Origin of the sequence: Devosia sp. MC521, from assembly GCF_014127105.1 — a bacterium.
Lineage (GTDB): Bacteria > Pseudomonadota > Alphaproteobacteria > Rhizobiales > Devosiaceae > Devosia.
The window spans coordinates 3,407,142-3,463,699 of record NZ_CP059902.1; the positions used below are offsets into that span (position 1 = coordinate 3,407,142).

Here is a 56,558-nt window from a genome sequence, read left to right on the forward strand (position 1 = left end):
CAGCGCTGCAGGAAGCTGGCCTGACAGAAAATGTCGACTACACCTTCCTGCCCGTTGGCCCTGGCGGCCTTGCTGCCGCTGCATTCCTGCGTGGCGATATTGATGCCTATGTTGGCACCCGTGTTGACGCGGCAACCCTGACCTCGAAGGGCGTTGTGCTGAAGGACGTCACACCAGAGAAGTACCTTAGCTTCTTCGGTAATGGTTATGTGACCACCGAGGCGTTCATTGCCGAGCATCCTGAAGTGATCGAAGGCTTTGGTCGTGCTTATGTACGCGCGTCCGAGTGGGGCATTCTGCCTGAAAACAAAGATGCAGTACTAGCGTACTCCGCACTCCGTAACCCACTCGAAGGTTCGGACAAGGTCTATGCCGGCAATCTCTACGAAGAGTCCAAGAGCCGCATCGTACCAATCGACCGCACCACTTGGGGCATGCATCACAAGGATGAATGGGACGCTTGGCGTGAAAGCCTGATCGCCTCGGGCTCGCTCAACGACCCATCGATCGACGTGCACCAAGCTTACACAAATCAGTTCATCGAAGCTTGGAATACGCCTAAATGACACTACAGGGTCAATCACAAGACACGTCTCGTGATGCAGTGTTCACGCTGCGAGATGTGAGCAAGGTCTATACTCAGCGCAAAATCTCTGCGCTGGCGCCCACCTCTATATCCCTGGCGCGAGGTAGCTTTACCTCGGTTATTGGGCCGAGCGGTTGTGGCAAGTCGACCCTTCTGAAAATCATGGCGGGGGTTCTACCCCCGTCTACCGGCTCGATCACTCTTAAAGACAAGCCACTCGATGGCGCCAGCAAAGACATCGGCATGATGTTCCAGCAGGCAACGCTGTTTCCGTGGCGGTCGGTGCTTGAAAACATCCTTCTGCCGATTGAGATCGTGCATGGAAAGTCTAAGTCGCGCGAATACCGCAACAAGGCTCTCGATCTGCTCAAGCTCGTTGGACTTGAAGGATTCGCAGACGCACAGCCGTCCGAACTTTCGGGTGGTATGGCGCAGCGAGCAGCGATCTGCCGTATGTTGATCAACGATCCGGAAGTGCTGCTGCTCGACGAGCCCTTCAGCGCTCTGGACGAAATCACCAAAGATTTCATGAATATTGAGCTGCAACGCATTTGCATGGAGCTCAAAGCAACGGCCTTGTTAGTGACCCACTCCATTGCCGACGCAGTTTTCCTTTCGGACACCATTTACGTGATGTCTGCCCGCCCTGGCCGGATTGTTGAGACCGTGACGGTCGACCTGCCACGCCCCCGTACGTTGGAAATGGCCAATGGCGAGCGCTTTGGCACACTTGTTTCACAAATCCGCGGCCACCTCGATCGCGAGGCCTTCAAATGACTGATGCGACCAATCCTAACCTCGAAGTCCGGGTAGAAAAACTCCCCTTCATCGAGCGCATCCCGCAATCCTTGGCCATTGCCATGGTGCTCTTCATCCTGGTCAGCGCTTGGCAGATTGCTTTTAGTCTCAAGCTCGTTTCGCCTATTATTCTTCCATCGCCGGGTGAAACCTTCAGCGCACTCGTGATCATGGTCCAGAACCTTGTCACCGGTGGCTACGTCTTCCAAGCATTGATGACAACGGGTTCATCGGTGTTGATCGCCTTTGTCTTGGCGATAATCGTAGGCGTCTGCTGCGGTATTATTGTGGGCGAAACCAGCATTGGTGAGCGCGCCATCATGCCAATCTTCGTGGCGCTCGACACTATGCCAAAGGTCGCTTTCACCCCGCTCTTTGTTGCGTGGCTCGGCTTCGGCATTCAGTCCAAGGTTGCACTCGCGATCTTTGTGACGGTCTTCCCGATTATCATCAGCACCGCGGCCGGCCTCAATTCCACCGATGCCAATGGGCGCATGCTTTTCAAGACCCTGGGCGCCAGCCGCTTGCAGACCCTGTTTAAGCTCAAGATCCCAACTGCGCTTCCCTACATTATGACCGGCGTCAAGATTGCGGCTGTGTCTGTAGTAGCTGGCGTGATCATGGGCGAGTTCATGGGTGGTGGCCGTGGTTTCGGTGATTTGATTCGCACCTCGTCTGTGCAGCTCAACACCGCACAGAGCTTTGCCCTCATCTTCCTGCTCAGCCTTGTCGGCATCACGCTGTTCTCGATCTGCGTCGCCGTCCAAAAGCGGTTCGTGTACTGGCAGAAGTCTTCGCGCATTCGCCAAGTGGATTGATCCATCTAACTTATATTTTGGGTACCTAAGTGCCCCACGCATAGGAATTTCCAAATGAAGATCGTGCGCTTCAATTCTGGCCGTATCGGCGTTGTCATTGACGATACTATCCGCGACGTGACCGAAGTCGCCGGTGTGGTTCCCGGCGAATTTCCACCTGTTGGTCCGGTCCGACTGATTGCTGAATTCGAAAGCCGCAAGGCCGCTATCGCCGAAGCAGCAGCGAAAGCAGAGCCCATCGCGTTCTCTGATGTGGTTCTAGAAACGCCCGTTCCTTGGCCAAATAAGTTGATCGCCTACCCCGTCAACTATCATGACCACGCGACCGAAATGGCGACGAAAAAAATCGCCGACGTGCAGGGTTACTTCCTTAAGTCGAACTCTTCGCTCAGCGGCGCCGGTCAAGCTATCGAACTGCCGAACCTGCCTGGTCGTGAAGTCCACCATGAGTGTGAACTCGCCATCATTATTGGCAAGGAAGGTCGTTGCATCGCCCCAGAAGACGCCTTGGACTACATCTTCGGCTACTCCTGCCTCCTCGACATCACTGTGCGTGGTCGTGAAGAGCGTGTGTTCCGCAAGTCCTATGACACCTTCACCCCAGTCGGACCTTGGATCACCACAGCGGACGAAGTTGGCGATCCAACTGACCTGACGATGAAGCTGTGGGTCAATGGCAACCTCCGCCAGTCTGCCACCACCAAGGATCTGATCATCAAGATCCGCGACATGATCGCTATCGCCTCTTCGGCGTCTACGCTCTATCCGGGCGACATTATTGCAACCGGGACGCCAGCTGGCGTCGACAAGATTGAACATGGGGACGTTGTCGCCATCGAGATCGAAAAGGTCGGTCGCATGGAAGTGCCAGTTGAGGCTGGCGATCGTGGCGCAAACATCGTGTTCGCAAAGCCATATATCTTCGAACGCGCTTCCTAAGCGCCGGGACTAGGACGAAATATCGCCATGGCAAGATTACTTGATGGCATCAAGGTTCTGGACCTAACCAATGTTCTAGCAGGCCCACTTTGTGGCTATCAGCTTGCTCAAGCTGGTGCGGAAGTGATCAAGGTGGAGGTTCCCGGAGACGGGGACCTCGCCCGCCAACTTGGAGCCAGTCCAGAGCTCAACAAAATCCGTCTAGGCGCATCGTTCCTCGCTCAAAACGCTGGGAAAAAGTCCGTAACGCTCGACTTTAAAAACGCTCCTGATAAGGCGCTCTTTCTTAAGCTGGTCGAAGAAGCCGACGTCTTGCTCGAGAATTTCCGTCCAGGCGTAATGGCACGTCTTGGCCTTGGCGCAAAGGAGCTCCAGCAGGTCAATCCGGGCCTAGTCTATTGCGCTATCAGTGGTTTCGGGCAAACCGGCCCCCTAGCCACCAACCCGGCCTATGATCAAATCATTCAAGGCCTATCTGGCGCAATGAGCGTTACGGGCGATGCCACGAGCGGCCCTTTGCGCGCAGGCTATCCTGCTTCCGATACGATCGGTGGCCTCACCGCAGCATTTGCGGTTTCGGCAGCGCTCGTGCGTAAAGCCCGCACAGGCGAGGGCGAGATCATCGATGTGTCCATGCTGGAAGCTACTATGGTGGCAATGGGTTGGAATGTCTCCAACTACCTAATTGCAGGTGTCGAACCCACACGTCGCGGCAATGACAATATGACCGCTGCTCCGTCTGGCACTTTCCAGACCAAGCAAGGCCTTTTGAACATCGCTGCAAACCAGCAAGCTCAATTCGCCAAGCTTTGTGAAATCGTTGGTCGTCCAGAATTGCTGGATGATCCCCGCTTCGCTGAGCGCGAGGCCCGGAAGCAATATCGCTCTGAACTGACGGCTGAATTGGAAGCGGCACTTGCCACCGAAAGCTCAGAATACTGGTCGAACCGATTGAATGCTGCGGGCGTGCCGGCAGGTCAGGTTCTGACACTACCCGAAGCTCTGAGTCAGCCTCAGATCTTGGAACGCAACTTCATTTCCGAGTTCGAGGTCGAAGGTATCTCCGCCCCCGTCAGGGTGATGCGTTCCGGCTATCGCTTGAGCAGCGGTGATCCAGCACCCGACAGTCCAGCTCCCCTGTTGGGTCAGCACAACGACGAAATTCTTGGACCACTCAAGCAAAGGCAGTGCGCATCATGACTGATAAAACTGTGAGTGCCGAACGCGGTAAAGCCCAAGACTGGTGGTCGACCGAAATCATCCGGATGGAACCCGGTCAGATAGAGTTGCGCGGCTATCCAATTGAGCAACTTATAGGCTCCATCTCCTATCCGCAGATGGTTTGGCTGATGCTGCGTGGAGATCTTCCGAGCCCAGATCAGGCAAAACTGCTTGAGGCTGCCATGGTCGCCGGTGTTGACCATGGTCCCCAAGCCCCATCCATCGCAATCGCCCGCATGGCCAGCAGCTGCGGCACGGGTCTGAATGGCGCTATGGCCTCTGCCATCAACGTCCTTGACGATGTACACGGCGGGGCTGGAGAACAAGCGGCGGAGATTTTTGAGGCGATCCGTCAAGCCATACTGGCCGGTCAATCGCTCGACGCTGCAACTGAAGAACATTTGCAGAAGCGCTTTGCTGCGGGGCAAAAGTTTGTTCCGGGCTATGGTCATCGTTTCCACCCCGTTGACCCGCGAGCCACAAAGCTTTTGGCCATTCTTCAAAGCGCTGCCGAAGCCGGTGTCGTCGATGCAGTTTACGCCAAGATTGCCGTTGCCGTTGAGGACTGCATTGCCAAGACGAAATCAAAGCGCATCCCGCTCAACATCGATGGCGTGACCGCTGCGATTTACGCAAGTCTGGGCTTCCCACCATCCCTCTGCCGCGGGCTCTTCATCCTATCGCGCTCCATCGGGATACTGGCCCACGCCTACGAAGAGTCACAGTCCACCTACCGCAACAAAGGGCCACTGCCAAAAGAATGGTTATGGACCTATTCCGGCACCCCGCGCAGAGACGCATAATTTACACGCTTTGTCCGCATCAGGGCCACTAAAATGTAACTTAGAGCACTTCGTCGGCACTGATGCTAGGCGGCGGCGAAGTGCCCCATTACGGCCGTCCCAATGCGCCTGACAATTTTTTAAAAGCAGACACAACGACCGCACAGCTAAATAGTGGGCATCGCGGCAGCGATGCTGTGCTCGCTTGCCCTAACGTCGTGAATGAACATGGCAGCTCTTGCCCAATAGCAGATGGTCCGCATACGGCCCCTACTCTGCCGCTGGTTGCGATGGACTCTGAATAGTCTGCTTTTCGACGCCTTTGGTCCAAAAACTGCCTGTCAGCTACCGGCCCCTAATCCGCCGTAAAATGAAATGTCGGACGCTGCGCCAGTACCAGGGCCACCTGAGGCAGTCGCTTGGCGAGTTCAGCTTAGCGCTCTTGGGCTTGGGGCAATACCAAAGTACGCGCGTCCTCCTCCTGATGGCGCCCCCGAGCATGCTGATAGTGATTGAGAGGAGTGCAGCCTTACTGGCATTTGCGATGAGTGTTTCGTGCTCGGGACTGATGGCCCGAGCACGCAGGCACAGCTTCTTCGTAGACCTCCGGTCATAGGCGACGATACGGATTGAGTCGGCGTCTGTGATCAAACTCTCCCGGAGGGCAGCGACGATTCCATGTCCGTATCGGCCTTCGAATACTCGACAGTTTCGAACGGCTCGTTGATCTCGGGTCGGAGGAGTTCAGCGAGCCGCTCGCCGGTTACCACACGTTCGACCAGCAGAGCTTCGACAAGCTTGCCGATATCGTCGCGGCGACGGTCGACGATTTCGCAGGCTAGCTCTAGTAGCCGGTCTGTTTCGGCACCGATGCGCGCCCAGAACGTGGTGCCTTGATAGTGTCGCAGGTCAGTGTTGCTCGGTGTGGTCAGTGAACCATAGAGCCCGAGCTCGAGCATCGCCGAACGCAGCAATCTGTTGACGGTCTCGAGGTCATTAGCCGCGCCTGCATGGGCACCACCACCCAGCACCATGTCGGCTGCGCGCCCGGCCAACATCAGCGTAGCGGTTCGCTCAACCATGTCGCGGGTCAGCAACGCATGATCTGGCTTGGCATGAACCCAGCCTCCCACGCCTTCGGAGCCGATGATAGAGATTTCCAGCACCGGCACGTCAAGCTCATGGGCGACAATGGCATGGCCTGCCTCGTGCAGCGCAACAGCGCGATCCATCTGCGGCGAACGCAGACTTGGCGGTGCAATTTGCGCGATAAGGTCGCTCAGTGCCAGAGCACGTTTCTGAGCTGCAGCCGTGGCGAAAGCACCCGCGCACCAACTCTCGATTTGAGCTGGGGTAGCTCCGGATGAGAGGCGCGCTAAGGTGCCGATGCCTTTAGCCGTAATGCGATCGCCCAAGACCTTGCGGAACACAGCCCGACGCTCATCCCCGTCAGGCAGCAGCACACTGACGCGACGCTCGAGGCGCCCGGGGCGGATGAGGGCAGTGTCTAGCTTCCCGAAATGATTGGTAGCGGCGATCAAAAGCACTGGTCGACCGGATTTGCGCACGCGGTCGATCTCGGTGAGGACGAAGTTGATCACCGGCGTCCACCAAGAGGCGTCATCTCGCCCCATGGTCGCCCTGTTCGGCAGTGCATCGATCTCGTCAATGAGCCCCACAACCGGCCCCGTGTTTAGAGCAAGCTCGTCAAAGAACTTTCTTGCGGCGCGGATGACATCACCGAGATGGCCACCGGATTCGGCAAACCACGCTCCGACAGAAGAGCTGTTCAATGTCCATCCGGCAGAAGCCGCGACGGCGGCAGCAACCGTGGTCTTACCGGTTCCCGGCGGGCCCTCGAGGCATGTATAACGCAAGGCGGCAGCGTCCAACTCGCCATTGGCCACTTTGCCCATCAGATTGACGGTGTCCTGCGCCCAGTCCGCAACAACCTTCGTCAGGGCGAGGTCTTTGAGCGACACGGCGATGTTAGCGTCCGGCGGCGTTCTCCGCGCAGCAACAGCGCGGCGCAGGTTCGCGAGGCATTCCTGCGGCGAGAGCTTGGGACGGATTGCCGTAGTGAAATCGGTAGTCCCCAAGCCTTCTATATCAGCTGGCGTGAGGCCACGGACCCGCTTGCCGGTGACCAAAAATATGGTTTTGCGGATGACGGCGACTGTAGGCGCACCAACCTCAATGACGGCATCCGCGCCGTTCAAAGCTTCCGGGACGAGGTATAGACCCGGATCCTGGGAGATTAGGATCACTGTGCGGCCAAATTCGAGGCCAGCAAGTTTTGTGCTGTCGCGCGGTTCGGACTTGCCGCCACTTTTGGCCAGTGCGTTGACCGCTTCCACCATCATGCCCTGCCGGAATCGGCGCAGATAGCGCGCGAGTAACTCTGCACCGGCACTATCCGCCGTTCTGATAAGGATCAGCCGTGGCGGGGATGCCATGAGACGACGCTGGGGCGGTGTGAGGACAGCGTCGAGCATGGTTTCAGCCAAGGCGTCTCTGGTGCGGAGAGGGAGTTTGGTCTCAGGGGAATTGTCGGTTGGGCAGTCATCGTCGTCATCAACCGAGGGCGCACGATTGGCGAGGGTATGAAGGGACATAAAAGGTCTCCCGGGCAGCGGCCAATGGCAGGCCGCGCCACATATAGAAGGGGATGACAGAAGGGTGAGAGGATCGCCGCGTTAGCGAAGGGGGAGCGTCGACTCCGCATCCGCATTGATCGGCCTCCAGCCAGCGCGCCCAAAACCCTTGGACCCGGAGACAAAGTGACTGACGGCGCTACCCGAAGAGAACATGAGGTCGCGCATCACCACGTAGCACGAATTATCAGCGGCCGGCACGAGCAGGCCTGCGTGCTGCCAAGCTGCACGCTGAAAGGCAGCGGTACTATTGGCTGAGGCGACAGTCTCAAGGCGCACGTCCGAGCCGCGTAGCAGCACCCATGAACCATCTTTGCGCTCAGCCGCCAGAGCGGTGAGCCCGCAGTAATTGAGCTCCATCACCCGACCATCGGGCAGGTCATGGTGGCGACGAGGTGCTCCGAGCCTCCCCGTTTCCGTCCGAGGGCCTGCAATTGCCGCGCGCGCTGAGCTTGCCTGAAACATGAAGCCTTCTTGACGCAAGGCCAGCGCCACTTGACCGACAAACAAAGACAACTGGTCGTAGCGCTCCGGTTTAACCACTGCGCCATCGGGCAGGCCGTTGACGACCACGAAGTCAGCATCCGCAGCCACGCGAGCCCACAGAATGCGCTCAAGGGCTTTGCCGTCATTTTCGCTCAGCCGATCGTCGGCGTCGGTAATGGTGATGATGCGCTCAGGCATACCTTCCGGCATCTGGCGGCCGGCGGCAATCCGGGCTCCGACATTGGAGCCGTAGCCGACGTAAGCGTCGTGGCCGCGTAGCAGGATGTAGACACCGGGGCGCTGCAAATCGGCAGCACGCCCAAAGTCAGCGCGTTGCGTCCCCGAACCGACGATGACCTGAGGCCGCAACTGGCCTGCCGTCACCGACGTCAAGCCGACTGGCAGGATGCTGGTCATCGTAGCCGACAGCGTGTCAATGGCGACGGTATCCCCTCCATTGCTCCCAAAGGGACCCGGTACGCCACCAACACCGCCATGCTCACCGCCCCTCTGGCAACGCATAACAATGCTGTGTGCATCAATGATGCCAGGCGTGATCACCTTGAGAACCTTGCTGGTAATCAGAGCGAAAATCGCTCCGACCGGATCGGCATGCACTGGTAGCGCGGCGATGAGGTCGCCGATGCTGGCCGAGCCAGTGGCATCCACCACCGATAGGATCTGCACCTGAACGCCGGGCGTTACCAGCGGATGAGCAACAAGTCCGGGATGCACGGGAACGGCATCCTTCGGCACAAGATTGTCGATGGCATAGGAATGGGGGTTGCGCGCAGCCGCACGGCCGCTAGAAGTGGCTTTAGCCATGATTTTACTGCCTCCAGCAGTATGTCTGTGGTCAGGTCGACGGCGGGTTTGCAGACCTTCCGTCGGCCGCTCTTTTGCAGAGAGCGGTTCCAACCAATCGTTGCCGGGAATCGGCACCGTTCTGTGAGACTACCGGATCATTATCACCGGCGTCTATACTGGATCGCAAACTTGGTTAGTTCCTGCTAACGCTCCGAGAAATTGCCGTCGGAGGCAACCTGGCGCTGTCGCCGAGTCCAGATTTCGGGATGAGCCGAAGCTCGAAAACCACACGCTGGATCCGGCCCCTGTTGCCATTTTTCACTGTTCGCACTGGCGCGATGATCATGGGCTGAGTTTCGCGCCATCTATGCCGAGGTATCTGAACGGATCAGAAGCGAGGACGGTAACCAGCTGCGATGACCTTACGGTCCCGGACACGCTGGACCATCTGGGGTGACGGCTTTGCAGTGTTATCAACTTTCCAAGCCTTGCCCTTGGGTGCGTAATGCTTTTGCGCTGTGTAGAGGCTGACGTGCCCAGCAAAGGCGGCGACCTGCTCATCCGAAGAGGTCGATTTTTTGTTGGCAATCGCTTGATGGCGCGTTGTGTAGAGCGAAAAGACAGGGACCTGAAGGCTCTTGCAAGCGCGGCGCAAGCGGCCCCCAAGCCGGTCAATGAGCGCGGCCACATCGCCCTTCGCCGCCACTTCAATTTCCGCGATGAGGGTTTTGAGGTTCTGCACTTGCTCGACTGGAAGCCCGGCCAATCCCAGTTCTCGCGTCTCACCGAGGGAACGGCCGTTGGTCGCCTTGGCACACGGCACGACGAGATAGAATTCCTCAACCTTCGCGCCGTGGTACTCACACGGACGCAGACCGAATGTGACGTTTTGCACGAGGAGGCGCACGAGCAGGCGATCGTCATTGCGGCCGCGACGGCGTAGCTTGCTACAAACCAATCGCAGAACCTGCGTCGGTACTGATTTCGCTTTTTTGGCAGACGTACGTTTTTCGGCATTTTTCGGACGAGGGATAGGGCGGTCCGCCAATCGCCTCCGACACGCCTGCGCTACCTCGACCGTGATACGGCCTTTGCCTTCGACGTAGGAAATCGCAAAACTCAGCGCCGCGGCATAATTGCGAATAGTGGCAGGAGCGAATTCTCCATCCGCCGAACAGAAGCAATCCACGATCTCAAAAAGCGTCGCTTCGCGACCAATCGCCTTTCTGGTACGTCGCTTTAGGGTCAACAGACGTTTGCCATAAAGCACCTCCGTCGACACCTCGCGTGTTACCTCAACCCCCAGACTGTCGACCCGATTTTCCATGTCCATTTGCCCGTTACTCGTCGGAATTTTCCGTCGAGCCGACACTGCGTCACGGTTTGGCAAGGAACAAATTGGCACCAAGAAAGAGGTGTCGGAAACGCGTTGTACGTGCCGGAGAACCCCTTCTAGTACGACGATCGGTGTGCGGGAAAAGTGTTACTTGATGCGGATTTGGTGTTACCAGCCGCGGGGCACTACTCCAACGCTTTCGCTAATCGAAGCGGATATTGTCGAACCAAGAGAGTTCTTCAGCGGTTCGGAGCGGAGAGCCATATCGGGCAGAAGCGTTCTTACCGCGAGCCTTACTAGGCGAATTCTCTATTCCCTGAGCAGACGCAATCCACGATCTCAAACAGCATCATTACTCGACCAATCGCCGTCCTGGCACGACGCGATAGAGTCATCACACGTTGCCACACACCGCCTCTGGCAATACCTCACGCGTCACCTCCCCCAAACCGTCGACCCGACTTTATATGCCGATTTGCCCGTTACTCGTCGGAATTTTCGGTCGAACCGGCACTGCGTCACGGTTGGCACGGACCAAATTTGCGACCAAGAATGAGGTGCCGATAACGCGTCGTGCGTGCCGGAGAACCCCTTCTAGAATGACGATAGGTTTGCGGGAAAAGTGTTACTTGATGCGGATTTGGTGTTACCAACCGCGCAGTGCCACTCCATTGTCTTGGCTAATCGAAGCGGATCTTGTCGAACCAGGCGAGCTCTTCGGCGGTTGGGAGCGGAGAGCCATATCGGGCCGAGACGTGTTTACCGCGAGCCTTACTCTGCGCATTGTCGTCACTGCCCTGCCCCTGTTCGTGACCCATAAACAGATTTCGGACAGCAAGTGGGATCCCGGCATCATCACAACGCTTCGCGAAAGTGTGGCGAGCGCTATAGGCGACAATGCGCCGATCCGGCGTTATGCCGCGCACCAATCGGTTCGCACGTTTTGAGAGTGCTGAGGAGCTGTTGCCGAATTGGTCAGCGCTCTCGTCAGGGAAAAGGCGTGCATTGGGTCCATCCTCCTTGCGGCGCCTGGCTATGAGGTCCAGCAGACCATCATTGAGAAGCTCCCGCGCCACCGGAAAGATACGGCGCGCTGAATTGGATTTTAGTTGCAGCTGAGCGCGCCGTAGGGCGTGGTGCTCGTCGCCATCGAAATCAAAATGCAGCAAGTCCACGCACAACCGACCGTGTAACTCACGAAAGTCCGATACGCAGAGCTGCGTGAATTCGTGCAATCGCAGGCCCTGCCGGCACGTGAAACGCGGCCACCAATAGTCTGCGGACATTTTCGGCTTCTTGCTGGTCAGCCGGTAGATCGCGTGTTCTATTTCCGGCGTGAAGGGTAGACGAACTTCGACGTCCAGAAGATCCTCTCCATCCGCCTCTTGTTCGGACTGGACATTGGCAACGGGATTACTCTCGAGGTACCCCTTCCGGATCAGGTAGTCGAATATGCCGCGTATCGTGCTCAGATATTTGGCATCGACAGTTGTGGAGCTGATCGGCGGCAGCGGACTTGCACGCTTGGCGTTCAGAGCAATGGCCTTCATCGGATCGTCGGTCTTGAGATGCTTTATAGCATCAACGGGCATTTGATCGATCAAATCCCGATACCGCAGCATGTCCTCCTTTTTGTACTGAAAGACCGGCTTGTCACCCATGGTGGCAATAAAGATTTGCAGCTTCGTGCGGATTTCAGCCAGATATTTCGGGGACCTCCGCTTTCTGAGCAGATCTGCAAAATGTCCTTCAATATGCGCTGTTAATGGCTTTTTCGCTTCAGGATGGAGTGTCCCCAGCCGCATCGCTTCCGCAACTGCCAGCGCCAGTGCCTCTGGCGTCTGGTTACTAATGGCCGGCACAGAAGATGCTGCTCGCGCAGGACCCGTTGAGAATGCGAAAGATGAGGGAGCCATATCGGCAGGCTTTTGACCGTCGATCATACACTGCGTGGGAGCAGTTGCTTCGGCCGCAGCGTCGATGCTGTTTTGCCCGACCTTGCCAACGGACGCCTCATCGTTGATGCCGGCATTCAGGCTGTCGAGAAGCATGCGATATTTGGCGCGCTCTGCCCAAGCCCGGCTGTCGCGGTCAAAGTCATCCATCACACGGCCCAGGACGACATTCAACGCATCGCGTGCGCCCGGCTTGAGCCCAGCGTCGCGGAGTATCGCGAAAGCCTCTTCAACCAGCAAAACCAGTGTCCACGCTCTTTGCCGGGCCACCCGCTTATTGCACGTACGCAATGACCTGCGGATGTCCGTGTTGCCAAGGCGATCGATCAGGTCAACCGGAACCGAGCGACGGAACCAGTAGACTGGACCTCGCCGGTGAACAAAGGATGAAATGGAACTTGGCAAGGAACAAACACTCCCGTCACTGTGACGGGATGCTGTGACAGAATCCGTATTTTGATTCGGATTCAACTCTAGCAATATCAATGGCTTAGAAGTGGCGGAGAGGGGGGGATTCGAACCCCCGATAGAGTTGCCCCTATGCCGCATTTCGAGTGCGGTGCATTCAACCGCTCTGCCACCTCTCCGCGAGGTCTTCAGCGATCTTTTCCAAGACCGCCGTGGTTGATGGGCGGCTTATGACATAGGCTTTTTACCCTTGCAACTCCCCCGCCCCAAGATTTCCTCGCTGATATTGCGACATGTTTTCCGCCTCACCCCGCAGACGTAGGCCAAACACAAGGGGAAGTCCCGCAAACCCACGCCTTCAGTAGGGCTAAGAGCGGTCGCTTTGCAATTTTGCTGGACAGAGAGGCGATTGTGGAAAACACCATGATCACAGTTCAGCAGAACCGACGAGCAAAGCCCGGTTTTTCAGGGGCTTTGCCTTGACTCTGGCGCCATTTCCCTCGATAAGCCTAGCAACTGGCGCGCTGGTGTCTAACCAGAGCGTTTGTTTCGTTTGAAAACGCTGTTCGAGGCTACGGGTCAAACTCGATTTGACCAATCGCGAAGACCGCTGATCCCAAAAGGGTTTGCGGCGCCGTAGAGCGCGACAACAAGGGACCGATTGAAACCCGATCGGACTATATATGACTTTTGCCGTTATCAAGACGGGCGGTAAGCAGTACAAGGTTGCTGCTAACGACGTCATCAAGATCGAAAAGCTGGACGCAGCTCCAGGCGACATCGTCACCTTCGACGAAGTCCTCATGGTTGGCGACACCGTCGGCGCTCCGCTGGTGGAAGGCGCTCTGGTCGCTGCTGAATTGGTTGAAACCAAGAAGCAGAAGACCGTCATCATCTTCAAGAAGCGTCGTCGCCACAATTCGCGTCGTCGTAACGGTCACCGCCAGCAGCTCACCACTGTTCGCATCACCGAAATCCTGACCGGCGGCGCAAAGCCGACCATTCAGGCTGCTGCTAAGGCTGAAGCCCCAGCTGCTGTTGCTGATGAAGCTGCAGCACCAAAGGCTGCTAAGAAGCCAGCTGCTAAGAAGGTTGCTGCAACCGACGACGCTGCTGCTGAAAAGCCAGCAAAGAAGGCCGCTGCCAAGAAGGCAGCTCCTAAGGCCGATCAGGAATAAGGAGCCCTAGAGATGGCACATAAAAAAGCAGGCGGTTCATCCCGCAACGGTCGTGATACCGCTGGCCGTCGTCTTGGCGTGAAGAAGTTCGGTGGCGAAGCTGTTATCGCTGGCAACATCATCATCCGTCAGCGCGGCACCAAGTGGGCAACCGGCACCGGCGTTGGTCTTGGTAAGGACCACACGATCTACGCACTCGTAGACGGCAACGTTGCGTTCCGCACCCGCGCGAATAACAAAGTACACGTGTCTGTCATCCCGGCAGCAGCAGCCGAATAATCCGGCAAGCTGACAATCTTGCCGGTGACCCTAGGTCTCCCGGCAAGTTTGGTGACACACCGAAGATGAAGGGGGACCGGGAAACCGGTTCCCCTTCTTTCATTTCGGAGTTTTCGCCATGACCAGCTTTAAAGACCTGCTGCCAACCACGATCACCACTGCGCGCCTGGTTCTGGCCACTCCGACCCTCAATGACGTCCAAGCCATCGCGCGCGCGTGCAATAATCGAAATGTGCATCGATTCATGTCGCGATTGCCCTTCCCATACGGCGAAGACGACGCCCGCTTTTTTATCGAAAACATTGTTCCCAGTGATGGCGAGCACGTGCTCGGCATTTATCTCGAGGGAGCCCTAATCGGTATCGTTGGCTTTCGTCTTGAAGGCGGACAGGAGCCAGAACTGGGCTACTGGCTGGCGGAAGAGCATTGGGGGAACGGCTATATGAGCGAAGCCGCCGAGGCCTTGGTGGCTGCGGCGCGCAAAACAGGCGTCGCATCGCTTAGGTCGCGCGCCTTGGCCGAGAACACCGCCTCGCGCGGGGTTTTGCGTAAAATTGGCTTTATCGAAGTGGGGGAAGGCCCTGACCTCGAAGGCAATCTGATCGGACAGCCCGTCGTTTATATGAGATTGGAACTCATAAGATGACCACGCTCAGAACAGAACGCCTAACCCTCAGGCCGCCAAGCCTTGATGATGCACCAGCCTTTGTTTTGACCATGGGCTCTTATGATGTTGCGCGCTGGATGACGCCTCTGCCGTGGCCGTTTACCCTGAGCATGGCGCGCGATTGGCTGGCCGATGTGATCGCACCGAGCTCAGTGCGCACCATGTTTGTCGTTGAACAGCACGGCATCATGGTGGGTGGAGTGACCATCACCCCTGAGCTCGGGTTTGGCATAACCCGCAGCCATTGGGGACGCGGCCTCGGCACCGATGCGGTGCGCGCCGTGCTCGATTGGTATTTTGCCTCATCCGAGCGGGACACCATCACCACGGCGGTGCAGGTCAACAATTTGGCATCGCTCCGCTTGCAGGAGAAACTGGGTTTTTTGCCCATTGATCGCGACCGACGCTTCTCTCATGCGTTGCAGCACAATGTGGAGCATGTGATCTCCCTGCTGACGCGCAGTGCTTGGGTGGGACGAGAGATGCTCGCCGAACCGCAAGCGCAAGAGGATAACAGACGCGTGCTGGAATGCTGAGCCCGATGATCAAAACCGCGCGCCTGACGCTGCGTCAGCCAATATTGGCCGACGCCGAGCTGATTACCCGCTATCTCAATAATTTTGAGGTATCGGGCAATCTGGCGCGCGTTCCCTACCCTTATGAGCGCAGCTATGCCGAAACTTGGCTGCGGTCTTTGCGCCCACCCAGTGTTGCAGACGAGGTCAATTTCTCAATTGATCTCGACGGACGGGGATATGTGGGCCATATCGGCTATCAATCTGGTCCATCCGGTCCCGTTTTGGGATATTGGTTGGGTCAACCCTTTTGGAACCAAGGGATCATGAGTGAGGCCGCGACGGCAGCTGTCGCGTGGTTTTTTGCTCAAACCCAGGCTCCAGCCCTTTACTCGGGCGTCTACCATTTCAACCATGCCTCGCTGGCCGTGCAAAAACGGCTCGGGTTTACCGAGATGGAACGTTCCACTTTGCACTGCCTTGCACGAGACGCTGAGGTAGAGCATATCGATACCATATTGACGCACAGCGTCTGGAAGGCACGACAGGCATGAAATTTCTCGACCAGGCCAAGGTCTACATCAAATCAGGTGCTGGTGGCGCTGGCGCTGTCAGCTTCCTGCGCGAAAAATTCGTTGAGTTCGGCGGCCCCGATGGCGGCAATGGCGGACGCGGCGGCAATATTATCGCTGAATGCTGCGAAGGGCTGAACACGCTCATCGACTTCCGCTATCAGCAGCACTTCCGCGCTGACACCGGCGTCCACGGCATGGGCAAGAACCGCACCGGCGCCGACGGCGAAGACATTGTTCTGCGCGTGCCCAAGGGCACCCAGATCTTTGAAGAAGATCAGGAAACGCTGATCGCCGACTTCACAGAAATCGGCCAGCGCGTCGTGCTGCTGCAGGGCGGCAATGGCGGCTTCGGCAATGCCTATTTCAAGACCTCGTCCAACCAGGCACCGCGCCGCGCGAACCCTGGCCAGGAAGGCATTGAAAAGGGCATTTGGTTGCGCCTGAAACTGATCGCGGACGCGGGTCTCGTCGGCCAGCCAAACGCAGGCAAGTCAACCTTCCTCGCGGCCGTTTCGGCGGCAAAGCCAAAGATCGCCGACTATCCCTTCACCACGCTGCACCCCAACCTTGGTGTTGTGCGCATTGGCGAGCGTGAATTCGTTCTGGCCGATATTCCGGGCCTGATCGAAGGCGCGAGCGAAGGCATTGGTATCGGTGACCGTTTCCTCGGCCACATTGAACGCTGTAAGGTTCTGATCCACCTCATCGATGGCACCAATGAAGACGTGGCACACGTCTATGAAGCGGTGCGCTATGAGCTTGGCGCTTATGCGGACGTTTTGGCTGAGAAGGAAGAGATTGTTGTTCTCAACAAGATCGACGCTTTGACCGAAGAAGAGATCGCCGAAAAGGTCGCCGCCATTCAGGAAGTGACCGACGCTGAAATCCGCCTCGTTTCCGGCGCGACCGGTAAGGGTGTTGATCAGGTTCTTTACGACGTGCTGAACCTGCTCGACGCAGAAAAGGCCGCTGAGGACGCTGGCAAGACTGCCCACGTTCCGTGGACACCATAATCTGACCCAATCTGGGGGTTCTCGCTGCGTTGAGAACCCCTTTTTTCCGACGACCCACGCGCCTCTTGAGAACCAGGCTCTGGCGCACCAAAGACCCACAATCGGATCTAAACAGATGACCGCCCTCGCCTCCTACCGCCGCATCACCATCAAGATCGGCTCGGCCCTTTTGGTGGACAAAGCTGGCAAATTGCGCGCCGAATGGCTGGCGCAGCTGGCCCAAGACGTGGCGAGCTTGAAAGGCGAAGGCAAGGAGATCGTCATCGTCTCCTCAGGCGCGATTGCGCTCGGTCGTGGGCTACTGGGACTATCGGCGCTGTCGCTGACGCTCGAACAATCGCAAGCGGCCGCCAGTGCCGGGCAAATTGCGCTGTCCCAGGCTTGGGCAGAGGCATTGGGCAAGCATGGTATTGTGACCGGGCAAATCCTGATCACGCCCAATATCACCGAAGAGCGCCGCTACTTCCTCAATGCGCGCACCACCATCCGCACCCTGCTCGGCTTAGGCGCAATTCCGATCATCAACGAGAATGACTCGGTGGCGACGGCTGAAATTCGCTATGGCGACAACGATCGCCTGTCGGCGCGCGTCGCCACGATGATCGAAGCAGATTTGCTTGTGCTGCTTTCCGATATTGATGGGCTCTATACCGCGCCTCCCGCCAAAGACCCCAACGCGACCCATATTCCGGTCGTGGAGCGCATAACGGCTGAAATCGAATCCATGGCCGGGGGCGCTGCAAGCCACCTCTCGCGGGGCGGCATGACCACTAAGGTCGAGGCAGGCAAAATCGCAACGCTTGCGGGGACCGCGATGATCATCGCCAAGGGCACCGAAGCGCACCCGCTGGCCCGCCTCAACACGGGCGGCTTACACACCCTATTCAAAGCGGCCACCAGCCGCGCCCAATCGCGCAAACGCTGGATTATGGGCACGCTTTCAGTAGCAGGCACGCTGCAGCTCGACGCTGGTGCCGTACGTGCGCTGCGTCAGGGCAAATCGCTGCTGCCCGTTGGCGTGACCAAGATCACCGGTGATTTTGAGCGCAGCGACACTATTGCTATTCTCGATGACGCCGGGCGCGAAATTGCGCGTGGTCTGTCGAGCTTTGACAGTGCAGACGCCCGTCTGGTGATGGGCAAGAATTCTGATCGCATGGGCGAACTTCTGGGCGTGGGCAACCGCTCGGAAATGGTGCATCGCGACAATCTGGTTATGATCGGTATCGACGAGGAGGCTTTGGTATGAGCGCAGCAGAAATGACCGCGGACGCCTCCCTGCCTCAGATCATGGCCGATCTGGGCCGCAACGCGCGCAAGGGCGCGAGTGCCCTCAAGATCGCGACCGCCGAACAAAAGCGCACGGCCCTGCTCACTGCCGCTGGCGCGATCAACGCGCATCGCAAAGCCATTTTGAAGGCCAATGCGCTCGACATGGCAGCCGCAACCGAAAAGGGCATATCCGGGGCTTTCCTCGATCGGCTTTTGCTCAATGATGCGCGGATCGACGGCATTATTGCAGCGGTCAAAACCATTGCTGAACTGCCTGACCCCGTTGGCACCGTCATTTCCGAATGGGATCGTCCCAACGGGCTTCATATCGAGCGCGTGCGCACCCCGCTCGGCGTGATCGGCGTGATTTTTGAATCGCGTCCGAATGTGACTGCTGACGCGGGCGCGCTCTGCATCAAGGCCGGCAACGCCGTTATTTTGCGCGGCGGCTCGGACAGTTTCCACTCGTCGCGCGCCCTAGTTGATTGCCTGCTCGATGGGCTGCATCTGGCCGGCCTGCCGGTTGAATGCGTGCAGCTGGTGCCGACAACGGATCGTGCAGCCGTGGGCGAAATGCTCAAGGGTCTCGACGGCAATATTGATGTGATCGTGCCACGAGGCGGCAAATCGCTGGTGGCGCGCGTACAGGCAGAAGCGCGGGTGCCAGTGTTTTCCCATCTTGAGGGACTGGTGCACGTCTACGTCGATAAAAGCGCTGACCTCGAAAAGGCCGTGGCGATTACCGCCAACGCCAAAATGCGCCGCACGGGCATTTGCGGCGCGGCTGAAACCCTGCTGGTTCACAAGGACGTAGTGGACACCCATCTCAAGCCGATCATCGCAGCGTTGATCGAAAAAGGCTGCGAAATCCGTGGCGATGCGCAGGTTATGAGCTTGATCCCCGACGCCATCGCGGCGACGGAGCAGGACTGGAAGACCGAATATGAAGACGCCATCATCTCGGTGAAAATCGTCGATAGTGTTGAGGCCGCCATCGCCCATATCGAGCATTATTCGAGCCATCACAGCGAGGCGATTATCGCTGAGGATGCTGAGGCGGTTGAAAAATTCTTCAACGAGATCGACAGCGCCGTGATCATGCACAATGCCTCGACCCAATTCTCCGACGGTGGTGAATTTGGGTTCGGCGGCGAGATCGGTATTGCGACGGGCAAGATGCATGCACGCGGGCCGGTTGGCGTCGAGCAGCTGACGAGCTTTAAATATCGTGTGCGCGGCAACGGGCAATTGCGGCCTTGATGCTGAAGCCCCCCTCACCCGCCGCTTCGCGTCGACCTCTCCCCCTAGGGGCGAGGTAAAGAGTGCTCCGGCCAAAACTCAAGATTGCGGGTATCACCGAAATCCCACCTTCGGGATCGGGGATGCGCATTGGGCTTTTTGGCGGGAGTTTTAATCCCCTGCATGACGGGCACCTCCTCGTGATGCAGGAAAGCCTACGGCGTTTGCAGCTTGATGCGCTCTGGGTTTTGGTGACACCGGGCAATCCGCTCAAGAACAACGCGGGCCTACCGAGCTTAAAAGAGCGGGTGTTGGCCGCGCGAGCACGCATCCGCGATCCGCGCATAAAAGTCACCGGGTTCGAGGCAGCCCTCGGGATAAAATACACTTGGCAGACGCTGAACCATCTTGTCACAGCCCTGCCCGACCGACGCTTTGTTTGGATCATGGGGGCCGACAGCCTCGCTGACATGCACAAGTGGGAGCGCTGGCGGCAAATTTTTGCAACCACGCCGATTGCCGTCTATGCGCGTCCCGGTGCTGCGCGCAAAGCCTTGGCCAGCCGAGCCTCTGCCACATTTGACTACGCAAAACGTGATGAAGACGCCCCGGCCCTGATTGTCGGGGCGCAAACGCCAGCCTGGGTTTATCTCCAAGGCAGGCAATCAAATCTGTCGTCTAGCGCCATTCGAGCGGCTCAAAATCCCGCTGTTTCTTGATTTTCAGCCTGACCTTGCGAAATCCTCGGTAAACGCGTATTTTTAGGGCCAATGGTGAATTCACCGGAACAGGAAATGACGGCTTGCCGTATTCACGTCGCCGCGACATTCCGAGCAACAATTTTAGGATCGATATCCCTCGCATGACCCATGCACGCGCATGGGCGGAAGGCCTTTGCTAATGGCCACGCCCGAAAACACCGCCCCTGCTTCCCGAGACGACGTAGTGGCACAGAAGAAAACTCTCATTGAGGTTATCCTCAACACGATCGATGACGCCAAGGCCGAAGACACTGTTTCTGTCGACCTCGAAGGCAAGTCCTCGATTGCTGATTACATGGTGGTGACCTCTGGTCGCTCGAACCGTCACGTCGCCGCTGTTGCTGACCAGCTGGTCATCGCCCTGCGCGACGCCGGTTTCGGTAAGCCACGCGTTGAAGGCCTGCAGCAGGCCGACTGGGTACTGATCGATGCGGACGACGTTATCGTTCACATCTTCCGCCCAGAAGTGCGCGAGTTCTACAGCATCGAAAAGATGTGGCAGGCCGATTTCTCGGCGGATCAGCACTAAGATCTCATGCGCATCGCAATCGCGGCCGTTGGCCGGATGAAGAACGGGCCAGAGCGCGAGCTTGTGGCCCGTTATCTTGAGCGCGCTCAGGGCAGCGGCAAACCATTGGCTCTGACCGGCTTTGACGTATCAGAACTCAATGAAAGCCGGGCCGGGTCGGCGCCTGCGCGCAAGAGCGAGGAAGCCAAAGGCCTCCGCGCCGCTCTGCCCGAGGGCGGGGTTTTGGTGGCGCTCGATGAGCGCGGCAAAGCCATCACCTCGGAAAGCTTTGCCAAGCAAATCGGTCGTTGGCGAGACGATGGCCGCTCGTCAGTGAGCTTTATGATCGGCGGCGCTGACGGACTTGATCCAGAACTGGTGAAACAATGCGATTTAGTGGTGAGCTTTTCACCCATGGTCTGGCCACATCAGCTGGTTAGGATCATGCTGGCTGAACAACTTTATCGCACAACCACAATCCTTTCGGGCCATCCCTATCATCGCGGCGACTAGGCTTTCGCCATAGTCTCGCCGCTGTGATGGTTAAGCAGAGTTAACGGGCGATTGTCCGAAGGCTTGCTAAATTGCCGCTGAATTGATTCGGGATCGTTTATCCCTCGAGGAGACGCCATGCCTCTGCGGCCGGCCCGCACCGTTAAGACCCTGCTTGCCGGCGCCGTTCTGGCAGGCCTTGGCGTATTCCCTATTCTCTCGCAAGACGCGGAACCTATTCCCAATCCAGCGGCGGAACTGCGCCCGGCGCTCGACGTCGCTCAACCTGCTGGTGAGACCGGTCTCGACCTAACAACTGAACAGCCTGTGGCCCCCCCGGTCGAAGTCCTGCCGCCCGAAGAGCCGCAGCTCGATGTCGGCAATCTGGAAGAGGTTGAAGCCTCGCTGACCATCTCGCGGGAGCGCATCGATGCGCTTAAAGCCGAGATTGAAGCGATGGAAGGGGATCGCACCCAGCAAAACGCGGCGCTCATTGGCGCGGCGCAGCGGGTCAAATTGGCGGAAATCGAAATCGCCGATGTGGAAGAGCGCCTCTCCGAGCTGATCGTCAAAGAGATGGACGTCCGCGGGCGTCTTGATGGCGCCGACGCTGAGGTCGCCAACGTGCTGGCAGCGCTTCAACGCATATCGCTCCATCCGCCTCCGGCACTCATCGTCGATCCGAGCGATGCTTTGGGTTCGGCGCGTGGGGCTATGCTGATCTCAGCGATCGTGCCGCAGTTGCGCGCCAAGGCGGATTCTGTGTCGGCAGACCTAAAAGAGCTGACCGATATTAAGATCGCGGCCATGGCCGAAGAGGAAACTCTACGCGCCAATCAGGACGTTCTCGAAGAAGAACAATTGCGCATTGCGACCCTGATTACGGCACGCAAGACCGGTATCAACCAACGCACCACGCAATTGCAGGCGGAAGAGGAAGCGGCTGTCGCCCTGGCTGAAAAGGCCGCGACGCTGCGTGAACTTATTAGCGCCCTCTCCGACCGCGCCAATGCCTCAACGCGTCCCGCTTCGCCTGACGAGGACCTGCCGCGCCTCTCGCCAGAGGCCGTACAATTGGCCTTTGCCAACACCAGCCGCACGCAACCTGCAGTGCCCTTCCCACTGGCACGCGGGTATTTGACCCAACCAGCCAATGGAACACTGGCGCTCGATTGGGGGGCCAATGACGGCAAAGGTGGGGTCTCTCAAGGCCAGTATCTGATCACCCGTCCGACGGCGCAGGTTCTCGCTCCATCAGATGGTTGGGTGCTTTATAAGGGCCCTTACCTCAATTACGGCGAAATCATCATTCTCAATACCGGGGATGGCTACACCACGCTCCTCGCCGGTTTGGAATCCATTACGACTGAGATTGGCCAGTTTGTCCAAATGGGCGAACCCCTCGGGACGATGGGATCGCGCACCATTGGACGAACAGTCACCACAGGTGCTGGTAACAACGAACCAACGCTTTATATTGAGCTGAGAAGAGACAACGAGCCTTTCGACCCGAACGGTTGGTGGGCCACTATCGAACAGACTGGATAAACACATTTATGCATCCTCCTAAGCACCGTGTCGCCGCAGTCTGTGCGGCCCTGCTCCTGTCCTCCACCAGCCTGGTTCTGGCGCAAGACGCAGCTCCAACCGATCCTGCACCCACTGAGCAACCCGCTGAGGAGGCGCCAAACCCGAGCGGGGAAGAGCCAGAGCCCAGCAAGCAGGAGAAGGCCGAGCCGCGGAGCGATGATGAGATCTATAGCGATCTCAATCTGTTCGGCGAAATCTTCGACCGCATTCGCGCTGAATATGTTGATCCGCCGGATGAGCAGGAGCTGATCCGCGCCGCCATTCAGGGCATGCTGACCTCGCTTGATCCGCATTCGGGCTATCTGCCGCCTGCCGATTACGACGATGTGCGTGAAGACACCTCGGGCCAGTTCGGTGGTCTGGGCGTCGAGATCCAGATGGAAGACGGCTATATTAAAGTGGTCTCGCCCATCGACGACACCCCGGCTGCCAAGGCTGGCATTCTCTCCAATGACCTTATCATCGAGATCGACGGCGACGACGTTCAGGGCATGACCCAGGACGAAGCCGTTGGCAAAATGCGCGGCCCCGTCGGCACCAAGGTAAAAATCACCATTGCCCGCGAAGGCGTGAACGAGCCTCTCGAGTTCGAACTGACCCGCGGCACCATTTCGATGCGCGCTGTGCGCTGGAGCATGGAAGGGGATGACGAAGTCGCGGTTCTGCGCCTGTCGCGCTTCTCCGAACAGGCTTTCGTCGGCATCGAAAAGGCCGTGGACGATATCTGGAAAGAACGTGAAGGCAAGGCGCCCAAGGGCATCATCCTTGACCTGCGCAACAATCCAGGCGGACTGGTCGATCAGTCGGTCTATGTTGCCGACGCCTTCCTTGAACGCGGCGCTGTTGTGCTGACCCGTGGCCGCACCGAACGCGAAAGCGCTCGCTATGACGCAGCGCCCGATCCACTCGATCGTCGCCTCAAAGACATTCCGATGATTGTTCTGGTCAACGGTGGCTCGGCTTCTGCTTCGGAAATCGTCGCCGGTGCTCTGCAAGACCACAAGCGCGCAACCGTTGTTGGCACGCGCTCATTCGGCAAGGGTTCGGTGCAGTCGATCATCGGGCTTGGTCCTGATGGCGCAATGCGGATCACAACCGCGCGCTATTACACGCCATCAAACCGGTCCATTCAGGCGCTCGGCATCACGCCCGACATTGAAGTGCTGCAGAAGGTTCCTGACGAGATCAAGGGTCGTGACGAGATCATCGGCGAAGCTGCACTCGAAGGCCATATCGAGATCGAAGGCCAGGAAGAAGCGACAGTCGGCTCGTCGGTTTACGTGCCGCAAGATGCAGCCGAGGACGTACAGCTCCAGTATGCGGTGAAGCTGATTACCGGTGAAGAAACCCACGAAGCCTTCCCGCCAAAAGCGGAATAAAGGTTTTCGCACTAAACTTGTGATGCGGCGTGATTCGCGCCGCATCCTGACAACTGAACTACCCCAGTGGGCACGAGCGCAACGATATGGCCAATGACCTTTCGACGCCTTTGAGAGGGCGCAAACATCGGGTCGATGGCGGCCGGCATCATTTCCCGCTGGCCCGCACATTGTTCGGGGTCAGTATCGTTATCTTGCTTGGCGCCCTTGGGCGGATCGTCTTGGTAGACGACCCGCTCGGCGGCCGCCCAATGGCTGAAGTGGCTATCACCTCGACGCGTGACGCCAATGCGGTCGCAAATGCTGTCGCCGTGCCGAACGCCTCGGCTGGCGCGACCTCACCCGTCACAATCACCGCAGACGATCAGCAATTTCCTGCAGGGCAAGTCCCCCTCGTTCCTTATGAGCCTGCCGAAACCACACCACGACCATCGCTGGAAGTGAGTTTGATCGGCACAGGCGTTCTGCCTGAATTGGCGGAAGAAACCGTCAATGGCATCATCCCGCGCATGTCGCCCACGGGCCTTGGCCCCTTCGACGCCTACCGGCGTCCGGTCGATGAAATTGCGCCAAATCTGGCCAAAATCGCCATTGTCGTGACCGGTCTCGGCATTAACGAGCAGGGCTCGATGAACGCCATTGATCAGCTCCCGGCTGACATCACTCTCGCTTTTGCGCCCTATGGCCGCTCGCTGGTGGGCACCGTCAATACCGCAAGGGCATCCGGCCATGAGGTGATGCTGGAAATCCCGCTTGAGCCCTTTGATTATCCGCAAAATGATCCCGGCCCGCACACGATGCTGACCGGCGAAACACCACGCGCAAATCTCGACAAGCTGTTTTGGCTGATGTCGCGCTTCGGCGGTTATTTCAGCGTGATGAACAATATGGGCGCGCGGTTTACCGCTTCGGCCGGAGACATGAGCCCAGTCATGGAAGAGCTGGGCCTGCGCGGCTTGGGCTATCTCGATGACGGCTCCTCGAACCGCTCGGTGGCTGGGCAGCTGGCAGAGGCCAATAATGTGCCTTTTACCCGCGCCACGACAATGCTCGACGCCAACCCATCTCGTCCTGCTATTCTCTCAGCGATTGCCAGCCTTGAAGCTCAGGCCATGGAAACTGGCTCGGCGATTGGTATTATTAGTGCGCTGCCCATCTCGGTGCAGACCGTGTCGGAATGGGCACAGGAGCTAGACGCCAAAGGGATCGTCCTGGTCCCCGCCAGCGCACTGATGAAATAGGCCTTATCAATGTCCGATCGTCCAGATCGTGAGAGCCTGCCCTATCGTGACTGCGTTGGGGTGGCTCTGTTTAATGCCCAAGGCAAGGTTTTTCTCGGCCATCGTCTCTCGGAAGGCGACCCAGAAAAGTCCAGTTCTTCGGGCTTTGCCTGGCAGATGCCGCAAGGCGGCATCGACAAGGGCGAAGACAGTCTCAAGGCCGCTCTGCGTGAGCTTTATGAAGAGACAGATGTCACCTCCGTGAGCCTCCTCGCTGAGGCCCCTGAGTGGATCTATTACGATTTTCCGCCCGAGATCATGGGTGTTGGGTTTAAAGGCAAATATCGCGGACAGCGCCAGCGTTGGTACGCCTTCGCCTTCACAGGCGATGAGAGCGAAATCAATGTTCTGGCCCCTGCAAAAGGCAAGCATAAGCCCGAGTTCAACGGGTGGCGTTGGGAGGACCTAACCTTGGCTCCCGAATTGATCATCCCGTTCAAACGCGATGCTTACGACAAAGTCGTCGACGCATTTGCTGACATTCCTCGGCGGTATTTCTCGTGAAAACAATTGGTCTGATTGGCGGCATGAGCTGGGAATCGACCGCTCACTACTACCGCATTCTCAACACCGAAACGGCGCGCCGTCTCGGGGGCCTCCATTCAGCGCCCGTGATCATTCACTCCGTCGATTTCGCGCCAATCGCCGCCATGCAAGCCGAAGGTCGTTGGCATGATGCAGGCGTTGTGCTCAATGGCGCCGCCAAAGCCCTTGAAGCGGCTGGAGCGCAAGTTCTGGGCTTGGCCACCAACACCATGCATCTTGTCGCTGAAGAGGTCACAGAGGGCGTTTCAGCGCGCTTTATCCATATCGCCGACCCAACGGCTGATGCCCTGCTGGCTGATGGCTATGATACGGTTGGGCTTTTGGGCACGCGGTTCACCATGGAGATGGGATTTTATAAGGATCGCCTCTCGGCCCGTGGCTTGACGCCTCTTACTCCAGACGTCGATCACACCAATCTCAACGGCATTATCTACGACGAGCTCTGCAAAGGCATCATCCGCGAAGAGTCGCGAAAAATCTATCTCAATGCGATTGAGCGCTTGGCCCATCGCGGCGCGCAGGCGGTCATTTTGGGCTGTACGGAGATCGGTATGCTGGTGGATGACAGTGTGAGCGCTTTGCCCTGCTATGCCACCACGGAACTGCATGCGCAGGCGCTTGTCGACGCGGCCCTAGCGTAACCCGAAACTATTCCAGCTCAAATGCAAGAAGGCCGCCTCTGGGAGGCGGCCTTCTTTTATATCAGTACTAATCGCAGGGATTAGTGGATGTGCGTGCCGTTCAATTGAGCAGCTTCCGCAGCCAGGTTCACGAGACCTGTGACGATTTCCTGCGCGAAGGTCATTTCTTCGACCTTGGCGTTCTTCAGGGTTTCCTGTGCAGCAGCGATCTGGGTCTTGAGACCTTCATGATCGAATTCGCTGAAAGGAACCGATTCTTCGGCGAGAATGGTCAAACCACTCGGCGAAACGTCAGCAAAGCCGCCGCGCACGAAATAGATCGATGCCTTGCCGTTGACAGGAGTCACGGTGATGAAACCGGAACGGAGGGTGGTCATGAACGGCGCATGGTCGGGCATGACGGTAAAGTAGCCTTCGGTGCCCGGAGCAGTGACAGACACTGCGGTCTCGGACAGCACAAGCCGCTCTGGCGACACGATCTCGATCTTGAGGCCTTCAGCCATTCTCTTGGTCCTTTGGCAATGAAGCCCGAAATGGATCCGGGCCCCTTGACGAAAAGGGTGGGCCGCCGGGGCGGCCCACACCGATTTTTAGCTTAGGCTGCCTGAGCGGCCAGCTTCTGTGCCTTGGCAACAGCGTCTTCGATGGTGCCAACCATGTAGAAGGCTGGTTCTGGAAGGTGATCGTAATCACCGTTCACGAGACCCTTGAAGCCCTTGATGGTGTCTTCGAGCTTTACGAACACGCCTGGCGAACCGGTGAACACTTCTGCCACGTCGAACGGCTGGGACATGAAGCGTTCGATCTTACGAGCGCGCGCCACGGTCAGCTTGTCTTCTTCCGACAATTCGTCCATCCCGAGGATGGCGATGATGTCCTGGAGAGCCTTGTACTTCTGCAGGATCGACTGAACCTGACGAGCGGTATCGTAGTGCTCCTGGCCAACAACGTTCGCGTCAAGGATACGCGAGTTCGAAGCCAGTGGATCCACTGCAGGGTAGATACCCTTTTCGGAGATCGCACGGTTCAGAACGGTCGTCGCGTCCAAGTGAGCGAAGGTGGTTGCTGGTGCCGGATCGGTCAAATCGTCCGCTGGAACGTACACGGCCTGCACCGAGGTAATCGAACCCTTGGTGGTGGTGGTGATGCGTTCCTGCATCGCGCCCATGTCGGTCGACAGGGTTGGCTGATAGCCCACTGCCGATGGAATACGGCCGAGCAGAGCCGACATTTCAGCACCTGCCTGAGTGAAGCGGAAGATGTTGTCGACGAAGAACAGAACGTCCTGGCCCTTGTCACGGAAGTTTTCCGCGATGGTGAGACCCGTCAGAGCAACGCGAGCACGCGCGCCTGGTGGTTCGTTCATCTGGCCGAACACGAGAGCGCACTTGGAACCAGCGGCAGAGCCGTTGTTCTCATGTGGGTCCTTGTTCACGCCCGATTCGATCATTTCGTAGTACAGGTCGTTGCCTTCGCGGGTACGTTCACCCACGCCAGCGAACACCGAGTAACCACCGTGTGCCTTAGCAACGTTGTTGATCAGTTCCTGGATCAGAACGGTCTTGCCCACGCCGGCGCCACCGAACAGACCGATCTTACCACCGCGAGCGTATGGAGCGATCAGGTCAACAACCTTGATCCCGGTGACGAGCACTTCGGAAGCAGGGTTCTGTTCAGCAAATGCTGGAGCGTCCTGGTGAATCTCACGCAGGCCTTCTGATTCGATCGCACCAGCTTCGTCGATCGGCTCGCCGATAACGTTCATGATGCGGCCGAGGGTGCCTTCACCAACTGGAACGCGGATCGCGGTGCCCAGATCGGTTACTTCGGTGCCACGGACGAGACCTTCGGTCGTGTCCATAGCAATGGTGCGTACTGCGTTTTCGCCCAAGTGCTGAGCTACTTCGAGTACCAGGCGCTGACCATTGTTAGTGGTTTCAAGCGCGTTCAGGATTGCGGGCAGGTGATCGTCGAACACCACGTCAACGACGGCGCCAATGACCTGCGATACGCGACCGGCCTTTTTATCTGCCATTTGTTCGTCCTCGCTGAGGGGTTAGAGCGCTTCCGCGCCGGAAATGATTTCGATAAGTTCTTTGGTGATCTGAGCCTGACGCTGGCGGTTATAGCTCAGCTGCAGCTTGCCGATCATGTCGCCCGCATTACGGGTAGCATTGTCCATTGCGGACATCTGCGCACCGTAGAACGAAGCACTGTTTTCGAGGAACGCGCGAAGGATCTGCACGCTGATATTGCGTGGCAGAAGGTCTTCGACGATCGCTTCTTCGCTGGGCTCATATTCGTAAAGTACGGTCGAGTTATCGACCTTACCCGCACCCTCAACAGCTTCGATCTTGGCCGGGATGAGCTGGACTGCCTGTGGCACCTGGCTGATCACGGAGTTGAACTTAGCAAAGAACAGGGTGGCGATATCGAATTCACCAGCTGCGAACATGGTCTGCAGACGCTGAGAAATCTCAGACGCCTGAGCAAAACCAACGGTCTTCACTTCGCGATAGCTGACCGTATCAACGATCAGATCGGCGAACTGACGACGCAGAATATCGTGGCCCTTGCGACCGACGGTAAGAATTTTGACGGTCTTACCTTCAGCCTGAAGCTTCAAGACGTGATCGCGCGCAAGACGTGCGATCGACGAGTTGAAAGCACCAGCCAAGCCGCGCTCACCAGTGGCAACCACCAGCAGATGAACCTGGTCGCGGCCGTTACCAGCGAGCAACACCGGAGCATCTGCCTGGCCGTCATAAACGGCGGCCAGGGAGGAGAGCACCGCGCCCATACGCTCAGCGTATGGACGGGCAGCGACAGCCGCTTCTTGTGCGCGGCGCAATTTTGCGGCCGCGACCATCTGCATGGCTTTGGTGATCTTCTGGGTCGATTTGACCGAGTCGATCCGGTTTTTTAGGTCCTTTAGCGACGGCATAGCCTGTCGTCTCCTTCGGGCTTAGGCCGCGTAGGTCTTCTTGATATCATCAAGAGCCGACTTGAGCTTTGCACGGGTGTCGTCGCTCAGAGCCTTGTCCTTCGCGATGGTGGCGAGAATGTCAGCATACTTGCCGCGCAGAGCGGACAGGGTGTGCTGTTCAAAATCCATCACCTGCGAAACTGGGATCGAGTCGAGGTAGCCGTTCGCACCAGCGAAGATCACCGCAACCTGCTCTTCAGTCTTGAGCGGGCTGAACTGTGGCTGCTTGAGCAGCTCCGTCAGACGCGCACCACGGTTCAGAAGGCGCTGGGTTGCAGCGTCAAGGTCGGAACCGAACTGAGCAAATGCAGCCATTTCGCGGTACTGGGAGAGTTCACCCTTAAGCGAACCAGCAACCTGCTTCATCGCCTTGATCTGAGCCGAACCACCAACGCGGGAAACCGACAGACCGACGTTAACGGCTGGGCGGATACCCTGGAAGAAGAGGTTGGTTTCGAGGAAGATCTGGCCGTCGGTGATCGAGATCACGTTGGTCGGGATGTAAGCCGAAACGTCGTTTGCCTGGGTTTCGATAACTGGCAGAGCAGTCAGCGAGCCAAGACCATTGGCTTCGTTCATCTTCGCAGCGCGTTCGAGAAGACGGCTGTGGAGGTAGAAAACGTCGCCTGGGTAAGCTTCACGGCCTGGTGGACGACGCAGAAGAAGCGACATCTGGCGGTAAGCAACAGCCTGCTTGGTCAAATCGTCATACGCGATAACGGCATGCTTGCCATTGTCACGGAACCATTCGCCAATCGCGCAACCGGTGAACGGTGCGATGTACTGGAGCGGTGCTGGGTCCGAAGCGGTCGCAGCGATAACGATCGAGTACGGCAGGGCGCCGGATTCTTCGAGCTGACGCACGAACTGAGCAACGGTCGAACGCTTCTGGCCGATTGCAACGTAGATGCAATAGAGCTTGTCAGTGTCCGAAGCGCCTGCGTCGTGAGCTGGCTTCTGGTTGAGGAAGGTGTCGAGAATGATCGCGGACTTACCGGTCTGACGGTCGCCAATGATCAATTCACGCTGGCCACGGCCGATTGGGATCAGCGCGTCGATAGCCTTGAGGCCGGTCGACATTGGTTCGTGAACCGACTTACGTGGCAGAATGCCAGGAGCCTTAACGTCAACGCGACGACGTTCGGTGTGGTCGATTGGACCCTTGCCGTCGATCGGGTTACCTAGACCGTCGACAACGCGACCCAAGAGGCCTGGACCAACTGGGGTGTCCACGATGGCGCCGGTACGCTTAACGACGTCGCCTTCCTTGATCTGACGGTCGGAACCGAAGATCACGACACCGACGTTGTCGGTTTCGAGGTTAAGAGCCATGCCCTTAACGCCACCTGGGAATTCAACGAGCTCACCAGCCTGAACGTTGTCGAGGCCGTATACGCGGGCAATACCGTCACCGACGGAGAGCACCTGACCAACTTCGGAAACCTGGGCTTCCTGGCCGAAATTCTTGATCTGGTCCTTGAGGATCGCAGAAATTTCCGCGGCTTTGATGTCCATTTATCCGACCTCTTTCATGGCGACTTTCATCGCGGCGAGTTTTGTCTTGAGCGAAGAGTCGATCATCTGGCTACCGACTTTGACCTGAAGGCCACCGATGAGCGAGGGATCGACGAATTGATTGAGCGTGACTGTCTTGCCAAGCTTGGCCTTGAGCGTTTCCGCCAAAGCTGCTGCTTGTTCCGCGGTCAGCGGAGCGGCAGAGGTCACGTCTGCCGTGGTCTCGCCACGTGCTTCTGCGGCCAGTTCACGGAAAGCCGTGATGATCTGATCGAGAGCAAAGAGGCGACCATTCTGGGCCACCACGCGAAGGAAGTTAGCAACGGTCTGGTTGACCTTCGCGCGCTCAAGAATAGCGTTGAGCGCGGATGCTTTCACATCGCTGGAGAGAACTGGAGAACGGAGATAGCGAGAAAAATCTTCGCTTTCACCGATAAGCCGGGAGACGTCAGACAGGCCAGTTTCAACCTGAGCCATCTGGTTCTCGCTCCGGGCGAGGTCAAAAAGCGCCGACGCATATGGCCGCGCGATCTGGGTAAGCACTGAGTTCTGCGCTGCCAATGCTGCTTCACCCTCTAATTGGCCGTCTCCGGATGGGTACCCGGGGCGGAATATGAACGCTTGGACGTGCTCGGAAACGGGCCACGAGCCGGACCCCTAAATTCGCGCCCGCTCTAACACAGGAAAAGCAGGCACTGCAAGGCTTGCGCATGGGATTCAGTCGTTGCGAAAGTGTCGCAGGCCCGATTGCGCTTTTTATTGGGATAAATTTCCAAGCACGACTTGCTTTTCGCGCCAAGAACGGTCGGGTTTTTCACAGGGAAAATCTGCTCCGACAGAAATTTACATGAAGCTGACGGGGTCTATGTCAATTTGGACGCGCAAATCACCCTTGGCTTTTTCTGCACTCGCCAGCCAAAACCGCACATAACCGGACAAATCGAAGTCTCGGCCAGACTGCGCGAGAAGACGCACGCGGTGACGCCCCCTTATCATAGAGACAGGCGCGTCCGCTGGCCCAAAGAGCCGGACCCCATCGGCCATGGGCGCGGAGGTGAGGAGCATACGGGCATGAGCCATGGCCAGCGCCTGCTCGCCTGAGGAAACGATTAGCGCCGCAAGACGCCCGAAAGGCGGCATGCCACCGGCTTCTCGGGCATGAAGCTCGGAGGCATAGAAGGCCTCTCGATCCCCGCTTACCATGGCTTTCATCACCGGATGATCGGGGTGGTAGGTCTGCAAGAACGCCTTGCCGTGCTGCGAGGCGCGGCCAGCGCGGCCTGCAACCTGCGTGAGAATCTGGAAGGTTTTCTCCGAGGCGCGGGGGTCGCCATGAGCGAGCCCGAGATCGGCATCCAGCACGCCAACAACAGAGAGCTTCTCGAAATGGTGACCTTTGGACACCAGCTGCGTGCCGATGATGAGATCAAATTCGCCACGTGCCACTTCAGAGAATCGGTCGCGCAACTGTGTATGCGAACCCATGTCCGTGGAGAGCAACACCCGACGCGCGTCGGGGAATCGCACCGCAGCCTCCTCAGCCACGCGCTCAATGCCCGGCCCAACGGCTGTTAGGCTTTCTGTATCCCCACATTCGCCGCAGACTTTGGGCGTTTTCATCTCATGGCCGCAGTGGTGGCACATGATGACACCACGGAATCGGTGTTCCACCATCCACGCCGAGCAGTCGGGGCATTTATATTGATGCCCGCAGGAGCGGCAGAGGGTGAGCGGCGCGTAGCCGCGACGATTAAGAAAGAGAAGCGCCTGTTCGCCCCGATCCAAGGCAGCAAAAATCTCGCGGGCCAGCGTGGGCGCGATCCACTCCCCTTTTTCCGGCCCATCGGTGCGCATGTCGAGCGCAGTGATATTGGGCATGGCCGCTTCGGCAAAGCGCGAAGTGAGCCGAACATGGGCATAGCGCCCCTGATTGGCATTGTTGCGCGATTCGACCGAAGGGGTGGCCGAGGAGAGGATGACGCGTGCCTTAGCAAATTGAGCCCGCACGATCGCCATATCGCGGGCGTGGTAGGTAAAGCCTTCTGATTGCTTATATGCGCCGTCGTGCTCTTCATCGAGCACCAGCAGCCCCAGCTCGCGGAAGGGCAAAAACAGGGCCGAACGCGCGCCAACGACAGCCCGGACCGTGCCATCCAAGACGCCACGCCAGATCTTGGCGCGTTGCGCAGGCGTCAAATCCGAGTGCCATTCTGCCGGGCGCGTCCCAAAACGGCGGGTGAAGCGATCGATGAATGTATTGGTGAGGGCGATTTCAGGCAGAAGAATCACCGCCTGACGCCCGGCACGCAGCGTATCGGCCACCGCTTCAAAGAAGACTTCGGTTTTGCCGCCCCCAGTGACGCCATCGAGCAGAGCAACGCCAAAATTGTGGGCGCCCGTCTCTAATATCTGATCGAGCGCACTGTGCTGTTCAGGGCTAAGCGTGGATGGCGCCGCATCAGGATCGGGAATTTGGACGATGGGAGCGGCGGGCAATTCGATTCGCTCAACCACACCCGCCTTTTCCAACCCCTCCACCACAGAGGCTGACACCCCGGCCGCGCCAATGAGCGCAGGCTTGGGCCAAGCCATGTCATCGACCAAAATCTCAAGCACGCGCTCACGCGCGCTGGTCATTTTATCAGGCACAACGCCGGTGCGACGGAACGCAGTTGTCGGCTTGGGCGCATCCAACGCTTCGGGGGAGCGCAGAACGCCGCGCAAAACCTGACCGGGCGGGGTAATCGTATAGCGGGCAACCCAATCGACCAGACGCATCAGCTCGTCAGAGAGCGGGGGAACATCATAGGTCTGGGCGATATCGCGCAGACGATTATGCGCAAAACTGTCTTTGGGCACACCCCAGACAACACCCAAAACCAAACGCGGCCCCAAGGGCACAGACACGATGGAGCCACGCTCAACGCTCATGCCGTGAGGCACGCGATAGCTATAGGGCCCCTCTACGGCGACCCCGACCATGACGGCGACAATGTCTGGGCGATCTAACATGAGCCCTTTTGTGCATGAGAGCGCAGGCGTGACAAGAGCCGAGGGCCAAGCTGTCAGCGCCAAATTTGTTCGCTCAATGTTCTAGAAGGTTAAGGCCTCGTCTACAATCCACAGCCGTTGTCGCAGGGCAGCTAGAACCAAAGTCGGGGCTCCGCCGCCCCTAGTGAATACCTTAAGAACGCGAACTTATCCGGTCCCGTCGGACCGTCTGGCCCAATGGCCCTATCCTCACTCACGTCTGCTGCCTATGGACACCCCGCCAACGAGCGACCGCCCGCGCCGTCGCGACGCCGCTAAACATATTTTGCACCCGCACACCCTTCGCGACGGCATGAGGATAGCCCCTCAGCCGCATGTTCGCGCCTCAGCGATGGCCGGGGTACAAGCGGCGCTGACCGGCGCGATTGCCATGCCGCTGATCTATATCTCGCCCTTCGCCCATCTCCTCAGCTTTGCCGCGCTTGGCTCTATTGTCGCCCTTTACGGGCGCTTTGCGCCCGCGCAACGAAGGAACTGGTTGCTGCTCTATTGCATGCTGTCGCAGACCGCTGTGGTTCTGGTCACATCGACCGCGGCTTGGCTGGGCGCCCCAAACCTTGTCATGCTGATCGTGCTGGCGCTGTGCTGCGGCGGACTGATGTTCGTTCAACAGACGGTCAAGATGGGCGCGCCGGGAGCGCTTTTGATGGTGTTTGCAGCAGGGGCATCCTTCGACACGCCCGTGCGCTTTGTCGAAATCATCGAACGTGGCCTGACGGTGATGCTCGTTGGTTTGCTCGCCTGGGCAATCTGTTTTCTCACGGAGAAATTCCGCAACGACCCATCGGCCTTTGTGCCCGGTGAGCCCGCCCTGCCCCGCAAGCGGCGCATTGAAGTAGCGCTCTCTATTACGCTCGCGACGTTTCTAGCAGCGGCGGCCTCCCAGCTGATCGGCGCTTCTCACCCGTCGTGGGCGGCCATGGGGGCGATGGCAGCAATGACCGGGCCACACCTCTACCATGCGCTCCATCGTGGGGTTCAGCGCCTTTTGGGCGTCGTGATTGGGGCCGCCATTGCTGGCGTGATTCTGATATTCGAACCCAATGTCTGGCAGATGATGGGGCTCATCGTCGGGCTCCAGATCATCACCGAAATCATCATCGGCTCGAACTATGCGCTTGGGCAAATGCTGGTAACGCCCATGGCGCTGCTGATGACAGTGATCGGCATGCCGGGCGTATCGGGCTTTCACATGGCGAGCGAGCGTATCTGGGACACGCTGATCGGAGCGGCGATTGGATTGGTGCTCGCCATATTGCTCTCATCACAACCAGACCGCCTAGAGTTGGCCGCCTATAAAGCTGCCAAGGGCAACAAGAGCTAATCGGCTAGAGTTTATTCATGCAAAGGCGCTAGGGTCTCTCTATGACCGATAGCGCCTTTGCCACCGATCCTTTTGTCCGCGATAGCGTTGAGAACTGGCTCAGAGAGCTGGGCTCGATCAAGCGTCTCGCCCCCAAAACGCTGGAAGCCTATGGGCGCGACATTGGCCAGTTCATGAGCTTTTTGTCTGGCCATATGGGCGGAGCGGTGACGCTCGCCTTTCTAAAAGACCTGCGCGGCGCTGATATTCGCGCCTTTATGGCGGAACGGCGCAATGACAGCTTGGGCTCCCGCTCGCTGGCGCGGGTCCTGTCGTCGCTGCGCAGCTATTTTCAATTCCTAGAGCGCGAGGGGATCCTTACCTCCGAAGCCCTCAATGTCATCCGCAGCCCCAAAATCCCCAGAACACTGCCAAAGGCCCTGACTGTTATTGAGGCCAAGCAAGCGGTGAGCATGGCGGGCGAACTTGAGGACAGGCCGTGGGTCGCGGCAAGAGATATGGCGGTGATTGCCCTCTGCTATGGGGCGGGCTTGCGTATTTCGGAAGCCTTGGCCCTGCGGAAAGCCGATTTGGAAAGCACGACACTGCGCGTCACCGGCAAGGGCGGCAAGGTTCGCATGGTGCCCCTCATCGCCTCCGTGCGCGCTTTTATCGACAGCTATCTTGGCCTTTTGCCTTTTGCAGTGAACACAGACGAACCCATGTTCCGCGCTATTCGCGGCGGTGTTCTGGGCCCCAGACCAATCCAAGCGCGCATGGAATTGTTACGCTCGGCCCTTGGCCTGCCACAAACTGCAACACCGCACGCGCTGCGGCACTCTTTTGCAACCCATTTGCTCGGCAAGGGGGGCGATCTGCGTGCCATCCAAGAGCTATTGGGCCATGCCAGCCTATCGACAACGCAGATCTATACGGCTGTCGACACCGAGCGGCTTTTGGAAAGCTACGCCCTGGCGCACCCGCGCGGCTAATTGGACGAATTTGCAGGCTTTGGGCTTTCGCGCTGTCCAAATCAGCGTCTAAGCTTCTTGCATGACCACACAAATTTCCCCGGCGCCGCGCAGTGACCTTTTGGGCTATGGCCTTGCCTTTGCGGGGGCGGCGCTGTTCTCGACCAAGGGCGTTTTCATCAAGCTCGCCTTTGCTGCTGGGGTAACAACCGAGGGCACGCTGGCGCTGCGCATGCTGGTCGCCCTGCCCGTCTACCTCGTGATTTTGGCGATACTGCTCTCACGCCGACCGGAACTGAAGGCGCTGCTGACGCCCAAAACGCTCGCGGCCTCAATGGCGGTCGGAGCCCTAGGTTATTATCTCTCAAGCTATCTCGATTTCGCAGGGCTGGCTTTTGTTTCAGCCCAATATGAGCGGCTGGTGCTGTTCACCTATCCGTTCTTTGTGCTGCTCTTTGGCGTTTGGTTTTTCGGTGACCGGATGATCTGGCAATTGGTGCCGCCCATGTTGGTGAGCTATGCCGGACTGCTGGTGATCTTTGTCTGGAACCTCACCGTGTCGCCCGATGGGCTTTGGCAGGGTACGCTTTTGGTCTTGGGATCTGCACTGACGTTCGCGCTCTATCAGCACTTGGCCAAGCGCCAAATGCTGATTCTGGGCTCAGGGCTGTTCACCTGCATCGGCATGGCGACAGCGGCTGTGCTGGCCATCGGCCAATCTGCCGTGCTCGACGGGGTCGCTGCCTATGCCCAGTATGACAGCTACATCTGGTCTCTTGCGTTCATGCTCGGGATTTTTGGCACGGTGCTGCCGTCGTTCTTGCTGAACACGGCAATCTCGCGGATTGGCGCCCGCGCCACCTCGTCGACGGCCAGTTTTGGACCCATCGTGACGATTTTGCTCGCCGTTGTCATTTTAGGTGAAGCCTTCACCCCTTATCACGCGTTAGGCACTGCACTGGTTCTTTCAGGTTCATGGCTCTTTGCCAAAAAGGAGCGCCAGTACAAAATCAAAAGCGCATGACGCTTGGTTCCCATACGAAACGGCCTTAGGCTTGGAACCAATTCAAGTGCATCTGGGGTAAGACGACTATGAGAACATCAAGCAAGGGCCTGAGCTCTTCCCTCCTGATCGCAGCACTGATGGCCGGCCTGACATTGCCAGCATCAGCGCAAGACACGTCGGTAAATTTTGGCGACGACACTTCCGAATGGGCCAATGACGGGGAATGCGATGATCCTCGCTTCGCGGGCGAAAACATGGCCGAGGAACTGGAAGCCGCCGACACTCTAAAAGACGCGACCGACTGCCAGACACTGTTCGATGCGGGCAAGATCACCCTCGCGGAAACAGCAGACGAAGCTGATGCTGCTGGGGCCGTGGCACGCGCAGAGGCTATTGCCGATGCTGAAATTGATTTTGGCGATGACAGCTCCGAATGGGCCAATGACGGGGAATGCGATGACCCGCGCTTCACCGGCGCGAAAATGGCGACGGAGCTTCTTCCCGAAGATGCTCTAAAAGACGCGACGGATTGTAAGGCGCTGTTTGACGCCGGAGACATCACCCTCGCAGATGGCGGCGGCGACGCTAGCCTCGAACGCACAAGCATCGACGACATCGACTTTGGCGATGATTCTTCGCAGTGGGCCAATGACCTCGAATGCGATGACCCACGGTTTGCCGGCCCGGGCATGAACAGCGCCCTGCTGCCGGAAGACGAGAAGGCTGACGCCTCTGACTGCCGCGAAGCCTATGAAGACGGGACCATCCACCTTGTCGGCGAAGGCGAGGACGAAGCGGCAACGCCGGTTCGATCCGCTGCGGCGACTGCATCTCTTGAGGCCATCGCGCGACGCATCGATTTTGGGGACGATAGCGGCGAGTGGGCCAACGACGGCGAATGTGATGACCCAGACTTTTTCGGGCCTGGCGCGTCGAATTTGACGGATGGCGGGACACGGTCGGCGGATGCGAGCGACTGCCGCGCAGCGTTTCTGACAGGCGATGTTTCGTTCAAGACAGTCGACCAGCTCAACGTCGCATTTGACTTTGGCGACGATAGCTCGCGTTGGGCCAATGACGGGGAATGCGATGATCCACGTTTTGCCGGGACAGGGCTCAATAAGAAGATGCTGTTCGAGGACATTATGAGCGACGCCAGCGACTGTGAGGCGCAGTTTAACGCAGGCAGTGTCACCATCAAGCCGGTCTACACGCCCGAATATGCCCTCGGCGCGCCCTATGATAGCAGCGAGATCGACTTTGGTGACGACACCTCAAGCTATGCCAATGATGGCCAGTGCGATGATCCGCGCTTTGAAGGGCCAGGGGTCGCAGGCACCGTGTTCGAAAGCGATACACGCGCCGACGCAACTGACTGCAAATCGGCTTATGAGACCGGCAAGGCAATGCTGATCGACGCCGAGTAATCTCTCTGGTGGTCAACAAAAAACGGCGGGGTCAACCCCCGCCGTTTTTCATTTCACTATAGCGATAGCGCTATTAAGCGACCTGACGCTCGACCATCATCTTCTTGATCTGCGCAATGGCCTTGGCGGGGTTGAGACCCTTGGGGCAAACCTTGGTGCAGTTCATAATGGTGTGGCAGCGATACAGCTTGAACGGGTCTTCAAGATTATCGAGACGGTCATTGGTGGTTTCATCGCGGCTGTCGATGAGCCAGCGATAGGCCTGCAGCAGCGCCGCCGGACCAAGATACTTCTCACCGTTCCACCAATAGCTTGGGCAGGAGGTCGAGCAGCAGGCGCACAGAATGCACTCGTAAAGACCATCGAGCTTGGAGCGGTCTTCAACCGACTGCTTCCATTCTTTTTCCGGCGTCGGCGAGGTGGTCTTGAGCCAAGGCTCAATGGCACGGTGCTGCGCATAGAAATTGGTCAGATCGGGAACCAGATCCTTGACCACTGGCATGTGCGGCAGCGGGTAGATTTTCACCGGACCGGTGGAATCGTCCATGCCCTTGGTACAGGCCAGCGTATTGAGCCCGTTGATATTCATCGAGCACGAGCCACAGATGCCTTCACGGCAAGAGCGGCGCAGCGTCAGCGTGGGATCGGTGTTGTTCTTGATATAGAGCAGCGCATCGAGAACCATTGGGCCGCAATTGTCGAGATCGACGAAATAGGTGTCGATCCGCGGGTTCTCGTTTTTGTCCGGGTCATAGCGATAAACATGATATTCGCGCAGACGCGTCGCGCCTTCAGGCTTGGGCCAGGTTTTGCCCTTCTGCGGCTGGTCTGCCTTGCGCAGGGTCAGTTCGGCCATTTCTCAACTTCCTTTCGACACGCCGCTCAACTCGGCGCGAAAACCGTAAAAGCCCGATTAGTAGTTCGGCTTGCACACTTGGTTCGATTTGGCGACGTAGGCATTGTAGGCGACGTAGTCTTCAGACTTGGGCGATCCGCCCTTCATCGAAGAAATCACGACAGCCATAAAGCGCTCATCAATCAACGACATGGCCGCATCGGCCTTGCACGCACACAGCTCTTGGTTCTGCGAGATATTCAAGCACACCTCGAAGAACTCCTGCTTTTGTGCGGCCGTCGGAGTGGCTGCATAAGCGGGAACCGCCAAAGCGAGGCTCATGCACACGGCACCTGCAATAGTGAGCTTATTCATGCGCTTACCTACGTGTAATTTTTACAGGACGGGGACCGAACATGGAGTCGATCGTGCCCGCATAGCTGTCGTTACCATCGCTGGCGAACTGGCCAATAATTCGTCCCGACGCATTGGTCAGCGCAAAGCCCGTCCCTGCACTCATCCAGCCGCGCGCATCGCTAAAGTCGCTCGAACAGAAACCGGTCTGATCGAGCACCTTGGCGCCAGCACTGCCGCTTAAGGAGCCATTGCCGAACGACACCTGGCAGCTGCGGGCAAATTCGTCGCGAATGTACCAAGTGCCCATCGGCGCGAACAAGGACGAGGGCGAGCCATTGCTGGAGACGTGGAACGAGCCGCCCGTGACCACACGCTGTCCGGTCTGCGGATCAATCTGGCTCGTCGTCGTGATAAAATTATTGCCCTCTGACGAGGTCACCGACTGCTGGCCGAAGGTGCCCGACCCAGAGCTATAAGTGCTTGGGCCGGTGTCGGTGGTTTCACAGCCAGCCAAAAGAAGCGCCACGCCGAGGGTGAGGCAGCCTGCGGCTATGCGTTGCGGTTTAGTCATAACCATTGCTTCCACCAAACCTTAGTAAACGCGTGCTTTTGGCGCAATTTTCTTGAGATCGATGCCGCCCTGATCCTGCGGGGTCAGCGGGTCAAGAATGACCGGGCGATAGCTCAGTTCGACCGCGCCAGTGTCTACATTAACCCGGCTCAGCGTGTGCTTGCGCCAATTGCCGTCGTCGCGATTCGGGAAATCCTCGTGCGCATGCGCGCCGCGGCTTTCCTGACGCGCTTCCGCCGAGACAACTGTGGCAATAGCGCAGGTCATCAGGTTTTCCAGCTCCAGCGTTTCCACCAGATCCGAATTCCAGATCAGCGAGCGGTCAGTAACCTTCACGTCTGGCAGACGCTTGTAGATTTCGCTCATCTTGACGACGCCCTGCTTGAGCGAGTCATCGGTGCGGAACACAGCGGCATCGGACTGCATCGTGCGCTGCATTTCATCGCGCAGCTTGGCGGTCGGCTGGCTGCCGTTGGCATTGCGCAGACGATCAAAGCGCGACAGGATTTTAGCGTCTTCAGCCGCATTGATGCCCGGCACCGGTGCTTCACGGTCAATAACCTGACCGGCACGGATTGCGGCCGCACGGCCAAAGACCACAAGGTCGGTCAGTGAGTTCGAGCCAAGACGGTTGGCGCCATGCACCGATGCACAGGCCGCTTCGCCAACGGCCATCAGGCCCGGCACGATGCGGTTTGGTTCGTCTTCGGTCGGGTTGAGCACTTCGCCGTGGTAGTTCGCCGGAATGCCACCCATATTGTAGTGAACGGTCGGTAGAACCGGGATCGGTTCACGGGTGAGATCGACACCAGCGAAGATCTTGGCGCTTTCGGTAATGCCCGGCAGGCGCTCATGCAGCACCTTTGGATCAAGGTGATCAAGGTGCAGATAGATATGGTCCTTGTTTGGACCGACGCCGCGACCTTCGCGAATTTCAAGCGTCATGCAGCGCGAAACCACGTCGCGCGAGGCAAGGTCCTTAGCGTTGGGCGCATAGCGCTCCATAAAACGCTCGCCCTCGGAATTGGTCAGATACCCGCCTTCGCCACGCGCGCCTTCTGTGATCAGAACGCCAGCGCCGTAAATGCCAGTCGGGTGGAACTGCACAAACTCCATGTCCTGCAGTGGCAGGCCAGCACGGGCGACCATGCCATTGCCGTCACCCGTGCAGGTGTGAGCGGAGGTGGCCGAGAAGTAGGAGCGACCGTAACCGCCGGTGGCCAGAACCACCATCTTGGCGCGGAAGCGATGCAGCGTGCCATCGTCGAGCTTCCAGGCAATAACGCCCTGACACTCGCCGTTTTCGCCCATGATCAGGTCGAGCGCGAAATATTCGATAAAGAACTGCGCTTCGTTCTTGATCGATTGGCCATAGAGGGTGTGGAGGATCGCGTGGCCGGTACGGTCAGCGGCAGCGCAAGTGCGCTGGACCGGAGGACCATCACCAAACTCGGTCATGTGACCGCCGAACGGGCGCTGGTAAATCTTGCCGTCCTGCGTACGGCTAAATGGCACGCCATAGTGCTCGAGCTCATAAATCGCCGCAGGCGCTTCACGCGCGAGATATTCCATGGCGTCATTATCGCCGAGCCAGTCCGAACCCTTGACGGTATCGTACATGTGCCACTGCCAGCTATCCGGGCCCATGTTCTGGAGCGAAGCGGCAATACCACCCTGCGCCGCCACAGTGTGCGAGCGGGTTGGGAAAACCTTGGTGATGCAGGCGGTGTTAAAACCCTGCTCGGCCATGCCGAGGGTCGCGCGCAAACCCGCACCACCCGCGCCAACAACCACCACGTCAAATTCGTGGTCGATCAATTCGTAGTTGGCCATGAGTTCAACCCCAGAAGACAAGCTTGAGCACGGCAATGATGCCGAGCGCGCCAAGCAGCAGACAGAAAAGCGTATTGAGAAGCATGGCCAGATCGTAGGTCTTGCCGTGCATATAGTCCTCAAGCGTATCGCGCATGCCATTGCGCATGTGGATCGCGGCCACCGCGATCAACACAGCCAATGGCAGGCCGATGTACCAAGCACCAATCAGCTCAACCACGTCGGAGCGATCTTCGCCCGCCAGTTGAACCATGATGAACAGGGTCAGTGCGAGAAGGACAATATTGACCGCGCCGCTTACGCGCTGGGTAATGAAGTGGCGTGTCGAAGCGCGCGCATTACCATAATGCGATTTCGGATTGGCGATCTGCTCATAAGAGATTTTTTTGTCGCTCATGGCTTAGCCCACCCACACAAAAACAGTCCAGATCACGAGCGTGATCACAACCGATGCAATAATCGTTGCCCAAGCCATTTTCTCGCGCTGGCCCGGCTCCATCATTGCAGCGCTGTCCCAGACGAAGTGGCGAATGCCACCGCACATGTGATGAACAAGGCTCCAGGAAAACAGGAACATCACGATCTGGCCAAACCAGCTGCCATAGACGCCGTTGACCACATCCAGCGCATCAGCGCTGAAGGCAGCCGCCAGCAGCCAAATGACGAAAAGCGAAACACCAAAGTAGTTCGCAATGCCTGTGGCGCGGTGAAAGATGGACATCGTCATGGTGACGGTCCAACGGTAAATCTGCAAATGCGGCGAAGTGGGGCGGGCTCTGACCGTCATGGGGACTCTGTTCCGGGACCGGCTGGCGCGACGAGGTGTCGCGGACAGTTTGGAATTGGTCTAGGTTTTAGACTCACGGCGTCCGGAAATCAAAGCCCTCTGACAGCCGGAAGCTCATACTTTCTGCGCAAGCCGCACTTTGTTCGCAGAGCGCACAAGACGTTCGCACCCCGCCTCGGACTTAATACTGCGGATATTTTACTAGATTGGCAGCGATTTAGGCGATCGGCGTAATAAAGTTTTGACATAAAACTATCGGTAAACATCTGTCACCAAGCAGAATTCAGAACTACACTACAATCAACGCGCCGCAGCGCAAAGTATTGTAATCAATAAGTAATATCTGAGCGGGAAGCTTTCAAGCATCAACAGGAGGTTGGTGCTATGCGTATGTTCCGAAGTGTTCGGTCCAGAATTTACGGCGCGTTTGGCGCCTTAACAGTACTAATCATCGCTACTGGCGCAGCGGCAATTATGCTGATGTCAAATGCCGAACATTTATTTCATGAATACCGTGCGACAGCCCGAGAATCCCTGACCGTCGACGAGCATGCTGCAGACGTTTCACTGCTGCGAATTGATTTCTTGAACTATTTGCTCAACCCAACGCCCGAATGGGCTGATGAGGTTCGCAAAGTCGCCACACGCATTGCAACGGCAAATGAGGAGACTGACCAGCTCTTCGAGCATGACCCACATGCGCTTGAGGTCACCAACCAGGTGCGCGTTCTCGCGGCGCAGTATCTGAACAATTTCGAAACGGTCGCCCGTGCCCAAGCCACCGGAGCAGACCCACGCAATCACGCGCTCACCTCCACGCTGACCGCTCTGGGCCCACGGATCTACGAGCTCTATCAGGGCCTGTCGTCGGAAACCCACACTCGGCAGAACGAACTTGGCCCGCGCATCTCTGAACAAGAAGCGCTGCAGCTGACCATCATCATGATTATTTCAGCTGTAGGTCTGGTCATTGGTCTAGCGCTGGCTATCATCACCGGCCGCTGGCTGAACGGTACATTCGCCAAGCTCACGGGCACCATGGGCAAGCTGACGGACGGCAATTACGATATTGCCATTGAAGGCACCCAAACCCAGAACGAATTGGGCGAAATGGCGCGTGCACTCGAAACCTTCCGCGTCAACGGCATCAATGTGCAGTTGGCCGAGGAAGAAAAACAGGTGCGCGCCGCTGAGATTGCAGCCCGTGCTGACATGATGGCGAACTTCCAGAGCGCCTTTGACGGCGTCATCGAAAAAGCCATCGCGGGTGATTTCAGCGCCCGCCTCGCCACCCGCTTTGGTGACCCTGAAATCGATCGGATCGCCGGCAATCTTGATGGCATGCTCGATAGTATCGAAGAAGCGCTCGACGAGGCAGATCGCGTACTCAGCTCGATGGCGCGAGCCGATCTCCGGGACCGCATGAGCGGGGACTATCGCGGTGCCTTCTCGCGCCTCAAGCAGAGTACAAACTCGGTTGCCGACAAGATCGAGTCCATAACCTTGCAGCTGCGCGATACCTCCCGCTCGCTCAAGCGCGCCACTCGCGAAATTCTTGAAGGTGCAAACGATCTGTCTGAGCGCACGACCCGCCAAGCCGCGACCATTGAGGAGACCTCCGCCGCAATGGATCAGCTGGCCAATACCGTGACGCTGAATGCAACACGAGCCCGCGAAGCCAGTGACAGCGCCGAACGCATGAGTTCAATTGCAGAAGCCAGCAATGAAGTTATGGGCCAGGCCACCAATGCAATGGAGCGCATTTCCACCTCAGCTGCCAAAATCTCCAACATCATTGGCCTGATTGACGACATCGCCTTCCAGACCAACCTTCTGGCGCTCAACGCCTCAGTGGAAGCGGCGCGCGCTGGCGAGTCCGGCAAGGGCTTTGCGGTTGTGGCCGTGGAAGTGCGGCGTCTGGCACAAAGTGCGGCGCAAGCATCGTCCGATGTTAAGGCCTTGATCGAACAGTCTGGCGATGAAGTGCGGAACGGCACCAAGCTCGTCAGTGATGTGGCCGGTCGTTTGACGGAAATTGTCGAAGGGGTCAGCTCTTCAGCGGCTCTGATGGGCAATATTGCGAGCGACAGCCAAGCTCAGGCTTTTGGAATTGGTGAAGTGAATATCGCTGTGCGTCAGATGGATGAAATGACCCAACACAACGCGGCGCTCGTTGAAGAAATGAACGCTTCCATCGAGCAGACCGAGGGTCAAGCCAGCCGCGTGGATTCGATCGTTGAAACCTTCACGCTGCGCGATTCTGCTGCGATGGACTCGGCCAACGAAACCTCTTCCTCTGGTGCGATCGAAAAAGTATCCGGCGCACGTGGGCTTATTAAGAGCGTGCAGAAAGCGGCTAAAACCTACTTCGGCGGGCAAGCTGCGACCGCCGAAGCGTGGAACGAGTTCTAGTCTTCGCAAAGAAACCAGTGAGGGCGCTAAAACAGCGTCCTCGCCAATCGGCTCCTCCCGAGTGTTTCTCCCGTTTCAGTACCAGCTCGCTGGTAATGGGCGGGAGAAATGCTTTTAGTAATCGGTGAGTTTACGGCTTGGGTCGTAGACCTGTTCATCAACAATACGCGTGACAGCTTGGCCACACCGCATTTTTTTCGTCACCTGATCATAAGCGTAAGTTGGACTACCATGTAATTGCCACCCCTCGGTCAAGGCCTTTGTGACCTTGTGACAGAAAGAAGAGTCGTCCTCGCCCGTCAGAAAACGATAGATCTGCATAATTGCCCCCCCATATACGGCTAAAGCCGGTGTTGATCTTGAAGGCTCTTACAGCTAATCGAGTGGTTATGCATAGCTTTCCTCAGCATCTTCTCGATGGCCACGCGAACTTCATGTCCGGGCGTTATACCCGGGAAAAGGAACGCATTCGCGGTCTAGCCGACCTTGGCCAAAACCCAACCACAATGATTATTGCCTGCTGCGACAGTCGCGCGGCGCCAGAAATGATTTTCGACTCTGGCCCGGGTGAAATGTTCGTGCTGCGCAACGTCGGCAATCTTGTGCCCACGTACCAACCAGACGGTGGGCAGCACGGCACCTCAGCCGGCATCGAATATGCCGTTAAGGCGCTCGGCGTCGCCAATATCGTCATCATGGGCCATGGGCGCTGCGGCGGCATGCAGGCGGCGCTCAACCCAGCGACGACCCCTCTGGATAGCGGCGACTTTATCGGCAAGTGGCTCGGCATGCTCGGCGATCTGCCAAGCCAGCTGGCTGGCGCGGATCTGTTGACCCAGTCTGAACGCCAGACGGCAATGGAGCGCATTTCGATACGCAACTCCATTCAGAACCTGCGCAGTTTCCCTTATGTGAGCCAGCTGGAAGCCGAAGGCAAACTGGCCGTACATGGCGCATGGTTTGATATTTCGACCGGGGAATTGTGGGTTATGAACCAGAACGGCGACTTCATCCGCCCCTTCCCATAATAAAACGCCCCCAACCCATCTTTATAAAAAGCAGGCAGGTCTTCCCGCCTGCTTTTTGCCTTTTATGGGCATTTGATCTGCCACGATCGTGATCAATTGATCGACAGAGACACTTCACTCTAGTTCAGATCTGTCACTTCAGACGATTATTTTCATTTAACGGCGGGGGATTATCCCGGCCTCAAAATGGTCCCGACATGGGTCCAGCCTCGCCCCATGAGGGCGCACAACTGGCCATATTACCCCGTCAGATTGTTTCTCGCGGGGCCATTCAGCGCCGGTGCCCCAAAAAGGCATTGCATGAAAGCTATCAGCATGGAGAAACCCATGAAGAAGACATTGCTTACATCTGTTATCGCCCTTGGCCTGACTAGCGCTGCTTTTGCGCAGGTTGCAACGCCCACGGACTTCGCTTCTGTTGACACCGACGCGGACAGCGCAATTTCTATCGCTGAAGCACAAGTGGCTTGGCCAGACCTAACGCCTGAGGCATTCGCTGCGGCTGACACCGATGGCAATGGCGCACTCTCTGCCGAAGAATATGACGCCTTGCTGGCAGCAAGCGCACAATAATCGACCTGCCGTCGGCCGCCCTAACTGATTAGGGCGGCCGCAGCCATTCCTATTCAGATGGAGGACCCTCCATGCGCATTATCCTTAAGGCTCTTGCAGCGTTGACCCTTTCATCGAGCCTAAGCTTTGCCCAATCCCCACTGACCTTTCAGGCCGTCGATACCGATGGCAATGGGCGACTAAGCTTTGAAGAATTGCGCGTAGTCTGGCCCGATCTGAGCCAAGACGAATATGCGCGAGCGGACGCGGATGGATGGGGCGGGCTCACGCCAGAACAACTCAATGGCCTGCAACCCACGGCTTTACCGTCGCCAGCCATGATGCTTGACCCAGCGCCATCCGAGCCCATTGAGCCCGTTTTGGACTAAGCCACAGGGCGCCTTTTGGCCAAGGTCACCGCGAGGCCTGCAATGACAAACATCGCGCCCAAAATTTCAACACCCGTGATTGTTTCACCCAAGACCAGATAGGCCGAGACCAAGCCGGTGACAGGAACGAGCAGGGTGAATGGTGCCACCACTGAAGCGGGGTGACGCATCAGCAGCCACGCCCAGATAACGCCGCCCAGCATGGATGATGGATAGGCCAAAAATGCAATCAGGCCTGCGTCGCTCAAACTAAAGCTCGATATCGCCGTGGCGATCGCGGCTCCCCCTTCGGTGAGGAGCGACAAAGCCAGAAGGGGCAAGGGCGCAGCAAGCGAACCCCAAACGGTGAGCGATAGTGGATTGACCCGCCCAGCCATGCGCGTCAGCACATTGGCAACTCCCCAAGCCAAAGCCGCAAGAACAGTAAAGCTGAGCGGCAAAAGTTCAGTGCCGCTCAAACGCTCAGTGGCAATGACGGCAATGCCAAAAAACGCCACACCCGCCCCCATGATCTGAAACCGATTGGGTCGCTCTCCTAAAATCAGGAAGGCGATGATCATGGTAAAAAAGGCCTGCACCTGCAGCACCAGCGAAGACAGGCCCGCAGGCATGCCCCAGGCCATGGACAGGTTGAGGAAGGCATAGAGTGCAAAGCCAAATGCCAAGCCATAGGCAATGACCAACCACGCCGGGGCTTTAGGGGGCTTGATGAAAAAGACCGCCGGAATGGCGACGGCGAGAAAACGCAGCGCCGCCGCGAACAGTGGCGGCATCGCCTCAACGCTCAGTTTGATGACGACGAAGTTAAAGCCCCAGATCGCGACAACCACAAGAGCGAGCAAAACATGACGGATAGGCATTAGTTGGATCGCACGCGGTTAAGAAAACGAGGCCCAAACACATTGAGCAGAAGGCCCAAAAAGATCAGCAGACTGCCCCCAATCTCAAACCAGCTCATCTGCTCACCTAAAATGAAATAGGCCGCAACAAAGCCAACTATGGGCACCAGCAGGGTAAATGGCGCGACCATGCTGGCGGGATATTTACCCAGCAAAAACGCCCAACAGCCATAACCCAAAAGCGTCGAGCCATAGGCGATAAACAGCACCGAGCCGATAGCTTGCGGCGAAACGGCGAGAAGACCAGTTATGGCGCTCGGACCATCAAAGATCAGCGCCAAGACGACCATCGGCAAGGGCGGGATCAGCGCGCCCCAAACAACGAAGGCCAACATATCGATTTTGCCCGCCTGTTTGGTGACGATGTTGGAAACAGCCCACCAGAAGGCCGCGACAATGGTCAGCAGCAGCGGCCCCCAAATGGCGCCGCCCACATGTTCGGCCCCGATGACGCTCAAACCGATAAGCGCAAGTCCCGCGCCGGCCCACTGCACCCACGCCGGGCGATCGCGCAGAACCAGCACCGCCAGCGCTAGGGTGAAAAACACCTGCATTTGCATGACGAGACTGGCGAGCCCGGCGGGCATGCCTTCGCGCATGGCCAAGAATAGGAAACTGAACTGCAGCACCCCAACGCTAAAGCCATAAGCGGTGAGCAGGCCAAGGCTGACTTGGGGCCTTCGGATAAAAAAGACTGCCGGGAGCGCACACCCGATATAGCGCAGCGCAGTCAGCATATAGGGCGAGATTTCTTCGACGCCCCATTTGATGGCGATAAAATTGATGCCCCAAACCAGCACCACAATGAGCGCCAGAACCAGATCGCGCGGCTGCATTACACTGGTCCTTCACAGCAAAAAGGCGAGCATCACTGCCCGCCTTCTAGTCTTGTTCCGCGATTTTGCGAAGCGCCAATAGTGAGCGCTTGCATCACGAGATTACGCGCGGGGCTTGAGACCCTTGGCGATCAGCGTTTCCGCGATCTGAATGGTATTGAGCGCTGCGCCCTTACGCAGATTGTCTGAAACAACCCACATAGCCAAACCATTTTCGACGGTGACGTCTTCACGGATACGGCTGACATAGGTGTCGTAATCACCAACGGTTTCAACCGGGGTCGCGTAGCCGCCTGGTTCGCGCTTATCGAGCACGGTGATGCCATCAGCTTCACGCAGGATTTCGCGGGCTTCGTCAGCGGTAATCGGGTTTTCAAACTCGATATTGACCGATTCCGAGTGACCAACAAAAACCGGAACGCGCACGGCGGTGCAGGTGACCTTGATCTTGGGATCGAGGATCTTCTTGGTCTCTGCCAGAACCTTCCACTCTTCCTTGGTGTAGCCGTCTTCCATGAACACATCGATGTGCGGGATGACGTTGAAGGCGATCTGCTTGGGGAACTTGGCTGGGGTTGGGCTATCGTTGACGAAAATGCCCTTGGTCTGGTTCCACAGCTCGTCGACGCCTTCCTTGCCAGCGCCGGAAACGGACTGGTAGGTCGAGACAACAACGCGCTTGATCTTGGCGGCATCGTGGAGCGGCTTGAGGGCCACAACCAGCTGGGCGGTCGAGCAATTTGGGTTGGCGATGATGTTTTGACGCTTGTCGTCAGCCAGCCAACGCTCAAGGATCGCGCCGTTCACTTCAGGAACCACCAGCGGCACTTCGGCGTGGTAACGCCAATAGCTCGAGTTATCGATGACGATGGCGCCTGCCGCTGCGATCTTTGGACCCCAATCCTTGGAGATAGAGCCGCCAGCCGACATGATCGCAAAATCGACGGTCGAGAAATCGAAGTGCTGCAGATCGCGCACCTTCAAAATCTTGTCGCCATAGGACAATTCTTTGCCAATCGACTTTGACGATGCGAGAGCGAAAACTTCATCCGCCGGGAACTTGCGTTCGGCCAGAATGTTCAAAACTTCGCGGCCCACATTGCCCGTGGACCCGACGACTGCGACGCGATAACCCATTTTGGAACTCCGGTCCCTTACCATTCACCGCCCCCGCGCATCGTTTGATGCGGCCAGTGGTTTTCTGAGCCTCTCCCCGACGGGAGACGACCCGGGGAAAAGCTCTAAGCGGTTTTGGTGGTTTTAGTCATGGCAGTATCGCACTCGGCTTTTGGCCAAGTTTTTATTGCGATAGTGGCGATGGAGCCGAAGCTGCGCATGACGAACTCTAACTTCCTATTGAAGTGCAGGACTTGTCATACTCCACTGTAGGACAGAGTCAATGCGCTTGCTGAAACTCTCGGCCCCAGATACGCCTCGGATAGACGAAAGGACCACACATGGCCGACTACGATGTATTGATTATTGGCGCGGGCGCTGCAGGCATGATGGCTGGCATTGAAGCCGGCAAGCGTGGGCGCAAGGTGCTGGTGGTCGACCATGCCCGCGACCCCGGCGAGAAGATCCGCATTTCCGGTGGCGGACGTTGCAATTTCACCAATGTGAACGCCACTCACGTTCTGGGCCGCGAGCGCTTCCTGAGCCAAAATCCGCGCTTCGCGCTGTCGGCGCTGTCGCGTTACACTCCTGAAATGTTTATCGCGCGCGTGAAAAAGCAGGGCATCGCCTATCACGAAAAGACCCTCGGCCAGTTGTTCTGCGATGGCCCCGCCACGCAGATCATCACCATGCTGACCAATGATCTGCGCGCCGCTGGCGCAACGATCTGGACTGGCCGTTCCGTTGGTACCATTGAGAAAACCGACGAAGGCTTTGACGTTATGGTTGGCGATGGCCGCGTGACCGCGACAAGCCTAATCATTGCAACGGGTGGCAAATCCATTCCGAAAATGGGCGCGACCGGCTTTGCCTATGAGATTGCGCGCCAGTTCGGCCTTAAGGTCACCAACACCCGCCCGGCCCTCGTGCCGCTCACTTTTGAGCCCGGCGCGCTGGAAATGCTGAAGCCTTTGGCTGGCGTTTCGACCAATGCCATTGTCTCGCACGGCAAGACCAAGTTTGAAGAAGCGCTGCTGATCACCCACCGCGGCCTTTCCGGCCCAGCAATTCTGCAGATCTCGTCCTATTGGCGCGAAGGTGATGCGATCTCGGTTGATCTTCTGGCGGGCGAAGACGCACTTGAATTCCTCAAGTCAGCCCGCAAGGCTACGCCGAAACTGCATATCCAGACCGCGCTGGGTGACCGCCTGCCAAAGCGCTTGGCGCAGCTGATCGGTGAAGTCATCAACCAGCCCGGCATGATCGGCGATTTCTCGGACAAGAAACTCGCGACCGCTGCCGAAGTGATCAACAAGTGGACCCTAAAACCAGTTGGCTCAGAAGGTTATCGCACAGCGGAAGTCACTTTGGGTGGCATCGACACCACTGACCTCGACGCGAAAACGCTGATGGCGCGCGATGTGCCCGGCTTGTTCTTTGTCGGCGAGGCGGTAGACGTCACCGGCTGGTTGGGCGGCTATAACTTCCAGTGGGCTTGGGCCTCTGGCTATTCCGCGGGCCAAGCGGCCTAAATGATAAAGCCCGGGGCGACCCGGGCTTTTTTTATATCTGCTGTGTCGCGCTGGGCTTAGAATTTATAGCCGAAGCGAACACCCATATTGGTCAGACCGCGATTGCCATCGCAAAGGTTCGCATTGGACGCGTGTTCGACCGTCGCCATGATCGACGCGTTCGTGTTGAGCATCACGCCCAAGCTGGCCGACTCGCGGAACACAAATGAACAGCCAAGGTCGCGCGCAGGGGCAACAGCCTGTCCATTGGTTGAGCCATTGTGGACCGCACCACCAAAACTGAGCTCGGCGAAGATGGGTGTGTCAAATAGCGGCACAGTCCAGCTGACGCCAGCATAGGCCATAGATTCGAGCCCGGCGTAATTGATGGTGGCGCCAAGATGAGGGCGCAGCTCACCAAGAGTGACCCACTCTGTCAGACCGGGGGTGTCGAACAAAAGCTCGACATTGAGGTCCTGCATGCGGGAGACGTTGAAGACGCCGAACAGCGCGCCTGGCTCGTCAGCACTGTGAGCAAACACGCCGCCGCGCACTTCAGACAGTCCAAAATCCTGCGCCAACACTGGTGTTGAAACCACGCCAGCCACAACGGCAGCGGCGGCAAGAATACGCTTCATGGAATCCATCCTCATACAGAGATGGGAATTACTGCGTGAATGAAGGCTTAGCCGCAAGCTCATTTCAGCCACACTGGACAAGGAAGCGACTCCCCTGACTCTATTTTTCACCTGAAGGGTTGATTTTTCCCAGCTTCATCGTGATCTAACGATGAAACGAAATTGTACTAAGGTTGAGCCATGTCTGCGCCCTTCGCTCTGTCGCTTCAGGATCTGGCCCCCATCGCTCAGGGCTCAACCACGCCACAAGCGATGGCTGAAACCATCAAACTAGCGCAGGCGGCCGATGGGCTAGGATACACACGCCTCTGGTATGCCGAGCACCACGGCATGCCGTCCATTGCATCCTCTGTTCCCGAAATTCTGATCGGCAGCGCTGCTGCGGCGACCAAGAATATTCGCGTTGGCTCCGGAGGCGTCATGCTTCTCAACCACGCGCCGCTCCGTATCGCCGAAGCTTATCGCACCCTTGAAGCTCTGCATCCGGGCCGCATTGACCTTGGTATTGGCCGCGCGCCAGGGGGCGACGGATATGCCATGCGCGCGCTACGCAGTGGTGGCGGTGAAGAGTTTTCAAATTATCTCGCCGAGCTGATGGCGTTTGACGACGACAGTTTTCCAGCTGACCACCCCTTCTCACGTGTTCCGGTCTCCCCAGGCGGCATCAAACTGCCACCGAAGTGGCTGCTCGGCTCATCGGGCGCATCGGCGCAAGCGGCGGGACAGGTCGGCTTTGGTTATGCATTTGCTGCGCACTTCAGCCACACCCCGGCTGCGCCCGCTTTTGCCGCCTATCGCAATGCCTTTGTGCCTAGCGAAGAGTTTCCAGAGCCCAAAACCCTGCTGTGTCTATCGGTCATCTGCGCGCCGACCGACGAAGAAGCAAAATACCTCTCCACCTCGCAGGCGGTAAATTGGGCGCGTTTCCTCACGGGGGAACAGCGTCAACTGACCTCTCCAGAAGAGGCCTCGGCCTACAAGCTGACCGCGCAACAACACTCGATCATTGAGCATCAATCCGCTCTTTGGATGGTCGGCAGCCCCGAGCGCATGGCAGAAGAAATTTCCGCCAAAGCGAAGGCGGCGGGCGCTGATGAAGTGATGGTGACCACAACCATCCACTCCTATGATCTGCGCCGCCGCTCCTACAAACTGCTGGCCGAAGCGCTGGGCATTCAGGCCCGCGCTTAGTGCACGGTATTTCGGGGCACTAGAGCGTAATCGCCAGACGGCTCGACCCTCAATGCCAATTGCTGGCGGTCGAGTTCGGCAAGCCACGCCTTCCACGAGCACGGTGTGGTTTGCCCATCGAGCGCTTCCTCATCGCCGTAGCGCACGAATTTAAGGCGGAGCTGAGCCTTTTCAGCCCCGTCTCGATCGCGTGTCAAAGCGATCGCCGGACACCCGTGCTGCTCAAGCACCCAGGCTCGGATGTCGTGGTGCGCAGTTAAGAAATGACTGTTGAACATATTTTCGCTCCTCCCGGTGTTCTGCGTGTCGAACGAGTGGTCTGTGCAAGAGTTCCTAGAAGCGCAATCACACTGGCTTGAGCCGGACGCAGCCCTTAAGATGCCGCTATAGCAATGGCAGGGGCGCAGGCATGACCGACACAGTTCTTGTCACGGGCGTTTCTGGCTTTCTCGGCGGGCATGTCGCCAAGGCCCTGCTCGACGCGGGCTTTACCGTGCGCGGCAGTGTGCGCGATCTGAAAAAGGCCGATGCCGTTCGAACCACTCTGGCCAAAGCCAAGTGTGATGTCTCCCGACTAAGCTTTGTGTGTTTGGATCTGACCAACGACGATGGCTGGGACGCAGCGATGGACGGCGTGCGCTATCTGCAGCACACAGCGTCGCCCTTCGTGCTTAATATGCCCAAAGACAAGAGCGAGCTTGTTGGCCCGGCGGTTGCTGGTACCGAGCGTGCAATTACGGCAGCGCTCAAGGCGGGTGTCGAACGCATCGTGCTCACCTCTTCTATGGCCGCGATGGCCTATGGCCACGACAAATCCCGCACCAAGCCCTTTGGACCAGAAGATTGGACCAATCTCGATGGCCGACCGCAAAACGCCTATATCGAGAGCAAGACCCGCGCCGAGCGCCGCGCTTGGGAGCTGGTGAAGGCTGCAGGCCAGATGGAACGGCTCGCCGTGATCAATCCCAGCGTTATTCTCGGCCCTCTTCTTGACGATGATGTCGGCACCTCGGGCCTGCTGATCAAACGCCTGATGGATGGCTCCGTGCCGGCCGCTCCGCGTATTCCCATTACCTGCATCGATGCGCGCGATGTGGCCGAGGCCCATGTCAAAGCGATGACCACGCCAAGCGCTGGCGGGCAGCGTTTTCCTATGGGGGACGGCACGCTGCTCTTTCTTGACACGGCAAAGATTCTCAAGGCCGCCTACCCCAGCTATCGCATTCCGCGCTTTGAAATCCCGGACTGGCTGGTACGGTTCTATGCGCGTTTCGATCAGCAAGTGCGGGATAATGTTGGGGAGTTGGGGTACCCTAAGCCGCTCGATTCAAAGGCCGCGATTGCTCTGCTTGGCCATGATTTCATTCCCGCCAAGCAAGCTGTGCTGGCCACAGCGAAAAGCCTTGTTGAACGGAAACTCGTGTAAGCATCCGCAGAGCGCGGGATAGCGTCCACGCCAGTTATTCGATCGGAGCCCCTCAGTTACATCCGATCATTCTTGGAGGATGCGACCGAACCGTCGTTGGGACGCTCAGGCTGGCCGTTGTCGAAAGCGCGTTAGCGAAGTCTTAGAAAATTCCGCGCCACGGTGACAGGTATTGATTGTGGATAGAGCGCTTTACAACGCCCGCATAAAAAGAACTAAGTTACACTGATATACCACAATATTGGCAAAGGGATAATGGTGGACAGTCGTATTTGCTTGGCCGCGATCGTGGCCTCAACACTGGCATTTTCCAGTCCCTCCATCGCAGCAGAATTTGCCAGCGAAACGGCGTATCTGAACCAGCGGGCACAGGCGACAGAAACCATGTCAGGCGCTCAGGCGCTTGGTCTTATGCGCGCGGTAGAATTGGTTGTCAGCGATCAGGTCAACGGTTCGTGCTGGACCAATCAGAGTGAGGTTTTTCACGCGCTGCGTTCGGAATTGGTCATGGCAGGGGTCACTGTCTACACCGAACCCCTCGCCAGCTATGATGCGCTGAGCCCCATTTTGCGGCTCTCGACCATCGGTTATCAGGCTGCGGGCGGCGCGTGCATCGGTCATATGACCTTGGAAACCATCATCCGCTCGAACAGCGAATTGGGCAGCCTCACCCACACTCAAAAAGTCTTCAATATTGCTGCCGAGGCGCGACTTTGGAGCGTCTCGACAATCTTCTCGGGCAAAAATCTCAACGCCACTATTGTCGAAACGGCTCGCCGCTGGGCCGATCGCCTTGCCAATGACATTCGCATTGCCCGCAATGACCCGTCTGTGCAGCGCTTCAACGCAGTTTGGCCCAAGGCCGCACCGCGCACCCGCGCAGAAACCGGGAAGTAAGCGCCAAAGCCATTGGCAGTTTGGCCGGTTTATGCTCGAAGGAACGGGCCATTCAGTCGCCTAAAATGCTGCCGAATGGACGTGTTCGGCAGTGGGGTTTTGAGCGATGTCAGAGGCAGGTGCGGTGTGGTTTGAGCGTCGGGAAGCAACGGACGCCCAAACGGACGATATTCGCCTGCCAGAAGAGATCGACTACGCCCGCGTCGTGCATTCCGCTTCCTTCCGGCGATTGCAGGGCAAGACCCAGGTCCTCGGGCTCGGTGATGGCGATTTTTATCGCACCCGCCTGACCCACA

General features: G+C 57.8%; 57 protein-coding genes and 1 tRNA gene (2 of these 58 cut by a window edge). 35 read left to right on the forward strand and 23 right to left on the reverse strand.

Annotation, left to right across the window (positions count from 1 at the left end; genetic code table 11):
- The 6 genes in view from H4N61_RS16400 to H4N61_RS16425 are tightly spaced (at most 54 nt apart) and all read left to right on the forward strand, a layout consistent with a single transcriptional unit that may run on beyond the window.
- Positions 1-566 carry the 3' portion of an ABC transporter substrate-binding protein gene (locus H4N61_RS16400; protein ID WP_182394499.1) on the forward strand. The gene continues 433 nt to the left of window position 1, outside the view, so only the last 566 of its 999 coding nucleotides appear in the window; the start codon falls outside the window, past its left edge; it ends in the stop codon at positions 564-566.
- Positions 563-1,363 carry an ABC transporter ATP-binding protein gene (locus tag H4N61_RS16405; protein ID WP_182394500.1) on the forward strand — a complete coding sequence of 267 codons (801 nt, stop codon included), beginning with the start codon at positions 563-565 and terminating at the stop codon, positions 1,361-1,363. The genes H4N61_RS16400 and H4N61_RS16405 overlap by 4 nt, the downstream gene beginning before the upstream one ends.
- The gene (locus H4N61_RS16410) at positions 1,360-2,202 is read left to right on the forward strand and encodes an ABC transporter permease (protein ID WP_182394501.1); all 843 of its coding nucleotides are present in this window, start codon (positions 1,360-1,362) and stop codon (positions 2,200-2,202) included. The genes H4N61_RS16405 and H4N61_RS16410 overlap by 4 nt, the downstream gene beginning before the upstream one ends.
- A 54-nt stretch (positions 2,203-2,256) precedes the next feature.
- The gene (locus tag H4N61_RS16415) at positions 2,257-3,141 is read left to right on the forward strand and encodes a fumarylacetoacetate hydrolase family protein (protein WP_182394502.1); all 885 of its coding nucleotides are present in this window, start codon (positions 2,257-2,259) and stop codon (positions 3,139-3,141) included.
- A 27-nt stretch (positions 3,142-3,168) separates the two neighbouring features.
- Positions 3,169-4,341 carry a CoA transferase gene (locus H4N61_RS16420; RefSeq protein WP_182394503.1) on the forward strand — a complete coding sequence of 391 codons (1,173 nt, stop codon included), beginning with the start codon at positions 3,169-3,171 and terminating at the stop codon, positions 4,339-4,341.
- On the forward strand, positions 4,338-5,165 hold the full coding sequence (locus H4N61_RS16425; protein ID WP_182394504.1) for a citryl-CoA lyase: 828 nt from the start codon (positions 4,338-4,340) through the stop codon (positions 5,163-5,165). The genes H4N61_RS16420 and H4N61_RS16425 overlap by 4 nt, the downstream gene beginning before the upstream one ends.
- Before the next feature lie 626 nt (positions 5,166-5,791).
- On the opposite strand, the gene H4N61_RS16430 is transcribed toward H4N61_RS16425, so the two are convergent.
- From H4N61_RS16430 to H4N61_RS16450, 5 genes are all read right to left on the reverse strand, one after another.
- Entirely contained in the window at positions 5,792-7,759 is a 1,968-nt protein-coding gene (locus H4N61_RS16430) for an AAA family ATPase (RefSeq protein ID WP_182394505.1), read from the reverse strand.
- Between the two features lie 81 nt (positions 7,760-7,840).
- On the reverse strand, positions 7,841-9,109 hold the full coding sequence (locus tag H4N61_RS16435; RefSeq protein WP_182394506.1) for a hypothetical protein: 1,269 nt from the start codon (positions 9,107-9,109) through the stop codon (positions 7,841-7,843).
- Between the two features lie 370 nt (positions 9,110-9,479).
- A complete protein-coding gene (locus H4N61_RS16440) occupies positions 9,480-10,424 on the reverse strand; it encodes a hypothetical protein (RefSeq protein WP_182394507.1) in 945 nt (314 codons plus the stop codon).
- A 683-nt stretch (positions 10,425-11,107) separates the two neighbouring features.
- Complete coding sequence (locus tag H4N61_RS16445; RefSeq protein ID WP_182394508.1) at positions 11,108-12,532, reverse strand: tyrosine-type recombinase/integrase; 1,425 nt, start codon at positions 12,530-12,532, stop codon at positions 11,108-11,110.
- A gap of 347 nt (positions 12,533-12,879) precedes the next feature.
- Positions 12,880-12,969, reverse strand: a tRNA-Ser gene (locus H4N61_RS16450).
- A 504-nt stretch (positions 12,970-13,473) separates the two neighbouring features.
- Here H4N61_RS16450 and rplU point away from each other — a divergent pair.
- The 16 genes from rplU (at position 13,474) to H4N61_RS16530 (ending at position 26,725) form a co-directional block, all read left to right on the forward strand.
- Positions 13,474-13,968, forward strand: coding sequence for a 50S ribosomal protein L21 (gene rplU, locus H4N61_RS16455; protein WP_169196507.1), 495 nt, complete (start codon positions 13,474-13,476; stop codon positions 13,966-13,968).
- A gap of 12 nt (positions 13,969-13,980) precedes the next feature.
- A complete protein-coding gene (rpmA, locus tag H4N61_RS16460; RefSeq protein WP_169196508.1) occupies positions 13,981-14,247 on the forward strand; it encodes a 50S ribosomal protein L27 in 267 nt (88 codons plus the stop codon).
- A gap of 118 nt (positions 14,248-14,365) precedes the next feature.
- A complete protein-coding gene (locus H4N61_RS16465) occupies positions 14,366-14,893 on the forward strand; it encodes a GNAT family N-acetyltransferase (RefSeq protein ID WP_169196509.1) in 528 nt (175 codons plus the stop codon).
- Positions 14,890-15,450, forward strand: a complete 561-nt coding sequence (locus H4N61_RS16470) for a GNAT family N-acetyltransferase (RefSeq protein ID WP_182394509.1) — start codon at positions 14,890-14,892, stop codon at positions 15,448-15,450. The genes H4N61_RS16465 and H4N61_RS16470 overlap by 4 nt, the downstream gene beginning before the upstream one ends.
- A 5-nt stretch (positions 15,451-15,455) precedes the next feature.
- Positions 15,456-15,983 carry a GNAT family N-acetyltransferase gene (locus H4N61_RS16475; RefSeq protein WP_169196511.1) on the forward strand — a complete coding sequence of 176 codons (528 nt, stop codon included), beginning with the start codon at positions 15,456-15,458 and terminating at the stop codon, positions 15,981-15,983.
- A complete protein-coding gene (gene obgE / locus H4N61_RS16480) occupies positions 15,980-17,017 on the forward strand; it encodes a GTPase ObgE (protein ID WP_169196512.1) in 1,038 nt (345 codons plus the stop codon). The genes H4N61_RS16475 and obgE overlap by 4 nt, the downstream gene beginning before the upstream one ends.
- Before the next feature lie 115 nt (positions 17,018-17,132).
- Entirely contained in the window at positions 17,133-18,266 is a 1,134-nt protein-coding gene (proB, locus tag H4N61_RS16485; protein ID WP_169196513.1) for a glutamate 5-kinase, read from the forward strand.
- Positions 18,263-19,549 (forward strand): glutamate-5-semialdehyde dehydrogenase, encoded by a 1,287-nt coding sequence (locus H4N61_RS16490; protein WP_182394510.1) that lies wholly within the window; start codon positions 18,263-18,265, stop codon positions 19,547-19,549. The genes proB and H4N61_RS16490 overlap by 4 nt, the downstream gene beginning before the upstream one ends.
- Positions 19,550-19,611: 62 nt before the next feature.
- Positions 19,612-20,247: a nicotinate-nucleotide adenylyltransferase gene (locus H4N61_RS16495; RefSeq protein ID WP_282567603.1), complete on the forward strand. Its 636-nt coding sequence runs from the start codon at positions 19,612-19,614 to the stop codon at positions 20,245-20,247.
- Positions 20,248-20,428: 181 nt separating this feature from the next.
- Positions 20,429-20,818, forward strand: a complete 390-nt coding sequence (rsfS, locus tag H4N61_RS16500; protein ID WP_248306085.1) for a ribosome silencing factor — start codon at positions 20,429-20,431, stop codon at positions 20,816-20,818.
- 6 nt (positions 20,819-20,824) lie between these two features.
- Positions 20,825-21,310, forward strand: coding sequence for a 23S rRNA (pseudouridine(1915)-N(3))-methyltransferase RlmH (gene rlmH / locus H4N61_RS16505; protein WP_169196516.1), 486 nt, complete (start codon positions 20,825-20,827; stop codon positions 21,308-21,310).
- A gap of 117 nt (positions 21,311-21,427) precedes the next feature.
- Positions 21,428-22,837: a peptidoglycan DD-metalloendopeptidase family protein gene (locus H4N61_RS16510; RefSeq protein WP_182394511.1), complete on the forward strand. Its 1,410-nt coding sequence runs from the start codon at positions 21,428-21,430 to the stop codon at positions 22,835-22,837.
- 8 nt (positions 22,838-22,845) lie between these two features.
- Positions 22,846-24,258, forward strand: coding sequence for a S41 family peptidase (locus H4N61_RS16515; RefSeq protein WP_169196518.1), 1,413 nt, complete (start codon positions 22,846-22,848; stop codon positions 24,256-24,258).
- An 86-nt stretch (positions 24,259-24,344) separates the two neighbouring features.
- On the forward strand, positions 24,345-25,499 hold the full coding sequence (locus H4N61_RS16520; protein ID WP_182394512.1) for a divergent polysaccharide deacetylase family protein: 1,155 nt from the start codon (positions 24,345-24,347) through the stop codon (positions 25,497-25,499).
- A gap of 9 nt (positions 25,500-25,508) precedes the next feature.
- Entirely contained in the window at positions 25,509-26,042 is a 534-nt protein-coding gene (locus H4N61_RS16525; RefSeq protein WP_182394513.1) for an RNA pyrophosphohydrolase, read from the forward strand.
- Positions 26,039-26,725 (forward strand): aspartate/glutamate racemase family protein, encoded by a 687-nt coding sequence (locus H4N61_RS16530; RefSeq protein ID WP_182394514.1) that lies wholly within the window; start codon positions 26,039-26,041, stop codon positions 26,723-26,725. Before H4N61_RS16525 ends, H4N61_RS16530 begins: the two co-directional genes overlap by 4 nt.
- Before the next feature lie 80 nt (positions 26,726-26,805).
- Here the strand turns inward: H4N61_RS16530 and H4N61_RS16535 are convergent, their stop codons facing one another.
- From H4N61_RS16535 to H4N61_RS16560, 6 genes are all read right to left on the reverse strand, one after another.
- Positions 26,806-27,228, reverse strand: a complete 423-nt coding sequence (locus tag H4N61_RS16535) for a F0F1 ATP synthase subunit epsilon (protein WP_169196522.1) — start codon at positions 27,226-27,228, stop codon at positions 26,806-26,808.
- A 92-nt stretch (positions 27,229-27,320) separates the two neighbouring features.
- Complete coding sequence (gene atpD, locus H4N61_RS16540) at positions 27,321-28,760, reverse strand: F0F1 ATP synthase subunit beta (RefSeq protein ID WP_169196523.1); 1,440 nt, start codon at positions 28,758-28,760, stop codon at positions 27,321-27,323.
- A 21-nt stretch (positions 28,761-28,781) separates the two neighbouring features.
- On the reverse strand, positions 28,782-29,669 hold the full coding sequence (locus tag H4N61_RS16545; protein ID WP_169196524.1) for a F0F1 ATP synthase subunit gamma: 888 nt from the start codon (positions 29,667-29,669) through the stop codon (positions 28,782-28,784).
- Between the two features lie 21 nt (positions 29,670-29,690).
- Positions 29,691-31,226 carry a F0F1 ATP synthase subunit alpha gene (gene atpA, locus H4N61_RS16550; RefSeq protein ID WP_169196525.1) on the reverse strand — a complete coding sequence of 512 codons (1,536 nt, stop codon included), beginning with the start codon at positions 31,224-31,226 and terminating at the stop codon, positions 29,691-29,693.
- Positions 31,227-31,787 (reverse strand): F0F1 ATP synthase subunit delta, encoded by a 561-nt coding sequence (locus H4N61_RS16555; RefSeq protein ID WP_169196526.1) that lies wholly within the window; start codon positions 31,785-31,787, stop codon positions 31,227-31,229.
- Between the two features lie 282 nt (positions 31,788-32,069).
- Positions 32,070-34,238: a primosomal protein N' gene (locus H4N61_RS16560; protein ID WP_169196527.1), complete on the reverse strand. Its 2,169-nt coding sequence runs from the start codon at positions 34,236-34,238 to the stop codon at positions 32,070-32,072.
- A gap of 247 nt (positions 34,239-34,485) precedes the next feature.
- On the opposite strand from H4N61_RS16560, the gene H4N61_RS16565 reads away from it, so the two are divergent.
- The 4 genes from H4N61_RS16565 to H4N61_RS16580 all read left to right on the forward strand — a co-directional run bounded on the left by H4N61_RS16565 (position 34,486) and on the right by H4N61_RS16580 (position 38,984).
- Positions 34,486-35,601, forward strand: a complete 1,116-nt coding sequence (locus H4N61_RS16565) for an FUSC family protein (RefSeq protein WP_169196528.1) — start codon at positions 34,486-34,488, stop codon at positions 35,599-35,601.
- A 41-nt stretch (positions 35,602-35,642) separates the two neighbouring features.
- Positions 35,643-36,572, forward strand: a complete 930-nt coding sequence (locus tag H4N61_RS16570; RefSeq protein ID WP_182394515.1) for a tyrosine recombinase XerC — start codon at positions 35,643-35,645, stop codon at positions 36,570-36,572.
- A gap of 61 nt (positions 36,573-36,633) precedes the next feature.
- A complete protein-coding gene (locus H4N61_RS16575) occupies positions 36,634-37,575 on the forward strand; it encodes a DMT family transporter (protein WP_169196530.1) in 942 nt (313 codons plus the stop codon).
- Positions 37,576-37,643: 68 nt separating this feature from the next.
- Complete coding sequence (locus H4N61_RS16580; protein WP_182394516.1) at positions 37,644-38,984, forward strand: hypothetical protein; 1,341 nt, start codon at positions 37,644-37,646, stop codon at positions 38,982-38,984.
- A gap of 73 nt (positions 38,985-39,057) precedes the next feature.
- Here H4N61_RS16580 and H4N61_RS16585 read toward each other — a convergent pair whose 3' ends face one another.
- From H4N61_RS16585 to sdhC, 6 genes are read right to left on the reverse strand one after another with little or no spacing between them, the layout of a single operon-like run.
- Positions 39,058-39,840, reverse strand: a complete 783-nt coding sequence (locus H4N61_RS16585) for a succinate dehydrogenase iron-sulfur subunit (protein ID WP_169196532.1) — start codon at positions 39,838-39,840, stop codon at positions 39,058-39,060.
- 57 nt (positions 39,841-39,897) lie between these two features.
- Positions 39,898-40,194, reverse strand: a complete 297-nt coding sequence (locus H4N61_RS16590) for a hypothetical protein (RefSeq protein WP_169196533.1) — start codon at positions 40,192-40,194, stop codon at positions 39,898-39,900.
- 4 nt (positions 40,195-40,198) lie between these two features.
- Complete coding sequence (locus H4N61_RS16595) at positions 40,199-40,747, reverse strand: hypothetical protein (protein WP_182394517.1); 549 nt, start codon at positions 40,745-40,747, stop codon at positions 40,199-40,201.
- 21 nt (positions 40,748-40,768) lie between these two features.
- Positions 40,769-42,580 (reverse strand): succinate dehydrogenase flavoprotein subunit, encoded by a 1,812-nt coding sequence (sdhA, locus tag H4N61_RS16600; protein ID WP_169196535.1) that lies wholly within the window; start codon positions 42,578-42,580, stop codon positions 40,769-40,771.
- Between the two features lie 4 nt (positions 42,581-42,584).
- The gene (gene sdhD / locus H4N61_RS16605) at positions 42,585-42,977 is read right to left on the reverse strand and encodes a succinate dehydrogenase, hydrophobic membrane anchor protein (RefSeq protein ID WP_182394518.1); all 393 of its coding nucleotides are present in this window, start codon (positions 42,975-42,977) and stop codon (positions 42,585-42,587) included.
- 3 nt (positions 42,978-42,980) lie between these two features.
- Positions 42,981-43,367, reverse strand: a complete 387-nt coding sequence (gene sdhC / locus H4N61_RS16610; RefSeq protein WP_169196537.1) for a succinate dehydrogenase, cytochrome b556 subunit — start codon at positions 43,365-43,367, stop codon at positions 42,981-42,983.
- A gap of 384 nt (positions 43,368-43,751) precedes the next feature.
- Here sdhC and H4N61_RS16615 point away from each other — a divergent pair, with 384 nt between their 5' ends.
- The gene (locus H4N61_RS16615; protein ID WP_182394519.1) at positions 43,752-45,779 is read left to right on the forward strand and encodes a methyl-accepting chemotaxis protein; all 2,028 of its coding nucleotides are present in this window, start codon (positions 43,752-43,754) and stop codon (positions 45,777-45,779) included.
- Positions 45,780-45,893: 114 nt separating this feature from the next.
- Here H4N61_RS16615 and H4N61_RS16620 read toward each other — a convergent pair whose 3' ends face one another.
- On the reverse strand, positions 45,894-46,100 hold the full coding sequence (locus H4N61_RS16620; RefSeq protein ID WP_169196538.1) for a DUF1737 domain-containing protein: 207 nt from the start codon (positions 46,098-46,100) through the stop codon (positions 45,894-45,896).
- Between the two features lie 68 nt (positions 46,101-46,168).
- On the opposite strand from H4N61_RS16620, the gene H4N61_RS16625 reads away from it, so the two are divergent.
- From H4N61_RS16625 to H4N61_RS16635, 3 genes are all read left to right on the forward strand, one after another.
- Positions 46,169-46,807 (forward strand): carbonic anhydrase, encoded by a 639-nt coding sequence (locus H4N61_RS16625; RefSeq protein ID WP_169196539.1) that lies wholly within the window; start codon positions 46,169-46,171, stop codon positions 46,805-46,807.
- A gap of 327 nt (positions 46,808-47,134) precedes the next feature.
- The gene (locus tag H4N61_RS16630) at positions 47,135-47,380 is read left to right on the forward strand and encodes a hypothetical protein (RefSeq protein WP_169196540.1); all 246 of its coding nucleotides are present in this window, start codon (positions 47,135-47,137) and stop codon (positions 47,378-47,380) included.
- Positions 47,381-47,451: 71 nt separating this feature from the next.
- Positions 47,452-47,748 (forward strand): hypothetical protein, encoded by a 297-nt coding sequence (locus H4N61_RS16635; protein WP_169196541.1) that lies wholly within the window; start codon positions 47,452-47,454, stop codon positions 47,746-47,748.
- Here H4N61_RS16635 and H4N61_RS16640 read toward each other — a convergent pair.
- The 3 genes from H4N61_RS16640 to H4N61_RS16650 all read right to left on the reverse strand — a co-directional run bounded on the left by H4N61_RS16640 (position 47,745) and on the right by H4N61_RS16650 (position 50,620).
- Entirely contained in the window at positions 47,745-48,608 is an 864-nt protein-coding gene (locus H4N61_RS16640) for an EamA family transporter (protein ID WP_169196542.1), read from the reverse strand. The two genes, H4N61_RS16635 and H4N61_RS16640, sit on opposite strands and share 4 nt — an antisense overlap.
- Positions 48,608-49,483, reverse strand: a complete 876-nt coding sequence (locus H4N61_RS16645; RefSeq protein ID WP_169196543.1) for an EamA family transporter — start codon at positions 49,481-49,483, stop codon at positions 48,608-48,610. Before H4N61_RS16645 ends, H4N61_RS16640 begins: the two co-directional genes overlap by 1 nt.
- Positions 49,484-49,585: 102 nt before the next feature.
- Positions 49,586-50,620 (reverse strand): aspartate-semialdehyde dehydrogenase, encoded by a 1,035-nt coding sequence (locus tag H4N61_RS16650; RefSeq protein ID WP_169196544.1) that lies wholly within the window; start codon positions 50,618-50,620, stop codon positions 49,586-49,588.
- Between the two features lie 320 nt (positions 50,621-50,940).
- Here H4N61_RS16650 and H4N61_RS16655 point away from each other — a divergent pair, with 320 nt between their 5' ends.
- Entirely contained in the window at positions 50,941-52,131 is a 1,191-nt protein-coding gene (locus tag H4N61_RS16655) for an NAD(P)/FAD-dependent oxidoreductase (protein ID WP_169196545.1), read from the forward strand.
- A gap of 56 nt (positions 52,132-52,187) precedes the next feature.
- On the opposite strand, the gene H4N61_RS16660 is transcribed toward H4N61_RS16655, so the two are convergent.
- The gene (locus H4N61_RS16660; protein WP_169196546.1) at positions 52,188-52,748 is read right to left on the reverse strand and encodes an acyloxyacyl hydrolase; all 561 of its coding nucleotides are present in this window, start codon (positions 52,746-52,748) and stop codon (positions 52,188-52,190) included.
- Between the two features lie 180 nt (positions 52,749-52,928).
- Between H4N61_RS16660 and H4N61_RS16665 the strand changes: the two genes are divergently transcribed.
- Positions 52,929-53,939 carry an LLM class flavin-dependent oxidoreductase gene (locus H4N61_RS16665; RefSeq protein WP_182394520.1) on the forward strand — a complete coding sequence of 337 codons (1,011 nt, stop codon included), beginning with the start codon at positions 52,929-52,931 and terminating at the stop codon, positions 53,937-53,939.
- On the opposite strand, the gene H4N61_RS16670 is transcribed toward H4N61_RS16665, so the two are convergent.
- Positions 53,936-54,217 (reverse strand): hypothetical protein, encoded by a 282-nt coding sequence (locus tag H4N61_RS16670; RefSeq protein WP_182394521.1) that lies wholly within the window; start codon positions 54,215-54,217, stop codon positions 53,936-53,938. The genes H4N61_RS16665 and H4N61_RS16670 overlap by 4 nt on opposite strands.
- A gap of 131 nt (positions 54,218-54,348) precedes the next feature.
- On the opposite strand from H4N61_RS16670, the gene H4N61_RS16675 reads away from it, so the two are divergent.
- From H4N61_RS16675 to H4N61_RS16685, 3 genes are all read left to right on the forward strand, one after another.
- Positions 54,349-55,365, forward strand: coding sequence for an NAD-dependent epimerase/dehydratase family protein (locus H4N61_RS16675; RefSeq protein ID WP_182394522.1), 1,017 nt, complete (start codon positions 54,349-54,351; stop codon positions 55,363-55,365).
- A 276-nt stretch (positions 55,366-55,641) separates the two neighbouring features.
- Positions 55,642-56,262: a hypothetical protein gene (locus H4N61_RS16680; protein WP_182394523.1), complete on the forward strand. Its 621-nt coding sequence runs from the start codon at positions 55,642-55,644 to the stop codon at positions 56,260-56,262.
- 106 nt (positions 56,263-56,368) lie between these two features.
- Positions 56,369-56,558, forward strand: partial view of an anti-phage deoxyguanosine triphosphatase gene (locus H4N61_RS16685; protein ID WP_182394524.1) — the beginning only. Its footprint extends 1,169 nt past the window's final position; only the first 190 of its 1,359 coding nucleotides appear in the window; the start codon lies at positions 56,369-56,371; its stop codon lies beyond the right edge, outside the window.

Bases quoted from the DNA above. Each gene is read 5' to 3' on its own strand.
- H4N61_RS16405 (WP_182394500.1), top strand. From the start codon at position 563: ATGACACTACAGGGTCAATCACAAGACACGTCTCGTGATGCAGTGTTC.
- H4N61_RS16410 (WP_182394501.1), top strand. From the start codon at position 1,360: ATGACTGATGCGACCAATCCTAACCTCGAAGTCCGGGTAGAAAAACTC.
- H4N61_RS16415 (WP_182394502.1), top strand. From the start codon at position 2,257: ATGAAGATCGTGCGCTTCAATTCTGGCCGTATCGGCGTTGTCATTGAC.
- H4N61_RS16420 (WP_182394503.1), top strand. From the start codon at position 3,169: ATGGCAAGATTACTTGATGGCATCAAGGTTCTGGACCTAACCAATGTT.
- H4N61_RS16425 (WP_182394504.1), top strand. From the start codon at position 4,338: ATGACTGATAAAACTGTGAGTGCCGAACGCGGTAAAGCCCAAGACTGG.
- H4N61_RS16430 (WP_182394505.1), bottom strand. From the start codon at position 7,759: ATGTCCCTTCATACCCTCGCCAATCGTGCGCCCTCGGTTGATGACGAC.
- H4N61_RS16435 (WP_182394506.1), bottom strand. From the start codon at position 9,109: ATGGCTAAAGCCACTTCTAGCGGCCGTGCGGCTGCGCGCAACCCCCAT.
- H4N61_RS16440 (WP_182394507.1), bottom strand. From the start codon at position 10,424: ATGGACATGGAAAATCGGGTCGACAGTCTGGGGGTTGAGGTAACACGC.
- H4N61_RS16445 (WP_182394508.1), bottom strand. From the start codon at position 12,532: ATGGATGACTTTGACCGCGACAGCCGGGCTTGGGCAGAGCGCGCCAAA.
- rplU (WP_169196507.1), top strand. From the start codon at position 13,474: ATGACTTTTGCCGTTATCAAGACGGGCGGTAAGCAGTACAAGGTTGCT.
- rpmA (WP_169196508.1), top strand. From the start codon at position 13,981: ATGGCACATAAAAAAGCAGGCGGTTCATCCCGCAACGGTCGTGATACC.
- H4N61_RS16465 (WP_169196509.1), top strand. From the start codon at position 14,366: ATGACCAGCTTTAAAGACCTGCTGCCAACCACGATCACCACTGCGCGC.
- H4N61_RS16470 (WP_182394509.1), top strand. From the start codon at position 14,890: ATGACCACGCTCAGAACAGAACGCCTAACCCTCAGGCCGCCAAGCCTT.
- H4N61_RS16475 (WP_169196511.1), top strand. From the start codon at position 15,456: ATGATCAAAACCGCGCGCCTGACGCTGCGTCAGCCAATATTGGCCGAC.
- obgE (WP_169196512.1), top strand. From the start codon at position 15,980: ATGAAATTTCTCGACCAGGCCAAGGTCTACATCAAATCAGGTGCTGGT.
- proB (WP_169196513.1), top strand. From the start codon at position 17,133: ATGACCGCCCTCGCCTCCTACCGCCGCATCACCATCAAGATCGGCTCG.
- H4N61_RS16490 (WP_182394510.1), top strand. From the start codon at position 18,263: ATGAGCGCAGCAGAAATGACCGCGGACGCCTCCCTGCCTCAGATCATG.
- rsfS (WP_248306085.1), top strand. From the start codon at position 20,429: ATGGCCACGCCCGAAAACACCGCCCCTGCTTCCCGAGACGACGTAGTG.
- rlmH (WP_169196516.1), top strand. From the start codon at position 20,825: ATGCGCATCGCAATCGCGGCCGTTGGCCGGATGAAGAACGGGCCAGAG.
- H4N61_RS16510 (WP_182394511.1), top strand. From the start codon at position 21,428: ATGCCTCTGCGGCCGGCCCGCACCGTTAAGACCCTGCTTGCCGGCGCC.
- H4N61_RS16515 (WP_169196518.1), top strand. From the start codon at position 22,846: ATGCATCCTCCTAAGCACCGTGTCGCCGCAGTCTGTGCGGCCCTGCTC.
- H4N61_RS16520 (WP_182394512.1), top strand. From the start codon at position 24,345: ATGGCCAATGACCTTTCGACGCCTTTGAGAGGGCGCAAACATCGGGTC.
- H4N61_RS16525 (WP_182394513.1), top strand. From the start codon at position 25,509: ATGTCCGATCGTCCAGATCGTGAGAGCCTGCCCTATCGTGACTGCGTT.
- H4N61_RS16535 (WP_169196522.1), bottom strand. From the start codon at position 27,228: ATGGCTGAAGGCCTCAAGATCGAGATCGTGTCGCCAGAGCGGCTTGTG.
- atpD (WP_169196523.1), bottom strand. From the start codon at position 28,760: ATGGCAGATAAAAAGGCCGGTCGCGTATCGCAGGTCATTGGCGCCGTC.
- H4N61_RS16545 (WP_169196524.1), bottom strand. From the start codon at position 29,669: ATGCCGTCGCTAAAGGACCTAAAAAACCGGATCGACTCGGTCAAATCG.
- atpA (WP_169196525.1), bottom strand. From the start codon at position 31,226: ATGGACATCAAAGCCGCGGAAATTTCTGCGATCCTCAAGGACCAGATC.
- H4N61_RS16560 (WP_169196527.1), bottom strand. From the start codon at position 34,238: ATGTTAGATCGCCCAGACATTGTCGCCGTCATGGTCGGGGTCGCCGTA.
- H4N61_RS16565 (WP_169196528.1), top strand. From the start codon at position 34,486: ATGGACACCCCGCCAACGAGCGACCGCCCGCGCCGTCGCGACGCCGCT.
- H4N61_RS16570 (WP_182394515.1), top strand. From the start codon at position 35,643: ATGACCGATAGCGCCTTTGCCACCGATCCTTTTGTCCGCGATAGCGTT.
- H4N61_RS16575 (WP_169196530.1), top strand. From the start codon at position 36,634: ATGACCACACAAATTTCCCCGGCGCCGCGCAGTGACCTTTTGGGCTAT.
- H4N61_RS16580 (WP_182394516.1), top strand. From the start codon at position 37,644: ATGAGAACATCAAGCAAGGGCCTGAGCTCTTCCCTCCTGATCGCAGCA.
- H4N61_RS16585 (WP_169196532.1), bottom strand. From the start codon at position 39,840: ATGGCCGAACTGACCCTGCGCAAGGCAGACCAGCCGCAGAAGGGCAAA.
- H4N61_RS16590 (WP_169196533.1), bottom strand. From the start codon at position 40,194: ATGAATAAGCTCACTATTGCAGGTGCCGTGTGCATGAGCCTCGCTTTG.
- H4N61_RS16595 (WP_182394517.1), bottom strand. From the start codon at position 40,747: ATGACTAAACCGCAACGCATAGCCGCAGGCTGCCTCACCCTCGGCGTG.
- sdhA (WP_169196535.1), bottom strand. From the start codon at position 42,580: ATGGCCAACTACGAATTGATCGACCACGAATTTGACGTGGTGGTTGTT.
- sdhD (WP_182394518.1), bottom strand. From the start codon at position 42,977: ATGAGCGACAAAAAAATCTCTTATGAGCAGATCGCCAATCCGAAATCG.
- sdhC (WP_169196537.1), bottom strand. From the start codon at position 43,367: ATGACGGTCAGAGCCCGCCCCACTTCGCCGCATTTGCAGATTTACCGT.
- H4N61_RS16615 (WP_182394519.1), top strand. From the start codon at position 43,752: ATGCGTATGTTCCGAAGTGTTCGGTCCAGAATTTACGGCGCGTTTGGC.
- H4N61_RS16620 (WP_169196538.1), bottom strand. From the start codon at position 46,100: ATGCAGATCTATCGTTTTCTGACGGGCGAGGACGACTCTTCTTTCTGT.
- H4N61_RS16625 (WP_169196539.1), top strand. From the start codon at position 46,169: ATGCATAGCTTTCCTCAGCATCTTCTCGATGGCCACGCGAACTTCATG.
- H4N61_RS16630 (WP_169196540.1), top strand. From the start codon at position 47,135: ATGAAGAAGACATTGCTTACATCTGTTATCGCCCTTGGCCTGACTAGC.
- H4N61_RS16635 (WP_169196541.1), top strand. From the start codon at position 47,452: ATGCGCATTATCCTTAAGGCTCTTGCAGCGTTGACCCTTTCATCGAGC.
- H4N61_RS16640 (WP_169196542.1), bottom strand. From the start codon at position 48,608: ATGCCTATCCGTCATGTTTTGCTCGCTCTTGTGGTTGTCGCGATCTGG.
- H4N61_RS16645 (WP_169196543.1), bottom strand. From the start codon at position 49,483: ATGCAGCCGCGCGATCTGGTTCTGGCGCTCATTGTGGTGCTGGTTTGG.
- H4N61_RS16650 (WP_169196544.1), bottom strand. From the start codon at position 50,620: ATGGGTTATCGCGTCGCAGTCGTCGGGTCCACGGGCAATGTGGGCCGC.
- H4N61_RS16655 (WP_169196545.1), top strand. From the start codon at position 50,941: ATGGCCGACTACGATGTATTGATTATTGGCGCGGGCGCTGCAGGCATG.
- H4N61_RS16660 (WP_169196546.1), bottom strand. From the start codon at position 52,748: ATGAAGCGTATTCTTGCCGCCGCTGCCGTTGTGGCTGGCGTGGTTTCA.
- H4N61_RS16665 (WP_182394520.1), top strand. From the start codon at position 52,929: ATGTCTGCGCCCTTCGCTCTGTCGCTTCAGGATCTGGCCCCCATCGCT.
- H4N61_RS16670 (WP_182394521.1), bottom strand. From the start codon at position 54,217: ATGTTCAACAGTCATTTCTTAACTGCGCACCACGACATCCGAGCCTGG.
- H4N61_RS16675 (WP_182394522.1), top strand. From the start codon at position 54,349: ATGACCGACACAGTTCTTGTCACGGGCGTTTCTGGCTTTCTCGGCGGG.